This window comes from Amycolatopsis sp. TRM77291 (genome assembly GCF_054166285.1).
On record NZ_JBSZHF010000001.1, the window covers coordinates 6,010,997 to 6,068,305 of the forward strand.

The 57,309-nt window shown below is 69.9% G+C and carries 51 protein-coding genes (2 of these 51 only partly in view); 18 read left to right on the top strand and 33 right to left on the bottom strand.

All coding sequences use genetic code 11. The features are described 5' to 3' along the window. Together ACXIZN_RS27550 and ACXIZN_RS27555 are read left to right on the top strand one after the other, a co-directional pair. A protein-coding gene (locus tag ACXIZN_RS27550) for a stage II sporulation protein M (RefSeq protein WP_457957837.1) crosses the window boundary here: on the top strand, window positions 1–853 show its 3' portion. 155 nt of this gene lie to the left of the window's left edge; 853 of the gene's 1,008 nt are visible here — the last part of the coding sequence; its start codon lies beyond the left edge, outside the window; it ends in the stop codon at window positions 851–853. A gap of 17 nt (window positions 854–870) precedes the next feature. Then, window positions 871–1,944, top strand: coding sequence for a hypothetical protein (locus ACXIZN_RS27555; protein WP_457957839.1), 1,074 nt, complete (start codon window positions 871–873; stop codon window positions 1,942–1,944). 101 nt (window positions 1,945–2,045) lie between these two features. Here ACXIZN_RS27555 and ACXIZN_RS27560 read toward each other — a convergent pair whose 3' ends face one another. From ACXIZN_RS27560 to ACXIZN_RS27590, 7 genes are all read right to left on the bottom strand, one after another. Continuing rightward, a complete protein-coding gene (locus tag ACXIZN_RS27560) occupies window positions 2,046–2,828 on the bottom strand; it encodes an RICIN domain-containing protein (RefSeq protein ID WP_457957841.1) in 783 nt (260 codons plus the stop codon). An 85-nt stretch (window positions 2,829–2,913) separates the two neighbouring features. Beyond that, window positions 2,914–3,660 (bottom strand): maleylpyruvate isomerase family mycothiol-dependent enzyme, encoded by a 747-nt coding sequence (locus ACXIZN_RS27565; protein WP_457957843.1) that lies wholly within the window; start codon window positions 3,658–3,660, stop codon window positions 2,914–2,916. Window positions 3,661–3,718: 58 nt separating this feature from the next. Further along, on the bottom strand, window positions 3,719–5,005 hold the full coding sequence (locus ACXIZN_RS27570) for a DUF58 domain-containing protein (RefSeq protein ID WP_457957845.1): 1,287 nt from the start codon (window positions 5,003–5,005) through the stop codon (window positions 3,719–3,721). Further along, complete coding sequence (locus ACXIZN_RS27575) at window positions 5,005–5,964, bottom strand: AAA family ATPase (RefSeq protein ID WP_457960609.1); 960 nt, start codon at window positions 5,962–5,964, stop codon at window positions 5,005–5,007. Before ACXIZN_RS27575 ends, ACXIZN_RS27570 begins: the two co-directional genes overlap by 1 nt. A 17-nt stretch (window positions 5,965–5,981) precedes the next feature. Next, window positions 5,982–7,106 (bottom strand): DUF4350 domain-containing protein, encoded by a 1,125-nt coding sequence (locus ACXIZN_RS27580; RefSeq protein ID WP_457957847.1) that lies wholly within the window; start codon window positions 7,104–7,106, stop codon window positions 5,982–5,984. Then, entirely contained in the window at window positions 7,103–7,744 is a 642-nt protein-coding gene (locus tag ACXIZN_RS27585) for a DUF4129 domain-containing protein (RefSeq protein WP_457957849.1), read from the bottom strand. Before ACXIZN_RS27585 ends, ACXIZN_RS27580 begins: the two co-directional genes overlap by 4 nt. Beyond that, on the bottom strand, window positions 7,738–8,886 hold the full coding sequence (locus ACXIZN_RS27590) for a hypothetical protein (RefSeq protein WP_457957850.1): 1,149 nt from the start codon (window positions 8,884–8,886) through the stop codon (window positions 7,738–7,740). The genes ACXIZN_RS27585 and ACXIZN_RS27590 overlap by 7 nt, the downstream gene beginning before the upstream one ends. A gap of 216 nt (window positions 8,887–9,102) precedes the next feature. Here ACXIZN_RS27590 and ACXIZN_RS27595 point away from each other — a divergent pair, with 216 nt between their 5' ends. Continuing rightward, a complete protein-coding gene (locus ACXIZN_RS27595; RefSeq protein ID WP_321183858.1) occupies window positions 9,103–10,188 on the top strand; it encodes a neutral zinc metallopeptidase in 1,086 nt (361 codons plus the stop codon). A 292-nt stretch (window positions 10,189–10,480) separates the two neighbouring features. Here ACXIZN_RS27595 and ACXIZN_RS27600 read toward each other — a convergent pair whose 3' ends face one another. Both ACXIZN_RS27600 and ACXIZN_RS27605 read right to left on the bottom strand, forming a co-directional pair. After that, window positions 10,481–10,888 carry a hypothetical protein gene (locus tag ACXIZN_RS27600; protein WP_457960610.1) on the bottom strand — a complete coding sequence of 136 codons (408 nt, stop codon included), beginning with the start codon at window positions 10,886–10,888 and terminating at the stop codon, window positions 10,481–10,483. A gap of 169 nt (window positions 10,889–11,057) precedes the next feature. Beyond that, complete coding sequence (locus ACXIZN_RS27605) at window positions 11,058–12,134, bottom strand: potassium channel family protein (RefSeq protein ID WP_063272018.1); 1,077 nt, start codon at window positions 12,132–12,134, stop codon at window positions 11,058–11,060. Window positions 12,135–12,222: 88 nt separating this feature from the next. On the opposite strand from ACXIZN_RS27605, the gene ACXIZN_RS27610 reads away from it, so the two are divergent. Further along, complete coding sequence (locus ACXIZN_RS27610) at window positions 12,223–12,609, top strand: DoxX family protein (protein WP_457957852.1); 387 nt, start codon at window positions 12,223–12,225, stop codon at window positions 12,607–12,609. Window positions 12,610–12,676: 67 nt separating this feature from the next. On the opposite strand, the gene ACXIZN_RS27615 is transcribed toward ACXIZN_RS27610, so the two are convergent. Next, window positions 12,677–15,940 carry an ATP-dependent helicase gene (locus ACXIZN_RS27615; RefSeq protein WP_457957854.1) on the bottom strand — a complete coding sequence of 1,088 codons (3,264 nt, stop codon included), beginning with the start codon at window positions 15,938–15,940 and terminating at the stop codon, window positions 12,677–12,679. Next, window positions 15,937–19,152 (bottom strand): ATP-dependent helicase, encoded by a 3,216-nt coding sequence (locus ACXIZN_RS27620; protein ID WP_457957856.1) that lies wholly within the window; start codon window positions 19,150–19,152, stop codon window positions 15,937–15,939. Before ACXIZN_RS27620 ends, ACXIZN_RS27615 begins: the two co-directional genes overlap by 4 nt. 54 nt (window positions 19,153–19,206) lie before the next feature. On the opposite strand from ACXIZN_RS27620, the gene ACXIZN_RS27625 reads away from it, so the two are divergent. Beyond that, window positions 19,207–19,530 (top strand): MGMT family protein, encoded by a 324-nt coding sequence (locus ACXIZN_RS27625; RefSeq protein WP_034313227.1) that lies wholly within the window; start codon window positions 19,207–19,209, stop codon window positions 19,528–19,530. Between the two features lie 14 nt (window positions 19,531–19,544). Then, window positions 19,545–20,375 (top strand): siderophore-interacting protein, encoded by an 831-nt coding sequence (locus tag ACXIZN_RS27630; RefSeq protein WP_457957858.1) that lies wholly within the window; start codon window positions 19,545–19,547, stop codon window positions 20,373–20,375. Window positions 20,376–20,559: 184 nt separating this feature from the next. Here ACXIZN_RS27630 and ACXIZN_RS27635 read toward each other — a convergent pair whose 3' ends face one another. Genes ACXIZN_RS27635 through ACXIZN_RS27645 form a run of 3 tightly spaced genes read right to left on the bottom strand, consistent with a single transcriptional unit; the run spans window position 20,560 to window position 23,674 of the window. After that, the gene (locus ACXIZN_RS27635; protein WP_457957860.1) at window positions 20,560–21,849 is read right to left on the bottom strand and encodes a sensor histidine kinase; all 1,290 of its coding nucleotides are present in this window, start codon (window positions 21,847–21,849) and stop codon (window positions 20,560–20,562) included. Between the two features lie 54 nt (window positions 21,850–21,903). After that, complete coding sequence (locus ACXIZN_RS27640; RefSeq protein ID WP_457957862.1) at window positions 21,904–22,713, bottom strand: uroporphyrinogen-III synthase; 810 nt, start codon at window positions 22,711–22,713, stop codon at window positions 21,904–21,906. Further along, window positions 22,706–23,674: a helix-turn-helix transcriptional regulator gene (locus ACXIZN_RS27645; protein WP_457957864.1), complete on the bottom strand. Its 969-nt coding sequence runs from the start codon at window positions 23,672–23,674 to the stop codon at window positions 22,706–22,708. The genes ACXIZN_RS27640 and ACXIZN_RS27645 overlap by 8 nt, the downstream gene beginning before the upstream one ends. Window positions 23,675–23,734: 60 nt before the next feature. Between ACXIZN_RS27645 and ACXIZN_RS27650 the strand changes: the two genes are divergently transcribed. Both ACXIZN_RS27650 and ACXIZN_RS27655 read left to right on the top strand, forming a co-directional pair. Further along, a complete protein-coding gene (locus tag ACXIZN_RS27650; RefSeq protein WP_457957866.1) occupies window positions 23,735–24,130 on the top strand; it encodes a DUF3224 domain-containing protein in 396 nt (131 codons plus the stop codon). Window positions 24,131–24,139: 9 nt separating this feature from the next. Next, on the top strand, window positions 24,140–25,258 hold the full coding sequence (locus ACXIZN_RS27655; RefSeq protein ID WP_457957867.1) for a winged helix DNA-binding domain-containing protein: 1,119 nt from the start codon (window positions 24,140–24,142) through the stop codon (window positions 25,256–25,258). Window positions 25,259–25,335: 77 nt separating this feature from the next. Here the strand turns inward: ACXIZN_RS27655 and ACXIZN_RS27660 are convergent, their stop codons facing one another. Genes ACXIZN_RS27660 through ACXIZN_RS27685 form a run of 6 tightly spaced genes read right to left on the bottom strand, consistent with a single transcriptional unit; the run spans window position 25,336 to window position 34,096 of the window. Next, window positions 25,336–26,439, bottom strand: a complete 1,104-nt coding sequence (locus tag ACXIZN_RS27660) for a uroporphyrinogen-III synthase (protein ID WP_457957869.1) — start codon at window positions 26,437–26,439, stop codon at window positions 25,336–25,338. Further along, complete coding sequence (gene nirD, locus ACXIZN_RS27665) at window positions 26,436–26,783, bottom strand: nitrite reductase small subunit NirD (RefSeq protein ID WP_457957871.1); 348 nt, start codon at window positions 26,781–26,783, stop codon at window positions 26,436–26,438. The genes ACXIZN_RS27660 and nirD overlap by 4 nt, the downstream gene beginning before the upstream one ends. Next, window positions 26,780–29,284, bottom strand: a complete 2,505-nt coding sequence (gene nirB, locus ACXIZN_RS27670) for a nitrite reductase large subunit NirB (protein WP_457957873.1) — start codon at window positions 29,282–29,284, stop codon at window positions 26,780–26,782. The genes nirD and nirB overlap by 4 nt, the downstream gene beginning before the upstream one ends. Continuing rightward, window positions 29,284–30,642, bottom strand: a complete 1,359-nt coding sequence (locus ACXIZN_RS27675) for a nitrate/nitrite transporter (RefSeq protein WP_457957875.1) — start codon at window positions 30,640–30,642, stop codon at window positions 29,284–29,286. Before ACXIZN_RS27675 ends, nirB begins: the two co-directional genes overlap by 1 nt. Before the next feature lie 29 nt (window positions 30,643–30,671). Continuing rightward, a complete protein-coding gene (locus ACXIZN_RS27680; protein WP_457957877.1) occupies window positions 30,672–32,099 on the bottom strand; it encodes an FAD-dependent oxidoreductase in 1,428 nt (475 codons plus the stop codon). Then, a complete protein-coding gene (locus tag ACXIZN_RS27685) occupies window positions 32,096–34,096 on the bottom strand; it encodes a molybdopterin oxidoreductase family protein (protein ID WP_457960611.1) in 2,001 nt (666 codons plus the stop codon). Before ACXIZN_RS27685 ends, ACXIZN_RS27680 begins: the two co-directional genes overlap by 4 nt. Before the next feature lie 306 nt (window positions 34,097–34,402). On the opposite strand from ACXIZN_RS27685, the gene ACXIZN_RS27690 reads away from it, so the two are divergent. The 3 genes from ACXIZN_RS27690 to ACXIZN_RS27700 are packed head-to-tail and all read left to right on the top strand — an operon-like array spanning window position 34,403 to window position 37,863. Further along, window positions 34,403–34,927 carry a PadR family transcriptional regulator gene (locus tag ACXIZN_RS27690; protein ID WP_034313248.1) on the top strand — a complete coding sequence of 175 codons (525 nt, stop codon included), beginning with the start codon at window positions 34,403–34,405 and terminating at the stop codon, window positions 34,925–34,927. 15 nt (window positions 34,928–34,942) lie between these two features. After that, a complete protein-coding gene (locus ACXIZN_RS27695) occupies window positions 34,943–35,623 on the top strand; it encodes an ABC transporter ATP-binding protein (protein WP_457957879.1) in 681 nt (226 codons plus the stop codon). Further along, window positions 35,620–37,863 carry an FtsX-like permease family protein gene (locus tag ACXIZN_RS27700; protein ID WP_457957880.1) on the top strand — a complete coding sequence of 748 codons (2,244 nt, stop codon included), beginning with the start codon at window positions 35,620–35,622 and terminating at the stop codon, window positions 37,861–37,863. Before ACXIZN_RS27695 ends, ACXIZN_RS27700 begins: the two co-directional genes overlap by 4 nt. A 1-nt stretch (window position 37,864) precedes the next feature. Here the strand turns inward: ACXIZN_RS27700 and ACXIZN_RS27705 are convergent, their stop codons facing one another. Continuing rightward, a complete protein-coding gene (locus ACXIZN_RS27705) occupies window positions 37,865–38,662 on the bottom strand; it encodes a TIGR02569 family protein (RefSeq protein WP_457957882.1) in 798 nt (265 codons plus the stop codon). Window positions 38,663–38,768: 106 nt separating this feature from the next. Here ACXIZN_RS27705 and ACXIZN_RS27710 point away from each other — a divergent pair, with 106 nt between their 5' ends. After that, window positions 38,769–39,737 carry a hypothetical protein gene (locus tag ACXIZN_RS27710; RefSeq protein WP_457957883.1) on the top strand — a complete coding sequence of 323 codons (969 nt, stop codon included), beginning with the start codon at window positions 38,769–38,771 and terminating at the stop codon, window positions 39,735–39,737. A 250-nt stretch (window positions 39,738–39,987) separates the two neighbouring features. Here the strand turns inward: ACXIZN_RS27710 and moeZ are convergent, their stop codons facing one another. The 3 genes from moeZ to ACXIZN_RS27725 form a co-directional block, all read right to left on the bottom strand. Beyond that, a complete protein-coding gene (moeZ, locus tag ACXIZN_RS27715) occupies window positions 39,988–41,166 on the bottom strand; it encodes an adenylyltransferase/sulfurtransferase MoeZ (RefSeq protein ID WP_126736324.1) in 1,179 nt (392 codons plus the stop codon). Window positions 41,167–41,284: 118 nt separating this feature from the next. Further along, on the bottom strand, window positions 41,285–42,454 hold the full coding sequence (locus ACXIZN_RS27720) for a DUF3152 domain-containing protein (protein ID WP_457957885.1): 1,170 nt from the start codon (window positions 42,452–42,454) through the stop codon (window positions 41,285–41,287). A gap of 81 nt (window positions 42,455–42,535) precedes the next feature. After that, window positions 42,536–43,393 carry an alpha/beta fold hydrolase gene (locus tag ACXIZN_RS27725; RefSeq protein WP_457957887.1) on the bottom strand — a complete coding sequence of 286 codons (858 nt, stop codon included), beginning with the start codon at window positions 43,391–43,393 and terminating at the stop codon, window positions 42,536–42,538. A gap of 284 nt (window positions 43,394–43,677) precedes the next feature. Between ACXIZN_RS27725 and ACXIZN_RS27730 the strand changes: the two genes are divergently transcribed. Further along, entirely contained in the window at window positions 43,678–44,301 is a 624-nt protein-coding gene (locus ACXIZN_RS27730) for a TetR/AcrR family transcriptional regulator (RefSeq protein ID WP_125680286.1), read from the top strand. 72 nt (window positions 44,302–44,373) lie between these two features. On the opposite strand, the gene ACXIZN_RS27735 is transcribed toward ACXIZN_RS27730, so the two are convergent. Continuing rightward, entirely contained in the window at window positions 44,374–45,795 is a 1,422-nt protein-coding gene (locus tag ACXIZN_RS27735) for an amidohydrolase family protein (RefSeq protein WP_457957889.1), read from the bottom strand. Between the two features lie 482 nt (window positions 45,796–46,277). On the opposite strand from ACXIZN_RS27735, the gene ACXIZN_RS27740 reads away from it, so the two are divergent. Further along, window positions 46,278–46,814, top strand: coding sequence for a carboxymuconolactone decarboxylase family protein (locus tag ACXIZN_RS27740; RefSeq protein ID WP_457957891.1), 537 nt, complete (start codon window positions 46,278–46,280; stop codon window positions 46,812–46,814). 206 nt (window positions 46,815–47,020) lie between these two features. Here ACXIZN_RS27740 and ACXIZN_RS27745 read toward each other — a convergent pair whose 3' ends face one another. Both ACXIZN_RS27745 and ACXIZN_RS27750 read right to left on the bottom strand, forming a co-directional pair. Beyond that, window positions 47,021–47,944 (bottom strand): alpha/beta fold hydrolase, encoded by a 924-nt coding sequence (locus ACXIZN_RS27745; RefSeq protein ID WP_457957893.1) that lies wholly within the window; start codon window positions 47,942–47,944, stop codon window positions 47,021–47,023. Next, entirely contained in the window at window positions 47,941–48,849 is a 909-nt protein-coding gene (locus tag ACXIZN_RS27750) for an AurF N-oxygenase family protein (RefSeq protein WP_457957895.1), read from the bottom strand. The genes ACXIZN_RS27745 and ACXIZN_RS27750 overlap by 4 nt, the downstream gene beginning before the upstream one ends. A 50-nt stretch (window positions 48,850–48,899) precedes the next feature. Between ACXIZN_RS27750 and ACXIZN_RS27755 the strand changes: the two genes are divergently transcribed. Beyond that, complete coding sequence (locus ACXIZN_RS27755; RefSeq protein WP_457957897.1) at window positions 48,900–49,667, top strand: TetR/AcrR family transcriptional regulator; 768 nt, start codon at window positions 48,900–48,902, stop codon at window positions 49,665–49,667. Next, the gene (locus ACXIZN_RS27760; protein ID WP_410652001.1) at window positions 49,664–49,990 is read left to right on the top strand and encodes a DUF4873 domain-containing protein; all 327 of its coding nucleotides are present in this window, start codon (window positions 49,664–49,666) and stop codon (window positions 49,988–49,990) included. The genes ACXIZN_RS27755 and ACXIZN_RS27760 overlap by 4 nt, the downstream gene beginning before the upstream one ends. A 194-nt stretch (window positions 49,991–50,184) precedes the next feature. Here the strand turns inward: ACXIZN_RS27760 and ACXIZN_RS27765 are convergent, their stop codons facing one another. The 3 genes from ACXIZN_RS27765 to ACXIZN_RS27775 form a co-directional block, all read right to left on the bottom strand. After that, entirely contained in the window at window positions 50,185–51,465 is a 1,281-nt protein-coding gene (locus ACXIZN_RS27765) for a heparan-alpha-glucosaminide N-acetyltransferase domain-containing protein (protein WP_257489030.1), read from the bottom strand. A gap of 114 nt (window positions 51,466–51,579) precedes the next feature. Beyond that, entirely contained in the window at window positions 51,580–51,810 is a 231-nt protein-coding gene (locus tag ACXIZN_RS27770; protein WP_005167610.1) for a DUF3107 domain-containing protein, read from the bottom strand. A gap of 61 nt (window positions 51,811–51,871) precedes the next feature. After that, window positions 51,872–52,525, bottom strand: a complete 654-nt coding sequence (locus ACXIZN_RS27775) for a ferritin-like fold-containing protein (RefSeq protein WP_034313407.1) — start codon at window positions 52,523–52,525, stop codon at window positions 51,872–51,874. 507 nt (window positions 52,526–53,032) lie between these two features. Here ACXIZN_RS27775 and ACXIZN_RS27780 point away from each other — a divergent pair. Beyond that, a complete protein-coding gene (locus ACXIZN_RS27780) occupies window positions 53,033–54,631 on the top strand; it encodes a DEAD/DEAH box helicase (protein WP_457960612.1) in 1,599 nt (532 codons plus the stop codon). Window positions 54,632–54,666: 35 nt separating this feature from the next. Next, window positions 54,667–56,061: an Rv3212 family protein gene (locus tag ACXIZN_RS27785; protein WP_457957898.1), complete on the top strand. Its 1,395-nt coding sequence runs from the start codon at window positions 54,667–54,669 to the stop codon at window positions 56,059–56,061. A gap of 40 nt (window positions 56,062–56,101) precedes the next feature. Here the strand turns inward: ACXIZN_RS27785 and ACXIZN_RS27790 are convergent, their stop codons facing one another. The 3 genes from ACXIZN_RS27790 to ACXIZN_RS27800 all read right to left on the bottom strand — a co-directional run. Next, entirely contained in the window at window positions 56,102–56,785 is a 684-nt protein-coding gene (locus tag ACXIZN_RS27790) for a hypothetical protein (RefSeq protein WP_457957899.1), read from the bottom strand. 115 nt (window positions 56,786–56,900) lie between these two features. Next, window positions 56,901–57,236 (bottom strand): hypothetical protein, encoded by a 336-nt coding sequence (locus ACXIZN_RS27795; protein WP_457957901.1) that lies wholly within the window; start codon window positions 57,234–57,236, stop codon window positions 56,901–56,903. A gap of 33 nt (window positions 57,237–57,269) precedes the next feature. Then, window positions 57,270–57,309 carry the 3' portion of a RecB family exonuclease gene (locus tag ACXIZN_RS27800; protein ID WP_126736335.1) on the bottom strand. It continues 821 nt past the right edge of the window, so the window shows 40 of its 861 coding nt (coding positions 822–861); its start codon lies beyond the right edge, outside the window; the stop codon is at window positions 57,270–57,272.

Sequence of the window (57,309 nt, forward strand, 5' to 3'; positions counted from 1 at the left end):
CGCGCCCGATCCCGTGCTCGTCGCGCAGCTGTCCGGTCTGGTCGCGAAGGCGCGCTCGGCCGTCACCGGTTCGCACAGCCCCGCCTGGCGCGAGTTCGGCCTCTTCTTCACCCAGCGGTTCCCGGCGGCGCTGTACCTGAGCCGGCGCTGGTGGCTCGCTTCGGCGGCGGCGTCGATCGCGGTGATGGCGATCGCGGCGGTGTGGATCGCCGGTGACCCGCAGGTGCTCGCGTCGCTGGCCTCGCCAGAGGAATTCAGGGACCTGACCGCGCCGGGCGGGAAGTACGAGACGTACTACTCGTCCGACCCCGCGGGCTCGTTCGCCGCGCGCGTCTGGACCAACAACGCGTGGGTGGCCGCGACCTGCCTGTTCCTCGGCGTGGTGCTGGGTGTCCCGGTGATCTACGCGCTCTGGGCGAACTCGCTGAACCTCGCGATCGGCGCGGCGCTGATGTCCTCGGCCGGGCGGCTCGACGTGTTCTTCGGCCTGATCCTGCCGCACGGCCTGCTGGAGCTGACCGCGGTGTTCGTCGCCGCCGGGACGGGACTGAAGCTCGGCTGGACGGTCATCGACCCGGGACGCCGTTCCCGGACGGCGGCGCTCGGCGAACAGGGTCGATCGGTCGTGGTGATGGCGCTGGGACTGACCGTGGTGCTGCTGATCTCCGGCGTGATCGAGGGGTTCGTGACGCCGTCGGGCCTGCCGACCTGGGCACGCATCGGAATCGGAGTAGTCGCCGAGGTCGCGTTCTTACTGTACGTGTTCGTCGTCGGGCGCCGCGCCGCGAAAGCGGGCGAAGTGGGTGATGTCGACTGGCGATACGCTGGAGATTCTCGACCGGAAGCCGGCTGACCTGGTTAGCTCCTTTCATGGGGAGAAAACGGTTACGCGTCTTCGCGATCGTCGTCCTGTCCGTACTCGCCTCGACGCTCCTCGTCGGCGCGTCACAGGCTCAAACCGTGTCCGCGCCGTCCGGCAAGCTGAACTGGGTGGTGAGCGTCGGCGGATTCCGGACCGACGCCGACCGTAATTACGTCCGCCTCGGCTATCTCGTGTTCAACCCGGCCGACAACACCGTCGCGCACAACTTCTGGACCTGGAGCCAGGCGGGTTTCCCCGTCCCGGTCGACAGCGGCGACGTCTACTACTGCGGAGACTGGGCACCGGGTACCAATCCCCGCAACAACTGCCCGATCAAGACCGCGCCCGGCTTCACCGGGGCGCCGAACGGCCACTTCACCGGCACCTACGCCGAGACCTCCGGGCAGGTGGCCATCACCTGGACCCGCAGCACCGTCGACGGCACCACCACCGCCGTCGACCTCAAAGAGACGTGGGCGGTCTCGGAGACCCGGCCGGGTCTCGGCCGCCTGCAGCTCGTGAGCGACGACTACTCGATCACCAGCGGGATCGCCTACGGCAGCAACGCTTCCCTCGCGCAGACCAGCAAGGCCCCGATGAGCTCGGTCCGCGCGACCCAGCGGTCGTACCTGCTCGAAGGACAGGGCGTGAACCGCCGCGCGATCACGAACTGGACCCGCGGCGGCAGCGGCGCCCTCGGCGTCGGCCCGGGGTGGAACCGATGCGACGACGGCTCCTGTCTCGGATTCGTGCAGTACGACTCCGGATGCGACCCGTCCTCCTGCTGCCCCGCCGGCCCCGGATACGAGGCCTGCGCGAAGAAGATCGCCGACACCGGCGACAGGCGGTTCTACTACCTGAGCGACGCTTTCGGCGGACGGCGCAACAGCTACGAGTTCTGGTGCGAATGCCTGTCCTACAACGGTTGTTACCTCGGGAACAGCCACGTGCGGCCGCTCCTTCAGGTGATCGACGACGCGGGCGCGTTCCAAGGCTGGGTCGGCGCCGAGGTCAGCCCCGACCGGAGCGGCTCACGGGATCCCTCGGGCGAGTACTACTCGAGTTTCGCCCTGGTGGCGTAGTTCCGCATAGGCGGTGGTCACGCGCGCCGTCCATCCAGTCACGTTGGTGGGCACCGGAGCACAGCCCGGCCACGTCTTTGTCTTACAGGGCAAGCACTCGTTCAGCAGCTGCAGCTACCTTCGAAGGTGATGGTGTTCCCGTCCTCCAGGCTCGCGCTGCCCGTGAACCGGATCTCGAACTCGCCCGGTTCGGTCAGGACGATCTTCGGGCTCGCCGCCGAGCCGTCGGCCCCGGTCTTCGCGGTCGCCGTCTCGGCACCGCCTTCGAAGACCAGCACGTTCTTCGGCCGTGCCGCGCGGACGAAGAAGTTCAGCGGCACGTCGGCCGCGGGCTGACCGTTCTCCCCGACCACGCGCACCACGAACGGCTGACCGGGCGTCTTCGTAGACAGCCGCTGCCCGTTCCCCGACAGGATGGCGAGCGTCCGCACACCGGCAGCCCAGGTGTTGGAGAGTCCGGACAGCGAACAGACCTCCTGGTACAGCCGGGCCCCGGCGGCCGGTGACTCCGCGGTCAGGCACCGGGCCGTCGCCACGTTCGCCAGCAGCACCAGCCCGGGCAGCCCCGCGTTGCGCCGCCATTGCTGGTGCCGGTCCTTCCCGTCGCACGCCACGAGTTTGACGCCGACCCCGTCGACGGGACTGATCGCCGCCAGGCACTGTCCACTCGCGACATGCTTGTAGGAAAGCGCGGCCTTGTCGTACACCCACTGCGCGTTGGCGTCCTTCGCGTCGGCGAGGGCGAGCTTTCCGTCGGCCGCGGCCAAGGAGATGGTGCCGCCCCCGTCGGCGAGGTAGACCGGTGCCCCGGCAGGCTGCGCGGAAGCGGGCACTCCGGACAGCAGCACCGAAGCCACCGCGAAGAACAGCACGAACCTGCGCAAACCTGGCCTCCGTCGGGTCGGTCCGGATCTCCTCCGAGCTAACCGCCCGGGACACCCGTCGCCAACCGGCACCACTCCATCGGGTTCAGCCGAACCGCACGTGGGTCTGCCACAGCTTGAACAGCTCAAGATCACCGAAGACGTCCTGGGCGTCCTTGCGCTGGTAGAGCGCCAGTAGCAGCTCCGTCAGCGAGCCGCGCACGGTCACCGCGGCACCGCGCCGTCCCCGCTCCCAGGTCACCACCGAGCCGCCGAGGTCGAGGAACCAAGCGTGCTCCCCCGACTCGAAACCCACCGACCGGCCGGCCCCGAGGATCTCCCGCTTCTCCGGCCTGAACTCGAAGTGCAGCGGCAGCGCTTCGAGTTCCATCCACTCGTCGATCGCGTCGAGCACGACTTCGGGCGTGGCGCGGAACTCCAGCCCCGCTGCCAGGGTCGCGTCGGCGCGATGGACCAGCGTCTCGTGCGTGAAGCGGCGCGCGTAGAACGACGCGGTCCGGTAGTGGAACGGCACCCAGACTTCGGCGTCCGGTCCCGCTTCCCGCAGCGCCGAAGCCAGCGCGGAAGCACCGTCTGCCAGCCAGGACCCGGGCAGCCGTCCGGAATCGTCGCCGTCCACCCGGCGCACCTGGTCGTCGGGCACCGGCGCGGTCGCCCGGCTCCGGACGATCTCGGCAGCCCATCGGTGCCCGGCGCCGAGATGCCGCACCAGCGCGCCCAGTGTCCAGCCGGGGCAGGACGGCACGGGCGTCGTCAGGCCGGCGTCGGCCAGTTCGGTCGCGAACAGTTCGGCCTGGGTGACGATCTCCGCGCAGTGCCGGTCGAAATCCATCGGTTCCTCCTGATGATCGGTTCACCAGCGGGTCGGAGCCGATTCACGGCTCTCGACATCACAGCCGCCCGGCCGCCTTCAACGCGAGATACCGGTCCGCCAGCCGCGGCGGCAGGTCCTCGGGCACCGCGTCGACGACCTCGACCCCGTGCCGCGCCAGCCGCGCGGTGACCTGGCGCCGTTCGGCCAGCACGCGCTCGGCCGCGGCCGCGTCGTAGACGGCTTCCGCGTCGCCACGTCCCGCCGCCATCTCGGCGACCCGCGGGTCCGCCACCGAAGCGATCATCAGCTGGTGCCGCGAGGTCAGCTTCGACAACACCGGGAACAGGCCTTCTTCCAGCGGCGCCGCGTCCAGCCCGGTCAGCAGGACGACCAGCGCGCGCCGCCGGGTCCGCCGCAGCACCTCCGCGACCATCCCCCGCGCGTCGGTCTCGACCAGCGACGATTCGAGCGGCGCCATGGCGTTCACCAAGGCGGGCAACAACTCCGTCGATCCCTGGACCGCGGCGTGGACCTGCCGGTCGTAGGCGAGGAGGTCGACGCGGTCACCCGCCCGGGCGGCGAGCACGGCCAGCAGCAGTGCCGCGTCCATCGCCGCGTCGAGCCGGGGAGCGTCCCCCACCCGGCCCGCCGACACGCGGCCGGTGTCGAGCACCAGCACCACGTGCCGATCGCGTTCGGGGCGCCAGGTCCGCACCATGACGTCGGACGCGCGCGCCGAAGCCCGCCAGTCGATCGACCGGATGTCGTCGCCGATCACGTATTCACGCAGGGAGTCGAATTCCGTGCCCTGGCCCCGGATCAGCACGGCGTTGCGGCCGTCGAGCTGCTGCAGCCGCGCGAGCCGCGAAGGCAGATGCTTGCGGCTGTGGAACGGCGGCAGCACCCGCACGGTCCACGGCACGTCGTGCGAACCCTGGCGCGCGGCGAGCCCCAGCGGCCCGGTCGACCGGACGGTCACCCGCGTCGCGATCCGGTCGCCGCGCCGGGTCGGGAGGAGCCGCGTGGTCACGACGCGGCGTTCGCCCGGGGGCAAAGTCAGCCGGTGCCGGTCGTCCGCGCCGGCGCTGGGCGGCCAGGCGTCCCGCAGCCACGCGCGCACGGGACGGCCGCCGGGATTGGCCACGGTGAGCGTGACCTCGCACGCCTCCCCCAGCCGCACCGACGTCGCGCCGGAACGCGCGAATTCCAGCCGCCGCACGCTCCCGGCGAGCAGGAGATCCAGCACCACCAACAGAAGCAGCACCGCGGCGGCCAGCCCGATCCCGGCCCACGAGGGCAGCAGGAAACCGACCACCGGCGCCGCGAGGAGCGCCAGCAGCCCGAGCCGCCCGGTGACGGCCATCAGCGCGGAACGGGCACGGACGCGAGGACCCGGTCCAGCACGCCGTCGGCGGTCGCGCCTTCGAGTTCGGCCTCGGGCCGCAGGTCGAGCCGGTGCCGCAAAGCCGGACGTGCCAAGGCTTTGACGTCGTCCGGGGTGGCGTAGTCACGGCCCGCGAGCCAAGCCCACGCCCGGGTCGCGGCGAGCAACGCGGTCGCGCCACGCGGCGAGACGCCGAGCCGCACCGACGGCAGCGACCGCGTCGCCCGGCAGACGTCGACGATGTACGCGAGCACCTCGGGGCGCACGGTGACCCCGGCGACCGCACGCCGCGCGGCGTCGAGCTGGGTGGCCCCGGCGACCGGCGTGACTCCGGCGGCGCCAAGGTCACGCGGGTCGAAACCCTGCGCGTGCCGGGAAAGAATGCCGAATTCGTCCTCACGGGACGGCATCGGCATGGTCAGCTTCAGCAGGAACCGGTCCAGCTGCGCCTCGGGCAGCGGGTACGTGCCCTCGTACTCGACCGGGTTCTGCGTCGCGATCACGATGAACGGGTCGGGCAGCGGCCGCGTCTTGCCGTCGCTGGAGACCTGACGCTCCTCCATCGCCTCCAGCAGCGAGGACTGCGTTTTCGGCGGGGTGCGGTTGATCTCGTCCGCCAGCAACAGGTTCGTGAACACCGGGCCCTCGCGGAACGAGAACTCGCCGCTGTGCGCGTCGTACACGATCGAGCCGGTGATGTCGCCCGGCATGAGGTCCGGCGTGAACTGCACCCGGGTCGTCTCCAGGTCCAGCGCGGCCGCCAACGCCCGCACCAGCAGGGTCTTCGCCACCCCGGGAACGCCTTCGAGCAGCACGTGCCCCCGGCACAGCAACGCGATGATGAGCCCGGTGACGGCCGCGTCGTTACCCACCACGGCCTTCCCGACCTCGGTACGCAGCGCGATCAGCGCCGCCCGCGCGTCGGCCGCGGCGTCCATATCGGACTGTTCGGTACTCAAGACCGCTCCACCTCTCGTTCCACGACATCGAGTCCGTCCGCCAGCCGCACCAGCGCGGCGTCATCGGCGGGCGGTTCCCCGTACAACAGCGCGCCGATCTCCGCGGGCGCCCGGCCGGTCCGCGCGGCGACGGACTCCACGAGCGCGGCCGGTTCGGCGTCGCGGGTGAGCCCCAGCAACGGCCGGAGCCGCGCACGGGCCGCCTCCCGCAAGGTTTCCCCGGCGTGCGCGGCGGCTTTCGCCTTGCGATACAACCTCGCCCGTCCTTCGGTGGCTTCCGCCGCGCGGACCACGACCGGGATCGGCTCGGTCACCACCGGCCCCAGCCGCCGCGAACGCCACAGCGCCAGCAGCACCACCGCGACCCCGGCCTGCAACGCCGCGTACGACCAGCCCGCCGGGATCAGCTCGGACAGCGGCTTCTTCTCGGTCTCCAGCGACGGGTCGGCGGCCGTCGGCAGGTACCAGACCAGCCGCTCGTGCTTTCCGAGCAGCCGCATCGCCAGCGCCGCGTTGCCCTCGTCGGCCAGCCAGTCGTTGGTCAGCGGGGTGGGGGTGCCGAGTACGGTCACCGTCCCTTGTGGACCCGGGACTTCGAGATACGAGCCGCCGTAGCATTCCTGCGCCCTCGGCTGAGTTGCCGCGTACTTCAGGCCGCCCATCGTCGCGTTGCCCGCCGCGACGGGATCCTCGGCCTCGCAGTCGGGCGCGCGGGTCTCGGTCTCGGCCTGGCCGTTCACCCGCACACCGGGAAGGATCTCTTCGACCGTGCGAGGGCTCGGCTGCACCAGCACGACATGTTCGGCGTTCTGCCTGATCTCCGTGAAGGCGCTCTTGGGCACGTACTCGGGCTGGGTGATCAAGACCGTCGCGCCCCTCGCGACCCCCTTGGCCGCGGCGGCGGTACGCACGATCGGGATCTTGACGCCTTCCCGTTCCAGCAGCGTCGCCAGCGCGCGGCTGCCGGTGGGCTCGTACGAACCCGGTTCGAGCGCGCCGGTGGTCTGGTCGCCTCGCAGCAGGACGAGCAGCGTCCCGGTCAGCACGATCAGGAGCACGACGGCGAGCGGGAGCCGCACCCCGCGCCAGATCCGGCGGGCGTCGGGCGAGACCGAGGTCATCCGGCCGCCAAGGCGACGGGCCTGGCGCGACGGCAGCTCTCGTCCAATTCGGACAGTGACCGGTAGCCGCCCTCCGTCGCGGGGATCCCTCCATAGTGGACGTCGTCGAATAACCGGGCGCCCGCGCGCAAGGGAACGGCGACGCCGGGCAGCAGCCGCCCGGCTTCGATGGCGGCCTCGTCGGCCGTCCGGCCCGACTTCTCGTCCAGCAGCGCGCGCTCCTCCAAGGACCGCACCACGGCACGGAACCGCTCACGGACGGCGTCGTCGAAGTCCCCTCGCGACGCGGCCTCCTCGGCCGCCTTGCGATGTTCGCCGGACGCCTTGCGCTGCCCGGCGAACACGGCTCGCCCGCTCTTGGCCGACGTCGCCAGCGGACCGGATTTGAGCCGGATCACCACGACCAGCACGATCAGCACGAGGACCAGCAGCAGCACGGCGAAGATCCCGCCGGGTACCGCGCTGTCCACCTTTTCGAGGAAACCCAGCAGCTTCTCGACCACCCAGTTGAACGCTTCGGACAGCCAGCTCGGCCTCGCGGCCTGATAGCCCTCGCCCGAGAGCTCCTCGGTGGCGCGCAGCCGGGCGGTGTCCCGGTCGATGTCGACCGGGACCTCGGTGAGGAAGCGCGTCACCATGCCTGCGGCGGGGGCGGCGTCGCGATCCCGGCCGCGCGGGCCAGCTCGATGTCCATGCCCTCACGGCGCATCCGCTGATCGATGTAGAGGATCACGGTGACGAGCGCGGTGAACGGGCCGACGATCGTCTGCGCGATCACCGTGCCCACCGACTGCAGGATCAGATCGCCGGTCGACGGCACGTACATCTGGTCCAGATCGCCGAAGATGGACAGGAAGGCGCTGAAGCTGAACGGGATCGTGATGATGGACGCCAGGAACGACGAGATCACGGTGGCCAGCAGCAGGATGCCGAAGACCCGCCAGAACATCCCCGACACCAGCTTCACCGACCGGCGGAACGCCTCCATCACCGTGCCGCGTTCGAGGATGAACGCCGGGCTGGCGAGCGCCCAGAAGGTGTAGGGGATGATCGCGGGCAGCAGGCAGAAGATCGCGGCGACCATGATCGCGATCGTGTAGAGCACGGTCAGGCCGAGCAGCGGCAGCAGCCGCGGCGTCGCCTCACGCAGCGCCTCCTTGAAGGTGACCGGCTTGCCCAGCACGGCCTTGCCCATCAGCACGGTCAGGAATCCGGTGAGGACCGTCGTCCCGAGCAGGGTGGCGACCAGGCTGATCGACGACGAAGCCAGCGTCCCGCCGAGGACGCCGAGCATCTGGTTCATCAGTTCCTGATCGGTGGCCGCCGGGCCGAGATCGCGCATCCGCTCGAGGTCGGCGGTGGTGTCGACCAGCAGCAGCCCGACCAGGTTGATGGCCGCGGTGAACACGGCGGTGATCGCGGCGGCACCGAACACCATCCGCCAGTACTTGCGCATGGCGGTGACCGCGCCGTCGAGGATGTCGGTGAGGTTCAGCGGGCGCAGCGGGATGACGCCGGGCCTGCCGAGGCCGACCTTCCAGTTCGGATACTGCTGCTGCGGCTGGTACGACGGCAACGGGGGAGGCGGCGGCGTCGCCCCGGACGGGGACTGCCACTGCTGCTCCGGCGCCGGTGAGGGCGGCACTTCCCCCTGCGGCGGCGTCGGCGTGTCAGCCTTCGGCTGCGCTGGTTCCCCCGCCTTCGACTGCGCTGGTTCCCCCGCCTTCGGCTTCGGCATCTCGGTGCCTTCAGGCCCGGACGGTCCGCCGGTCTCCGTCATGCGACAGCCCCTTACCCGTTCACGTTGCTTGCGCCCACTCTTCCAGAGGGTCCGACACCCAGCCAGAGCTGGGGGGACGACACTGATGGGTGACCGCTCGCCTCACGCTGGATACCCTCTGCAGCCGAGCTGTGGGTGGGGACACCGTTAGCTCGTTATGCTGAACATCGGGCCGGGTACCCCCGGTTCGCCCCTAGAACCACCGGGACCGACTTGATGACGCAACCGCCCCACGGCCAGTGGCCGCCACGCGGCGCCGTCCAGCCACCGCCGGTGCACGGCCAGCACCCTGCCCAGTGGCACGGCGCGCCGCACCACTTCCCGCCTCCGCCGCCGCGCAAGTCCGTGGGCGCGATCATCGGTATCTGCCTCGGCGCGGTCGCCGTGCTGGTCCTCGGCCTGGTGGCGATCGTTTCACTCAATCGTGACGACTCCGATCACGTAGCGAACGCGGGCTACAGCACCCTGCCGAACACTTCGTCGCGGGCGGAACTGCCGCCGAGCGGGTCTTCGTCGCCCTCTTCTTCGACGAACCCGTTCCCGACGTCGCCGTCCAGGGCGCCGTCCTCGTCGAGCGGTCCGCAGAAGATCCTCAAGCTCGCCGACCACCCGATCCTCCAAGACCCCAACGCCGGCCTGCGGAACCGGGTCTGCACGCTGCCGCAGTGGCAGAGCAGCCAGCAGGCCGCCGAGGCGTTCTTCACGGCGGCGGGCAAATGCCTCGACAACGCCTGGGGCCCGTTCCTCGACGCCTACGACCTGCCGTTCACCCCGCCCGCGCTGCACTTCCCGACCGGGGCCAGCTTCGAGACCGAATGCGGCACGATCCAGGTGGGCATCGCGACCGCGGCGTACTACTGCGAGAACAACCTCTACGTGCCGTTCCGTGGTCTCCAGACCGACCAGTACGGCAACAACCCCGGCGTCTACCTGGCCCTTTTCGCGCACGAGTACGGGCACCACGTGCAGGAGGTCGCCGGGCTGATGGACGCGGCCTGGCAGAAGATCTACGACGCCGGCCAGAACAGCCCCGCCGGGCTGGAGATGTCGCGGCGCAAGGAACTCCAGGCGCAGTGCTTCTCCGGGATGTTCCTCGGCGCGCACGTCGACCAGGGCGGCACGGTCAGCCGGGACATGTACAACAAGGCATGGAACGACCAGGAGACCCGGGGCGACAACACCTCACGCAGCCAGGACCACGGGACGAACGCGCACTACGCGTCCTGGTGGCGGGCGGGTGCGAGCAACAACCGGATCGCCGACTGCAACACTTTCTCGGCCCCGGCGAGCGCCGTTTCCTGAGGTTCGCGTTTCGCCGCTCGCCGACGGTTTCGGTGCCGTCGGCGATTCCGGCTTGCCCGACGTCAGGACTGTATGGATTTTGGGGCGTTGGACGACCACGGATCCACACACCCCGTCGTGACCGGTCCGGTCACGACGGGGTGTGTGGGATCAGAGACGTTCAACGTCCTATTTCCACACACCCCTCACCCACGGTGACACTCGCGCGCCCACTGATGACGTCGAGTAGCGACTTAAAGACGAAGGCGTCGTAGCGCGGCGGCCGATCGCGGGCACCACGCCTCAAGAGGGATCAGGCGGTCACCGGCACACGCGGCCCGCGCAACACCAGAAAGACGTACATCCCGCCCGCGAAGCAGCTGAACACCAGCAGCGCCAGCCCGAGCGGCCGCCGCGCGTCGCTCGCTCCCGCCGTCGCTTCGGCCGCGTGCACGGCGACCGCGTCCCCCGAAGCGCCGTCGGGGACGACGACCTCGATGCGCTCGCCCTTGCCGTGTCCGCAGGCGTTGAGCGAACCCTCCATGGGCGCGCCGCCGAATTCGAACTTGACCCGCTCGGTCGCACCGCCGCCCGTGCAGCGCGCGGGCTCGACGACCTCCGCCTGCACGGTCGTCCCCTTGGTCTCGTTCGAGATACCGAACAGCCCCGGCCCGGCGAGCCAGGCCAGGAAGATCACCAGCAGGCCGGCCCCGGCCGCCACGGCCAGGGAGTTCCACCCAGGAGTGAGCCCTCTGGCGGGGTCCGATCGCTTGCGCACGAACGCCATGCTCCCAGAACCTCGCGGCAAAACACAGAAGCCCTGGGAGGCGGTGGCGGCGGCAGAGCAGAGGAGCCCACTTGTCCAGGCAGGTGGTAGCAAATAGCCCTTGCTACCGCTCGATGGTCTCCGCGGAGGTCACCTTCCGGATGTACAGCAGCTTGTCCCCCGGCTCGATCGCGTCGGCCTGCGGGGCGTCCACGCGGTACAGGACGCCGTCGCGGACGACACCCAGCACGATGTCCGGCAGATGCCGCGGCGAACCGCCCTCTTCGGACGGCTCCACCGGGCGCTCGGCGATCGCGAGGCCGGACTCGGGGGTGAGCAGGTCTTCGACCATGTCGACCACCAGCGGCGTCGACGTCGCCATGCCCAGCAGACGTCCGGCGGTCTCGCTCGACACCACGACCTGGTTCGCGCCCGACTGCTTCAGCAGGTGGACGTTCTCCGCCTCCCGCACCGACGCCACGATATGCGACTTCGGCGCCAGCTCACGGGCGGTCAGCGTGACCAGCACCGCGGTGTCGTCCCGGTTCGGGGCGACGACGACGGCCTTGGCCCGCTGCACGCCGGCGACGCGCAGCACGTCGGCGCGGGTGGCCGAGCCGTGCACGGTCACCAGGCCGAGTGACGTGGCCGCTTCGAGGGCCTGCTGGTCGGTGTCCACGACGACGATGTGGTCGGGTTCGACGTTCTCGTCCCCGAGCAGCGCGTTGACCGCCGACCGGCCCTTCGTGCCGAATCCGACGACGACCGTGTGGTCACGCACTTTCGTCCTCCACTTTTGGATCTTGAAAGCCTGGCGGGAGCGCTCGGTGAGCACTTCGAGTGTGGTGCCGACCAGGACGATGAGGAAGAGCACCCGGAGCGGGGTGATCACCAGGACGTTCACCAGCCGCGCGGACGGCGTCGCGGGCGCGATGTCGCCGTACCCCGTGGTCGACAACGACACGGTCGCGTAATAGAGGCTGTCGAGGAAGGTGAGCCCGTCGCCGTTGGCGTCGCGGTAGCCGTCCCGGTCGAGGTAGACGATCAGGACGGTCGCGAGCAGGGCGAGGACCGCGCCGATGATCCGTTTGAGGATCGACCGCAGCGGGCTGACCGTCAGTTCCGGCATCCGGATCACGCCGACGAGCTCGTGGTCCGGGCGGTCGCTCAGCCTGACCGGGAAACGCTTGAGAACCCTCATGCACAGGCTCCGGCCTGGTCCGCGTCACTCACGGTCGGGAGGATAGCCGAAGATCCTCACCTTGAGCGCGGTATGCGAAGCTCAGGGCATGTCTTCGGATGCCAAGCCGTCTCAGCGGCCCGCGTATTTCCTCGCCGGCCTGCTCGGCGCGGCCGGTGTGCTGCACTTCGTCCAGCCGAAACCGTTCGACGCCATCATCCCGAAGCAGCTTCCCGGCTCCCCGCGCGCGTGGACCTACGGCTCCGGCGTCGCCGAGCTGGGCGTCGCCGCGGCGGTCGCCAACCCGAAGACGCGACGGCTCGGCGGGCTCGCGGCCGCGTTGCTGTTCGTCGTGGTGCTGCCGGGGAACGTGAAGATGGCCGTCGACGCCGATCGCCGGAAGGCCCCGAAGCACTGGCGGGTGGCCTTCTGGGCCCGCGTACCCCTTCAGATCCCCTTGGTCACCTGGGCCCTCAAGGTGCGCGACCGCGCCTGATCCCCCGCATTTCGTCCTCTGGATGCGGTAGTTGCACGCGCAAGGACCGCATCAAGAGGACGAAACGCTAGATCGTCGGGACGCTCCGCAGGAGTTGCCGCAGGCCTTCGGCGTCCAGCAGATCCGCCGGCCGGACGGTCTTGTCGTGTTTCACGTAGTGGAACGCCGCCCGGACCTTCTCCACCGGCACCTTCTTCAGCGCCGCCCACGCCAGCCGGTACGCCGCCAGCTGCACGGCCAGCGGTTCGAGCCGGTCCTTGTCCGGCACGGCGCCGGTCTTCCAGTCGACGACGGTCCAGCCGCCGTCCGCGTCGGCGAACACGGCGTCCATCCGCCCGCGCACCGTCACGCCCACGACGTCCGCCGAGAACGGCACCTCGACGGCGTGCGGCACCCGATGCGCCCACTCGCTCTTCTCGAACGCGGTCTGCAACGCCTCCAGCTCGGTATCGGGCGCCTCGTCGACGTCGGCCGCACCCGGCAGATCGTGGATCTCCAGCAACTGCTCGCCGCCGAATCGCTGCTCCAGCCAGCCATGGAACGCCGTTCCCCGGCGCGCGTACGTGTTGGGCCGCACGGGAAGCGGCCGCCGCAGCCGTTTGGCCAGCGCGGCGGGATCGGCCGACAACTCGACCAGCTGACTCACCGAAAGATGCGGCGGAAGGACCACCTGCTGCACGCGATCCCGCGCCCGCGCGCGCTCCTCCAGCAGCACCTTGGTGTCGGAGATCCAGCCGTCCGGATCGTCCTCTTCCTCTTCCTCTTCCTCGGAGTGTTCGGCCTCTTCCATCGCCCCGAGCACCAGGTCGACGCCGTTCGTGACGCCCTCGCGCCGCGGCCACAGCGGATCGACCGGCCACCGCGACCGCCGGGAGTCCGCGACCAGCGGGTTCTCGCCGTCGGTCTCCGGCTCGTCGGCCCAGTGCTCGATGCGGCCGACCGAGTTCGCCCGCATCACCTCGCCGATTTCGAGCAGGAACTCCGACGGCCCCTTCGGCCGCGCGCTGCTCTCGTTCCACCAATGGCCGGAGATCAGCATCGTGTGCTCGGAGCGGGTCAGCGCGACGTAGCAGAGCCGCCGTTCCTCGTCCGCTTCACGCGCGACGAAGCCTTCTTCGTGCAGCTCCAGCGCCTCCTGCACTTCCTTACGGTCGGCGCCCTCGGGAATCCGCAGCACCGGCAAGTCCTCGGAGTCACCGCGCAACGCGGCGGGCAGCGAGGTCGACGTCCGCAGCCACGACGACGAACGCCGACGGCCGGGGAAGACCTCCTTGACCAGATGCGGGATCGCGACGATGCGCCATTCCAGCCCCTTGGCCGAGTGCACCGTCAGCACCTGGACCCGATCCGGGACGACCTCGACCTCACCGGGCGTGAGCCCGTCTTCCGCGTGCGCGGCCGTGTTCAGGTAGGCCACAAAGGACAAAAGGGTGGCCGTCGGCGACGTCTCGGCGAAATCCGTGACGACGTCGGCGAAAGCGTCCAGATGCGCGCGCCCCGCCGGCCCCGGCCGGGCCAGCGATTCGACGTCGAGCAGCATCGTGCGCTCCACGTCGGCGACCAGCTCGGGCAGCGACTGGTCCAGCCGCCGTCGCAACGCCGAAAGCTCGGCGCCGATCTTCCGGATCCGCCGGTAGCCCTCGGGCGAATACCGGTCCGGTGTCCCGGGATCGTCGATGGCGTCGGCGAGCCCGGCCTGCTCGACCCGTTCGGTCACCAGTACCGGTTCGTCCACATCAGGCTTCCCCGACGGCGGGACCGGAGAGGACAGCTCGCCCGCTCGGCGCCACAACGCCGCGAGATCGGCCGCCGCGATCCGCCAGCGCGCCCCGGTGAGCAACCGCGCCGCCGCACTGCCCGCGAGCGGGTCCGCGAGCACGCGCAACGTGCTCACCAGGTCCGCGACCTCCGGTTCGTCGAGGAGACCGCCGAGACCGACGACCTCCACCGGCAGCCCGCGTGCCCGCATTTCCGCCGCGATCGGTGCCATGTCGGCGCGACGGCGCACCAGCACCGCGGCCGTCGGTGGTTTTCCGGTCTCTTCCACGGTTTCGAACCAGCGTTTGGCCACCGCGTCGGCCACCCACTCGCGTTCGGCGCGGACGTCCGGCAGCAGCGCGGCGGCGATATCGGCCGAACCCGCGCCTTCCAGCGCGCGCAGCCGGGCGACACCGAGACCGCGTTCCCGCAACGGTTCGGAGATCGCGTTCGCGAGTTCGAGCACCTCGGGCGGATTGCGGAAACTGGTCAGCAGCCCGAAATCCCAGGCCGGGACGAGCTGTTCGCCGTTGTCGCGGGGGAAGTCCGTGGTGAACCGGGGCAGGTTCGCCGCGCTCGCGCCGCGCCAGCCGTAGATGGCCTGTGCCGGGTCGCCCACCGCCGTCACCGGCATCGGCGGATGCTCGACGCCGCCGAACAGCGACCGCAGCAGGATCCGCTGGGCGTGCCCGGTGTCCTGGTATTCGTCCAGCAGGACGGCGCCGTAACGCTCGCGCTCCCCCGCGACCACCGCCGGATAGCTGCTGGCGAGCTGCGCGGCCAGCGACATCTGGTCGGCGAAGTCGAGCGCGCCCTCAGCCCGCTTCCGCGCGTGATACGCCTCGACCAGCGGCAGGAGCGCGAGCCGGAACCGTTGCGCGGCCATGACTTCGGCGAGTTTCTGCGGCAGCGACGCACGCTGTCCCTTCGCGCGCGGCGCGTTCTCGATGACGTCGCACAGCCATGACGTGTACTCCGCGAGCCGTTCGGTCTCGACCAGATGCTCGCCGAGTTCCCCGGCCAGCGCCAGCAACTGCGCCGTCACCGTGGCGGGCACGCGGTCGGTGTCCAGGTCGTTGTCCCAAGTGGACACGACGCGATGGGAGAACTGCCACGACGACGTCTCCGAAAGCAGCCGGACGCCGGGCTGGACGGGCAACCGCAGGCCGTGTTCGGACAGCAGCCGTCCGGCGTACGCGTGATAGGTGAGCACCGTCGGCTCGCCCGCGGTCACCGTGGTGCGCAGGTCGCCGGTCGGGTCGATCTTGTCGAGCAGTCCCGATCCGACCAGGCGGCGCAGCCGGGTGCGGACGCGTTCGCCGAGCTGGCGAGCGGCCTTGCGGGTGAAGGTCAGGCCGAGCACGCGTTCCGGCGGGACGACGCTGTTGGCCACCAGCCACACCACGCGCGCGGCCATCGTCTCGGTCTTGCCCGCGCCCGCGCCCGCGACGACCAGCGACGGCTCGATCGGCGCGGCGATCACCTCGGCCTGCTCGTCCGTCGGGCTGTGCAGGCCGAGCGCGCGGGCGATCTCGCCCGGCTCGACCTGGCGGCGCTGAAATTCGGAGATCACGGGCCGGTCACCTGCCTGCCCTCGGGCCGCAGCGGACAGCAACCCCTTGCCGGGCAACGATCACAGTCCGGGTTCTCGGTGACGCCGTACTCCGGGCCCGCGGCCGATCCGGCCGCCGAGCGCACCAGTTCGAGCCACTGCTTGCCGCCCTCCTCGTCCAGCGGTGCCTGCTCGCGTTGAGTGGATCCGGTCTTGTTGTTGGACTTCGCGACGTAGACCAGCCGCGCGCCACCGGGTTTCGAACCACCCTCGACCGCGCCGAGCAGCACGGCGAGCTGGTACGCGGCGAGCTGCGGATGCTGTTCGGCGTCGGCGGCGGAGATCGGGACCTTGCCGGTCTTGATGTCGATCACGACCGGACGGCCGTCCTTGTCCATTTCCACGCGGTCGACGCGGCCGCGCAGGAGCACGCGGACATCGTCATCACCGACCGGAAGCTCGACCTCGATGTCCTGCTCGACCCCGGCCTCGATCAGCTCCTTGCGGCTGGATTCCAGCCAGGTGATGAAGTTCCGCAGCATCTGCTCGACCCGCGACCGCTCGCGGCGCGAGAACCAGGGCGCCCCCGCGTCGACCCGCACCCACGCTTCGTCGAGGGCCGCACGGATCTGCTCGTCGCTGCTCCCGCCGGCGACGGCCTGCGCGAGGCCGTGCACCAAGGTGCCCGTGACGGCCGCGAGCTGCGCCGGGTCACTGCCGCCGTGGCGTTCGATCAACCAGCGCAGCGGGCATTTGACCAGGACCTCCACAGTGGACGGTGAGATCCGGATGAGATCGCCCGGCCCGTGCACGGGTTCGCCGGTGGAGGGTTCCAGCAGGCCGTACCAGGTGCCCGGATGCGCTCCCGGCACCCCGGCGGCGGCCAGTTTCGCGAGCTGACGCGCCGCCCGCCGCCGCCTTTCCGGCTCGCTCGATTCGTCGCAGACGACCTCACGCAGTTCGCCGACGAGTTCGGCGAGCACCAGCGAGCGTCCCGCCGGCTTCATCCGCGAGTCGAGGCCGCCGTCGTCCGCGCCGTTCTCCTCCAGGTCGTCGATGAACCGCGAGGGCTGCTCGTCCTCCCCCGCGACCGCGCTGACCAGCAATGTCTTCCGCGCGCGGCTCGCAGCGAGGTAGAACAGCCGCCGCTCTTCGGCGAGGATCGGCGCGGTGGCGGACACCTTTTCGTCGTCGACGCCGGACATGAGGTCGACCAGCCGCTCGACGCCGAGCACGGAACCGCGCAGCCGCAGATCCGGCCAGCTGCCCTCCTGGACACCGGCGATGGCCACGACCGTCCACTCGCGACCGGCGGACGCGTGCGCGGTGAGCAGCGAAACACCGTCGCTCTTCATGGCCGCGGGGGCCAGCGTGTCACCCGCGATGTTCTGCGAGGACAGGTAATCCGCGAACGAGGCGACACTCGCCTTCGGCAATCTGTCGACATAGCGACCGGCCGCGTCGAAGAGCGCGACGATCGCGTCGAGGTCGCGATCCGCCTGGGAGCCGAGCGAACCGCCACGGTCGACCAGCCTCAGAAGGCGCTCCTCCAGACCGCTCGCCTGCCAGAGATCCCACAACACCTGCTCGACGCCGTCGCCGCGTACGACCGCCTGGTGCGCGGCGTGCAGCAGGCCGCCGACCCGGCGCATCGGCAGCGCCTCGGCCTCGGCGAGACCGGTGAGGACATCGTTGGCGCGTAAGGCTTCCACCAGGAGTTCGTCACTCGACCGCTGTCCGCCACCCGCGAGCTCCAACCGGCGCAGGCCGCGACGCAGCCGCCGCAGGGCGAGCGGATCCGCGCCGCCCAGGGGCGAGGACAGCAGCATCTCGGCCAGGTCGACGTCCAGCAGCTCCGGATCGGCGGCGAGCCGCAGCATCGCCAGCAGAGGACGAACTGCGGGCTGCTTCGCGAGCGGCAGTTCCTCGGTGGCCGACCCGATCGGCACCCCGGCTGCGCGCAGAGCGCGTTGCAGGACAAGGAAAGTACGGGCCGGTGACCGGACGAGCACCGCCATCTCCGACCACGGCACACCGTCGACGAGATGCGCGCGGCGGAGCTGATCGGCGATCCAGCTCGCCTCGGCGGCCGGGGTCGGCATCAGGCGGACGCGGACGGCGCCGCCCTCGGCGTCCGGCGCGTCGACGAGTTTGCGCTGCGGCGACGAACCGGGCAGCACCGAACCGAGTTTCGTGACGGCCGTGCGGATCACCGGGGCGAGCCGGTGGGCCGTGGTCAGCAGGACTGTGCGCTCGCCGTCCGCGTCCGCGCCGGCGAACAGGCTGGGATCCGCGCCACGGAAGGAGAACACGGACTGATCGGGGTCGCCCGCGACGACGAACTCGTCGGCCGCGTGCCCGATGAGGCGGATGAGCTGGGTCTGCAACGGGTCGAGATGTTGCGCGTCGTCGACGAAGAGGTGCCGGACACGGCGCTGCTCGCGTTCACGCAGTTCGGGGTCGTCCTCCAGCGCGAGCAGCGCGGAAGTGACCAGCTCGGCGGCATCCAGCGCGGGAGCGCTCGCGACGCCGAGCGCGTTGCCGCCCGCGCCCTGCAACAGCGTGACCTCTTCGTACTGGCTCCAGAAGCGCCCGGCCGCGATCCACTCCTCGCGGCCGCGCCTCTTGCCGAGCTCGACGAGGTCTTCCGGGCCCAGCCCGCGCTCGGCAGCGCGGAGCAGAAGGTCTCGCAGCTCCTCGGCGAACCCGGGAACGCCCAACGCCGGCCGCAGCTGCTCCGGCCAGTCGAGCGCGCCCTCTTCGAGGTCGCCGGCGAGCAGGTCGCGGACGACGACGTCCTGTTCCGCTCCGGCCAGCAGGCGAGGCGGCGGCAGATCGTCGGCCTGCGCCTCCATCCGTAACAGCGCGTACGCGTACGAGTGCACGGTGCGCACGAGCGGCTCACGGATCGTGCGCGGCAGCGGATCCTCTTCCGGGTCGGTGGTGAGCCGGTGGGTGATGTCGGCGCGCAGGACCTCGGCCGCTTTGCGCGAGGCGGTCAGGATGAGCACGCTCTCCGGGTTCGCGCCCTCGGCGATACGCCGCGACGCCGCCGACGCCAGCAACGCCGTCTTGCCCGTGCCCGGCCCGCCGAGGACCCGGCGGAAGCCGTCCGGGGCGGCCAGCAGGCGGCGAGCGCCGGAATCCCACTGGAAGGACGGCGTGCCGGTGACCGGCGTGCGGACCAGCCGCGCGTCGGTTCCTGCCGCTGTTCGCCGCCCGTTCACGCCCACGATGGAACCACGCCCCGCCGACACAACCTCGCAGCGGCACGGCAAAGTGGTCCCATGGATGACGAACTGCACGAGCGGGTGCGCGAGGTCATCGCGAGCGTGCCAGCCGGCTCGGTCGCGACTTATGGGGATATAGCGTCGGTTTCGGGAGCGCCGTCGCCGCGGCTGGTCGGCCGGATCCTCGGCGAGGACGGCCACGATCTGCCTTGGCACCGCATTCTGCGGGCCGATGGGACACCGGCTCCGCATCTTCTCGACGAACAGCTGCAACGGCTGCGCGCGGAGGGCGTCATCCCCGACGGTCAGCGCGTCGACCTGCGGAAATACCGGTGGCAACGTGATCCCGACGACGACGCTGGTCCCGGCGCTCTCTTTTAGGTTAGCCTCCCCTAATGAGCTACATCGAGGCGAAGGTGACCGGTGTCCGGCGGCTCACCCCGCATATGAGCAGGGTGACCTTCTCGGGGGCGTCGCTGGTGGACCAGGCGCCCGACCAGTACCTGAAGGTGTTCTTCCCGCAGCCCGGCCAGGCGGAGCCCGTGCTGCCCGCGCCGCTGGCCGGCGACGAAGTGCTGTCCTGGTACCGGACCTACCTCGCGATGCCCGACGACGTCCGGCCGCCGATGCGCACGTACACCGTGCGCGCGCTGCGACCGTCGGTGCAGGAGATCGACATCGACTTCGTCCTGCACGGCGACGAAGGCCCGGCCTCCGCGTGGGCTTCGCGCGCTTCGGAGGGTGATCGGGTCGCTTTCCTCGGGCCGCACGGGCTCTACGACGTCCCTCCGGAGACGACCTGGCAGCTGCTGGTCGGCGACGAAACCGCGATCCCGGCGATCGGCGCGATCGTCGAAGCGCTGCCCGCCGGAACGCGAGCGGTGGTCTACGTCGAGATCAGTGATCGCGAAGACCGGCAGGTCTTCGAAACACAGGGGGCCGTGGAGCTGCACTGGGTCGTGCGGGGCTCGGGCCCGGTCGGCGGCGCGGTACTCGAAGCCGTGCGGAAGGCGGAGCTGCCGGGCGGGACGCCGTACGCGTGGATCTCCGGCGAAGCGAACATGGTGAAGCTGGTGCGGCGTCACCTCGTACGGGAGCGCGGGGTCGACAAGCGGGCGATCTGCTTCACGGGGTACTGGCGGCAAGGGATGAGCGAAGAGGCCGCCGGGCGCGAAGCGATGCGGCAGGCGGAGGCGGGAGAGACGCCTGGTCCCGACGAGGACTAAGGCTCCTGACCTGCGAAAAGAGAGCAAGGGACCTTTGCTACCACTTAAGTAGGCATGCTAACCAACTGATAGCAAAGGTCCCTTGCTCCCGCTCAAGTCCGTGAAGGCCTCCCTGCCTACCCTCAAGGTAGTGAAGGAGGCCTTCACTACCTTGAGCGGCTAAGGCACGCCCAACCACAGCCCCTCAGTGCGGCACCCAAAGCGTCACCCGCGTCCCCCGCCCCGGCTGCGAATCGATCGTCCCCCGCCCGCCGACCTCCGCCAGCCGCGCCATGATCGACTGGCTGATCCCGAAGCCCGGCGGCCGGTCCAGCATGCTGAAGCCGGTCCCCTGATCTCGCGCGATGACCGCGACACCGCCTTCGCTTTCCTCGACGCGAAGCACGACCTGGTTCGTCCGGGCGTGCTTCACGGTGTTTCGGAGCGCTTCGCGGACGGCGTCGCGGATGGCGGTCCGGCGGGCGTGCGAGAGCCGGTAGTCCTGTTCGGTCTCGGCGGCGACGAGTTGGGTGCGGAGGCCGTCGCGCGCCATTTCGGTGGCGACCTCGGCGAGGTCCGCAGCGAGGCCGCGAGCCGACGGAGCGTCCGGGCCGAGCAGTTCGCGGCGTAGTTCGGCGGCCTGCGCCCGCGCGGTGGCGCGCATTTCGGCGAGCCGTTCCGAGGCCGCCGAATCGTCGTCCGGCGCCTCCAGCCCCATCGCCTCCAGCGTCTGCAAAACGCTGTCGTGCATGACCCGCTGGGTCCGCAGGCGTTCGGCCCGCTGGCCCCGGCGCATCCCGATCCCCAGCGCGAACCGGGTCCCGACGCCGAGCAGGATCAGGATCCCCGCCGTGGTCACCATCGCCACGACGAGCGCGACCATGCACCCCACCGACCGGCTCACCGCGAGCGGATGGTCGAGCGGCAGCCCGCCGATCCAGGTCAGGAACGCCCGGAACGGCGCGGCCGCGATCACCAGCGCGAGCGCCGCGGGCAGTCCGAACGACAGCGTCCACAACGCGACCGTGCCGACCATCCACGTCCACGCGACGTCGACGGCGAACGGCTGGATGCCGGCGGGCGCCGCGGCGGCCACGATCGTCGTGAGCACCACGCCCACGGCGAGATCCGCGTACATCAGCCGCCCGGACGTCTTCGCCCGGATCCCGCGGCCGCGCACCACCCACCAGACCGCGAGGACGTTGAGCAGCATCCCGATGATCGTCGTGCTCAGAACGGGCACGATCCCCGCCGACCCGTTCGAGACCAGGAAACCGATGTACACCTTCGGAAACGCGGCCACGCGGTAGAAGATCGGGCCGAGCGCGGAATAGCGGATCGCGCGCATCAGCAGCGTGTCCGCGGAGTCTTCCCGGTAGCGCCAGTCGGGCACGGAATCGGGGTCCGGTGCTTCGTCGGCCGGGCTCGCGCCCAGTACCGAAGAACCCTTTCGCAACATCGCGCGCACGAACGTGACCGGTTGAGACTCGGACATCCGCCGCCCTCCCCGCGTCCGATGTGTCGAGCCTGGCAAAGCGGGCAACCCGCGTCAAGACGGCCGAATGCGCAGCTCCGCGACGAGAAGTTTGACCAACGCGCCGAGCCGCTGACGTTCGGGCTGGACGGTCGGCACCCCGGCCGCTTCCAGCGGCGCCGCGGTCACCGGTCCGACGCACGCGCACAACACCGGACCTCGCAGTGCGTCAAGGAGTTCCTCGCGACGCGACCCCGCCAGCGTCAGCAGGTTCGCGGCCGCCGGCGCGGAGGTGAAGGCCAAAGCCTGCAGGCGCCCGGAAATGACGCTTTCGACGAGTTCGTGCACAGGGGCGACGTCGGCGGGCGAAAGCCAGCGATACGGCTGCGCCTGGACGACCTCCGCGCCGGCGTCCCGCAGCGAGCCGGTGAGTTCGGGCAGCAGGGTGCCGTGCAGCTGGACGGCGACCCGCTCCCCGCGCACCCCGGCGTCTCGCAATCCTTCGAACAGTTCCGCGTTGCTCTCTTCGGGCGCGGAGAACTCCTCGCGCAGCCCCTCGCCCCGCACCGCGCCTGCCGCTTTCGGCCCCCGCACGAAGATCCGTGACGCCGCCAGCCGCTCCAGCAACCGCTCGCGCGAGCCCCAGCCTTCGGCCGCCGAAAGCCAGCCGCGGAATCCGGCGCCGGTGGTGACCGCGGTGAACCCGACCGGCCGCGCCAGCACGGCCTCCGTCGCCGCCCGCAGCTCGGTGTCGTCGGGCAGCGGGACGATCCGGATCGTGGGCGCGTGCAGGACGGTCGCGCCGTGCCGCGTCAGCGCGCCGATGAAGTCGTCGGCCCGCCGCTCGGCGGTGATCCCGATCGTGATGCCGTCCAGGTCAGCCATAAACCGCGCCCATCTTCCCGATCTCCTCCGCCAGCCGCTCGCGCAGCTCCGGCGGTTCGAGCACTTCGAGGTTCCCGCCGAACCGCAGTAGTTCGCCGACGGCCGGTTCTCCCGGTTCCACGGGCAGTTCCATCGTCAGCCAGCCGTTTTCGTCCGGTTCGGCGTCCGCTTCCCGCAACGCCCGTGCTCCGACGGCCCCGAGATAGAACGGCACCAGTATGCGGGCGAACTCGTTCAGCCGGACCACCGCCATCCGCGAGTACATCCGCTTTTCGAACTGCTCCGACCACTCCTGCCAGTAGCGCGCGAGGTCGAAGTCCGACGGCCGCTCGAAGACCTCGCCGAGGTCTTCGAGCTCTTCGATCCGGGAGACCCGGTAGGTCCGGTCGCTCCCGTCGCACCGCGCCGCGAGATACCAGTTCCCGGCCTTGAGGATCAGGCCCAGCGGGTCGAGGACGCGCTCGACCTTCCGCTGCCCCCAGCGTTCGTACCGGACCCTGATCCGCCGCGCGTGCCAGACCGCGTCGGCCAGTTCGGACAGTCGCGGCAGGCTTTCGATCCCGCGATGCCAGCCGGGAACGTCCAGAAAGAACCGCTCGGAGATCTTGCTCGCCCCGGCACGCAGCTCCGCGGGCATGGCCGCGTGCAGTTTGAGCTGGGCGGCGGCGAGGACCGTGCCGAGCCCGAGCTCGCCGGCCGCGCCCGGCAGACCGGCCAGCGAAAGCGATTGCGCCTCCTCCTCGGTCAGCCCGGTCAGCCGCGTGCGATAGCCGTCGACCAGCTGATATCCCCCCGTGCGCCCGCGATCGGCGTACACCGGCACGCCGGCCGCGGACAGCGCCTCGACGTCGCGGTAGACCGTCCGGACCGACACCTCCAGCTCGGCGGCCAGCTCCTCGGCGGTCATCCGGCCGCGGTTCTGCAGCAGGAGGAGAACGGACAGGAGCCTGCTCGCGCGCATGGATCGAGTATCCCAGAAAACCTGACACATCCTGACAGGTTTGGCTGACAGGGTGAACCCATGAACACGTTCGCCGTGAAGAACTGGGAAGAATCGATCGTCAGCGGCACCGACGGCGGCCCGCGCGTGGCCTACGCGCACGCCACGTTCGGCTACAACGGGCTGATCGAAGGCGAGTCGATCCTCGACTACCTGCTGTACTACGCGGGCGAGGGCTACGACGGCGACGGCACGTCGGCGCCGGGCTTCGAACGGATCGAAGGCAGCGTGGACGGGCGCAAGGGAAGCTTCGTGATCAAGCACGACACCGGGTTCGACACGAAGGGCATCTCGTCGAAGTTCACGATCGTCGAGGGCTCCGGAACGGGTGAACTCGCCGGGATCACCGGCACCGGCACCACGACCGGCGTCCTCGGTGAGCCGACGATGTCGTACACACTCGATTACTCGCTCTGAGGAGGACCAGTGCTCGAGGTCGATCGCGAGCAGGTGCTGGCGTACCGGATCGCGGCCCACGGCCTGCACCGTGAGGAGACGGATCCGGCCGCGGCGGCCGTGTTCGACCTCGGACTGCAGGATTCCGTGCGGGACACCGCCCTGTTGGGCCTCGCCGCCCGGATCGACGGCTACATCACGCCGTCGGTCTGGGACGGCGAACGGTTCGTGCTCGCGTGGACGCATCGCGGCGCGCCCCATTTCCACCGCCGCGCCGAGCTGGACGCGATCCGGGCGGCGCTCGTTCCGCTCGACGAAAAGGACGCGATGGCACGGATCCTGTGGCAGCGCAAGCAGGTCGAGGACGCGGGCATGTCCGCGACGGACGCGCTGTTCACCGCGGCGAAGGCGATCCGCGAGGTCGTCACCGGCGTGCTGACCAAGGGCGCGGTGAGCGGCGCGGTCACGAAACTGATCCCCGAAGGCCTGTCGTACGCCTGCCGCGGCTGCGGTGTAGTGCACATCTACGAGCAGCTGATGCGGGTCGCGTCGATCCACGCCGGGGTCCGGCTGGAAGCGGGCGCGACGCCGGCGACGCTGGCACCGCTGGAAGGGCGCGGCCGCCTCAAGACGTCGCCGGACGTCAAGGCGGCCGAACGCGTCATCGAGAATTACCTGCGGATCAACGGTCCGGCCTCCCCTGGCGACGCCGCCGCGTACGTCGGGACGACCCGCGCCGGCGTCGACGCGATGTGGCCGGGCGGCCTGGTCGAAGTCCGGGTCGACGGCAAGAAGGCGTTCCTGCCGGAAGACCGCGTGCCGCTGCTGGAGAAACCGCCGGAGCCGGACGTGGTGCGCCTGCTGCCGCCGCTGGACCCGTTCGTCCAGGCGCGTGACCGCGCCGTGCTGGTGCCGGACAAGGCCCGGCAGAAGGAGGTCTGGAAGATCCTCGGCAGTCCCGGCGCGCTGCTGGCCGGCGGCGAGATCGCCGGCGTGTGGCGGGCCAAGGCGAGCGGGAAGAAACGGCTCGACTTCACCGTCACCTCGTTCGACGCCCTTCGCCCGGCCGTGCGGAAGGCGGCCGAGGCGGAGGCCGCCCGTGTCGCCGCCGGCCGGGAGTTCCCCGACCACCGCGTCATCTGGTCGTGAGTGACGTCCCGCATTTCGTCCTCTGGATACGGTAGTTGCACGCGCAAGGACCGCATCCAGAGGACGAAATGCGGGCGTCAGGGGTCGACGGCCAGGCGGTAGCCGCGTTTCACCACCGTCTGGACGAGTTTCGGCGACCCCAAAGAGCTCCGCAGGCGCCCGATGGCGGTCTCGACGGCGTGTTCCTCGCCGCCGTCGGGCAACGCGGAGATCAGCTCCCGCCGGGAGAACACCCGCCCCGGTGACTCCGCCAGCGCCCGCAGCATGGCCATCGGCGCGGGCGCGATGTCACACCACTGGCCGTCGACCAACGCCGCCTGACCTCGCAGTTCGATACTCCGCCCGCCCGCGGTCAGCCGCGGCGAACGGGATTCCAGCGCGTCGGACACCGTCCGCGCCAGCGCCCCGATCCGCGACCGCGCGGGCTGGACCGTCGGGACCCCGAGCGCGGCCAACGGCGCCGCGGTGATCGGCCCGACACAGGCCGCCACCACCCGTTTCTCCAGTGCCCGCACGATTCCCGGCAATCGCCCGGTCCGTTTCGCGACCGCCAGCATGGACGCCACCGCCGGAGCGCTGGTGAACGGCAACGCGTCCACCGAACCGTCGAGGACGCCGTCGAGCAGCCGGTCCAGCGGGCCGGGATCGGCGGGCCCGACCCACCGGTACACCGGAACCTCGATCACCTCGGCGCCCGCCGCGCGCAGACTGTCCACAAAGTACGGAAGAGGCTCGCCGTGCAGCTGCACCGCGATCCGCTGACCGTCCACACCGGAATCGAGCAGATGCCGCAGCACTTCGGCGTTGCTCTCCGAGGCGGGCGAGTAGTCCTCCGAAAGCCCGGCCGCGCGGATCGCGCCCTTCGCCTTCGGACCGCGAGCCAGCAGCGACGACTTCCCGAGCCGGTCGAGCAGCTCCTCCCCCAGCCCCCAGCCCTCGGCCGCCTCGACCCAGCCGCGGAAGCCGATCCCGGTCGTCGCGACGACGGCGTCGACCCGGTCCTCCAGCAGGCGCTGGGTGGCCGCCCGTAGTTCGGTGTCGTCGGCGAGCGGCACGATCCGGATCGCCGGACCGTAGCGCACGGTCGCACCCTTACGCACGAACAGCGCGCCGAGCTCGTCAGCTCGCCGCGCCGCCGTGACCCCGATGACGAATCCCGCCAGGGGAAGGACTTCTGTCACGGTGAGAATTCCACCTCCACGACACCCTCGGTCACCCGCACCGGATAGGCCGCGATCGACACTCCTTCGGCATCGAGACAAGCGCCGGTCCGCAGGTCGAAACGTTCCTTGTACACCGGCGAAGCCACCACGGGGACGCCGCCCGCGTCGCCGACGATGCCTCGCGAAAGCACCGCCGCACCGCTGATCGGATCCATATTGGACAGTGCGTACCACCGGTCGCCGGGCAGCCGGAAGATCGCCACCTGCGTCCCGCCTTCGAGCAGGGCGGCGACCCCGGACCATTCGGGAACGGCACCGGCCGCGCAGACGGCGGTCCAGGTGCGCTGGATCGAGGTCGTCACTGTTTCACCTCCGGGATGCCCAGCAGCACGGGCACCTTCTGGTCACGTTCGGTGCGGAACGAGATCGTCGGATCCGGCGTGCCCGGCGCGTTGACGAACGAGGTGAACTTCGCCAGCTTCTCCGGGTCTTCCAGCACGCCCCGCCATTCGTCGGCGTAGTCGCCGACGTGTTTGGCCATCGCCGCGTCGAGGTCCTCGCAGATGCCGAGCTTGTCGTCGACGATCACCGCGCGCAGGTGGTCGAGACCGCCCTCCATCTCCTCGACCCACGGCGCGGTGCGCTGCAGGCGGTCGGCCGTGCGGACGTAGAACATCAGGAACCGGTCGATCGTGCGGATCAGCGTCTCCGTGTCCACTTCGGACACCAGCAGATCCGCGTGCCGCGGGGTCGCGCCGCCGTTGCCGCCGACGTAGAGGTTCCAGCCCTTGTCGGTGGCGATGATGCCGAAGTCCTTGCTCCGCGCCTCGGCACATTCCCGCGCGCAGCCCGAAACGGCGGACTTCAGCTTGTGCGGCGAACGCAGGCCGCGGTAGCGCAGCTCCAGCTCGATCGCGAGCCCGACACTGTCCTGCACGCCGTAGCGGCACCACGTCGAACCGACGCACGACTTCACCGTGCGCAACGACTTCCCGTACGCGTGCCCCGACTCGAACCCGGCGTCGACGAGCCGCCGCCAGATCAGCGGGAGCTGGTCGACGGTGGCGCCGAACAGGTCGATCCGCTGACCGCCGGTGATCTTGGTGTACAGCCCGAAATCCATCGCCACCTGCGCGATCACCATGAGCTTCTCCGGCGTGATCTCGCCGCCGGGGATCCGCGGGACCACCGAGTAGGTCCCGTTGCGCTGGAGGTTCGCGAGGAACTTGTCGTTGGTGTCCTGCAACGTCGCCTGCTCGCCGGCGAGGATGTGCCCGTTGCCCAGCGTGGCCAGGATGGACGCGATCGCCGGTTTGCAGATCGCGCAGCCGGTTCCGGTGCCGTAGCGGTCGATCATCTCGCTGAACGTGGTGATCCGCGTGGCCTGGAGGATCTGGAACAGCTCCGCGCGCGACTGCGTGAAGTGCTCACACAGCGCCTTCGACTGCTCGACACCGCAAGCCGTCAGCAGCTTGCCCAGCAGCGGGACACACGATCCGCACGCCGTGCCCGCTCGCGTGCAGCCCTTGATCTTGGCGACCGAATCGCAGCCCTCTTCGGTGATCGCGTGCGTGATCGCGCCCTTGGAAACCGCGTTACAGGAACAGATCTGCGCGGCGTCGGGCAGCGCGTCGACACCGACCGCGGCGCCGCCACCGGCCGGGGCGAGGATCGCGCCGGGTTCGGCGGGCAGCGGCCTGCCGACCATCGCGCGCAGCGTGTTGAACTCGCTCGCGTCGCCCACCAGCACCCCGCCGAGCAACGTCTTCGAGTCGTCCGAGACGACGAGCTTCTTGTACGTCCCGGCGACGGCGTCGTTGAACGCGACCTCCAGCGCACCCTCGGTCGCCGCGTGCGCGTCGCCGAAGCTGGCGACGTCGACGCCCATGAGCTTGAGCTTCGTCGACATGTCCGGCTCGGGGAACGTGCCCTCGCCGCCGGTCAGCCGCGCCGCGACGATCTCCGCCATCGCGTACCCGGGCGCCACGATGCCGTACACCTTGCCGTCCACGGCAGCGCATTCACCGATCGCGTACACCGCCGGATCGGACGTCCGGCAGGTGTCGTCGACCAGGATCCCGCCCCGCGCGCCGACTTCCAAGCCGGACGAACGCGCCAGATCGTCACGCGGCCGGATACCGGCGGAGAACACCACCAGGTCGACGTCGAGTTCCGTGCCGTTGCCGAGCCGCGCGAGGTAGCGCTCGCCGTCCGGCTCGATGGCGTCGGTCGACGTTCCCGTGTGGACTGTCACGTCGAGGTCGGTGATCAGCCGCCGAAGCAGGCCGCCGCCGCCCTCGTCGACCTGCAGCGGCATCAGGCGCGGCGCCATCTCGACCACATGCGGCGAAAGACCCATGTCCCGCAACGCCTTCGCGGCCTCCAGCCCCAGCAGCCCGCCGCCGATGACGACCGCCGAACGACGTCCGCGCCCGGGCCGCTGAGCGGCTTCCCGGATGGCGTCGAGGTCCTCGATCGTCCGGTAGACGAAGCAGCCAGGGAGATCATGGCCCGGCACCGGCGGAACGAACGGCCGCGAACCGGTCGCCAGCACGAGCGAGTCGTACGGCTGCTCGTATCCGGCCTCGGTGACGACGACCTTGCGGTCCCGGTCCACCGAGGCGACGGCGTCACCGAGCCGCAGCTCGACCAGCGGGTCGCCCGCGTAGTCCGCGCCTTCCAAGGCGAGCGAGGCCGGATCCCAAGTGTCCACATAGGACGTCAGGGCGACGCGGTCGTACGCGGGGCGTGCCTCCTCGGCGAGCACCACGACCTGCCACTCGCCTGCCTTGTCCTCCGCACGCACCGCTTCGACGAGCCGGTGCGCGACCATGCCGTGTCCGACGACGACGAGTTTCCGCATCAGACCTCCGCCCCGGCGAGCGCCAGACCCCGGGTGCTCGCCACTTCCGACTGCTGTTTGCGCAGGTACACCGCCCAGGTGACGGCGAAGCACAGGCCGTAGAAGACGAGGAAGGCGATGAACGCCGGCACCCCGCTCTTCGTGTCCGCGAACGACTGGCGGAAGGCCAGGTTGATGAAGAGCCCGCCGAGCGCGCCGATCGCTCCGGCCAGCCCGATCAAGGCCCCGGAAAGCTTGCGGGCCTTGAGCATCTCCAGCGTCTCGTCGGCGCCTTCGCTGATCGCGACCTTCGCCTTGGCACGGAAGATCGCCGGGATCATCTTGTACGTCGAGCCGTTGCCGATACCGGTGAGCACGAACAGCACGATGAACGCGACGGTGAACAAAGCCAGGGAGTTCGACGTGGACGCCAGGATCAACACCACGGTCGCCGCGGCCATGCCGACGAACGTCACGAAGGTGATCTTGCCGCCGCCGATCCGGTCGGCCAGCCAGCCGCCGGTCGGACGCGAGAACGAGCCGAGCAGCGGGCCGAGGAAAGTCACCGCGGCCGCCTGCAACGGAGTGCGGCCGAACTGGTTCTGCAACACCAGGCCGAAGGCGAAGCTGTACCCGATGAACGAACCGAACGTGCCGACGTAGAGGAACGACATCACCCAGGTGTGCGGGTCCTTGACGACCTCGCGCATCGCCTTGGTGTCGCCCTTCATCGAGGAGAGGTTGTCCATGTAGAAGTACGCGCAGACCGCCGCGACCACGATGAGCGGGATGTAGATCGCGAGCACCACACGGGGCGCGGTCGCACCGACGGTGCCGATGACCAGCAGGCCGATCAGCTGGATCGCCGCCACACCGAGGTTCCCGCCGCCCGCGTTGAGCCCGAGCGCCCAGCCCTTGTGCTTCTCGGGGTAGAACGCGTTGATGTTGGTCATCGACGACGCGAAGTTCCCGCCGCCGACGCCGCCGAGCGCGGCGATCAGCAGGAACGTGCCGAGCGAAGTGCCCGGTTGCATCGCGATCGCCGCCAGGATCGTCGGCGCCAGCAACAGCAGCGCGCTGACGATCGTCCAGTTCCGGCCGCCGAACCGCGCCACCGCGAAGGTGTACAGCGGCCGCATCAACGCACCGATCAACGTCGGCGTCGAGACCAGCAGGAACTTGTCGGCGGCGGAGAAACCGTACTGCGGCCCCATGAACAAGACCATGACCGACCACAGTGTCCAGACGGAGAAGCCGATGTGCTCGGCCAGGATGGAGAACCAGAGGTTCCGCCGGGCGATCTTCTTCCCGGTCTCCTCCCAGAACCGCTCGTTCTCCGGATCCCAGTGCTCGATCCAGCGCTTTCCACGAGCGTGCATGAGGTCCTCCTTGGTGGATGCGTTCGGGTTCACTGGGCGGCCAGCCATTTCGCGACCCCGCCGACGGCGTCCTTGCAGCCGCCGCAGCCGGTCGTCGCGCGGGTCGCCCCGGCGAGGGCGGGGACGTCGGTGGCGCCGCCGCGCCACGCTTCGACGAGCCGCCCCTTGGTCACCGCGTTGCAGCGGCAGATGACCGCCGACGCGGGCAGATCGGCCGGGCTCGCCGCCGACGGCGCCCCGGGCGGCAACGAGCGTCCTAAAAGGACCGCCAGCCGGTCTTCGGGTACCGGAGTTCCCCGGTCGTAGAGTTGCGTGATCGTCGCGGCCGCGTCGGGCAGGCCGAGCAGGATCGCGCCGGCCACCCGGTTTTCCCGGATGACGAGCTTCCCGTAGCGGCAGCCCGCCGGGTCGCTGAAGGTGAGCACTTCGGCGGTCGGGTCGTCCGCGCCGGTCATCGTCTCGCCGAGCGCGGTGAGGTCGATGCCGCGGGCCTTGAGCCGTGTCACCGCCTGGGTGCCGCGATAGCGTGACGCGGATTTCGTGCCGGTGACCAGATCCGCGACGACGGTGGCCTGTTCCCACGCGGGCTGCACGAGGCCGCCGAACGCGCCCGGATGATTCGCGCAGTCGCCGATCGCGTGGATCCGGCCGTCGCTGGTGCGCAGCAGATCGTCGACGACGATGCCGCCTTCGACGGTCAGCCCGGCGTCCACGGCCAGTTTCGTCTCGGGCCGGACACCGGTGGAGACGACGATGAGATCGGCGGGTACGTGCGTGCCGTCGTCGAGTTTGAGCCCGTCGCCGCTGACGTAGCGCGCGGCCCCGACGCCGAGCCGGAAGGCGACGCCGAGTTCTTCGAGCTTCCTGGTCAGCACCCGCGCGGATTCCGCGTCGAGCTGACGTTCCATGATGTGCGGCATCGGATGCACGACGGTGACGAGGTTCCCGCGTCCGGCGAGGCCCCGCGCGGCTTCCAGGCCGAGCAACCCACCGCCGAGGACGGCCACCGGCGCCCCCAGTTTGGCGGCGTCGAGAATGCGCGCGCAGTCGTCGAGCGTGCGGAACGCGACGACATCCGGGCCGGGTTCGAGCCCTTCGACCGGCGGCATCCACGGGTTCGCGCCGGTGGCGAGCACGAGCGCGTCGTAGTCCACAGTGGACCCGTCGTCGAGGTGGACCCGGCGCGCGTCCCGGTCGATCGACGTCGCGGAGACACCCCGGCGCAGATCGGCGCGGGTGCGGGACGACCATTCGTCGTCGTGCAGCCGGACGGCCTCGGGCCGCATGGTGCCGGCGACCACCGACGAGAGCAGCACCCGGTTGTATGCGGCGTGCTCCTCCGCGCCGACGACGGTGAGCCGCACGCGCTCGCCATCGGGATCGCGGCGCTGGATCTCGTCCGCGAGCCGCGCGCCCGCCATCCCGTACCCGGCGATGACCACCGACCGGGGGCTCACGCGACGGCCTCGGCCGGGGCGAGCGCGACCGCGCACACCTTGAACTCGGGCATCCGGCTCGTCGGGTCGAGCACCGGGTTGGTCAGCAGGTTCGCCCGGCCCTCGCCGGGGAAGTGGAACGGCAGGAACACGAGGTCGGGACGCAACGACGCCACACAGCGGACGCGTGCGACGGTCTTCCCGCGGCGGGAGCGCACGGCGGCGAGATCGCCCTCGGCCAGCCCCGCGCGGGCAGCGGTGTCGGGATGAACTTCCACGAAGGCCTCCGCCACGACGTCGTTGAGTTCTTTGACCAGCCGGGTCTGCGCCCCGGACTGGTAGTGCTGCAGGACCCGCCCGGTGGTGGCCTGCAAGGGGAATTCGGCGTCGGGCAGCTCGGCCGGGCCGACGTGGTCGACCGGGACGAACCGCGCGCGGCCGTCCGGGTGGGCGAAGGAGTCGAGGAACATCCGCGGCGTGCCGGGATGCGATTCCGCCGGGACGGGCCAGTAGAGTGCCTCGCCGGCCCGGAGCCGGTCGTAGGTGATGCCCGAGTAGTCTGCGACACCGCCCTTGGAAGCCTGCCGAAGCTCGGTGAAGACGGTCTCGGCGTCCGTCGGGAACCGCCCGTCGGGCTGGCCGAACCGGCGGGCGAGCTCGGAAAGCACGTAGAGATCGGTCTTCGCGCCGGACGGCGGGTCGATCGCCTTGCGGCGCAGGAGGATCCGGCCTTCGAGGTTGGTCATCGTGCCGTCCTCCTCGGCCCATTGGGTGACCGGCAGGACGACGTCGGCCATCGCCGCCGTCTCCGAAAGGACGAGGTCCGAGACCACCAGGAAGTCCAAAGAGGACACTCTGTCCTGGATGTTCCCGGCACCGGGCGCGGAAACGACCAGGTTGCTGCCGAACACCATCAGCGCGCTCGGCCCGCCTTCGGTGCCGAGCGCCTCCAGCAGCTCGACCGCCGATCGGCCAGGCCCCGGCAGGGATTCCGGCGGCACGCCCCACACACCGGCGACGTACTCGCGGGCCGCGGGGTCGTCGATCTTGCGATAGCCGGGCAGCTGGTCTGCCTTTTGCCCGTGCTCGCGACCGCCCTGTCCGTTGCCCTGCCCGGTCAGGCAGCCGAATCCGGAACCCTTGCGCCCCGGCAGGCCGAGGGCGAGCGAGAGGTTGATCCAGGCGTTGACCATCGCGGTGCCGTTGGCGTGCTGCTCGGTGCCGCGCGCGGTGAGGACGTAGGCGTTGCGTGCGGCGGCGAGCTTGGCGGCGACGCGACGCTGGTCCGCGGCGGAGACACCGGTGATCTGCTCGACGCGCTCCGGCCACCAGGCCGCGACCGAACGCCACAATTCGTCGAAGCCGTTCGTCCGTGCGTCCACATAGGACTGATCGAGCAGGCCGTCGGCGACGACGGCGTGCAGGATGCCCTGCGCGAGCGCGAGATCGGTGCCCGGCGCGGGCTGCAGGTGCAGTCCGGCGAGTTCGGCGGTCGGCGTGCGGCGCGGGTCGACGACGATCAGGTCCGCGCCCCGCAGGTGCTGGGTGAACGGCGGCATCGTCTCGGCGGGGTTCGCGCCGATCAGCAGGACCGCGTCCGCGTCGGCGAGATCCGTGACCGGGAAAGGCATCCCGCGATCGGCGCCGAACGCCTTGATCCCGGCGGCCGCCGCCGACGACATGCAGAACCGGCCGTTGTAGTCGATCTGGGAGGTGCCGAGCGCGACGCGGGCGAACTTCCCCAGCAGGTACGACTTCTCGTTGGTCAGCCCGCCGCCACCGAAGACGGCGACCGAGTCTGCCCCCTTGGCCGCGCGGATCTCGGTGAGCCGCTTCGCGACGAGGTCGAGGGCCTGCGGCCAGGTCGCGGGCCGGAGCTCGCCGTCGACCCTGATCAGCGGTGTCGTCAGGCGGGAGGGCGAGGTGAGGAGCTCCCCCGACGTCCAGCCCTTCTGGCACAGGCCGCCGGCGTTGACCGGGAAGTCACGCGGGGCGACCCGGGCGCCGTCGAGGCTCATCCCGCACTGCAGGGCGCAGTACGGGCAGTGCGTGTCCACCGCGGTCACGGTGGGGGCGGTGAGCGGCACGGGCACCTCCTCCAGGCGTCGATAGCGCTTGAAGGTAGGTAGGCCGTGTTACCTGAAAACTCCTGAATGTTTCAGGCGTTTGACATTGCCCGCCGCCGATGGACGTCACACCGTGAGGTCGCGGGCCTGATCGAGTCGACCTCGCGACGTCTCTTGATGCGGCACGGGTCGCATGCGGGGAATGACGTCTTCGGCAGCTATACACTCGATGTATAGATCGTGTGTATAGTCGCTCCCATGTCCATCGGGAACACGCTGCTCGGCCTGCTCGAAGCCGGCCCGAAGCACGGCTACGACCTCAAACAGCTCTACGACAAGCAGTTCCGGCAAGATCGTCCGCTGCACTACGGGCAGGTCTACTCGACGCTGAACCGGCTGCTGAAGAACGGCCTGGTCGAGGAGAACGGCGTCGAGGCGGGCGGCGGCCCGGACCGGAAGCGGTACGCGATCACCGAGGCGGGCGTCACCAACGTCGAGGAATGGCTGAAAAGCCCGGAAAGTCCCTCGGTCTACCTGCAGAACACGCTCTACACCAAGGTCGTGCTCGCACTGCTGTCCGGCCGCGGCGCGCAGGACCTGCTCGACGCCCAGCGGAGCTCCCACCTGCGCGCCATGCGTGAGCTCACCGCCCGCAAGACCGACGGCGACCTCGCCGACCAGCTGATCTGCGACCACGCGCTCTTCCATCTGGAAGCGGATCTGCGGTGGCTGGAACTCACCGCCGCCCGCCTCGACGACCTCGCGCGCCAGCTGACGCGCTGATCTGGGGACCACACAGTGGAAACACCGTTGTTACACGGGCTCGGCCTGCACAAGGCCTTCGGCCCGAATCAGGCGCTCACCGGGGCGGAGCTGACGCTCGAAGCCGGTGAGATCGTCGCGATCATGGGCCCCTCCGGTTCCGGGAAGTCGACGCTGCTGCACTGCCTGTCCGGAATCATGCGGCCCGACGCGGGTCAGGTGCTGTTCCGCGGCGGTGACCTCGCGAGCATGTCCGACACCGAACGCAGCGCCTTGCGGCGCACCGAATTCGGCTTCGTCTTCCAGTTCGGGCAGCTCGTCCCGGAGCTGACCTGCCTGGAGAACGTCGCGCTGCCGCTGCGACTTGGCGGCATGAAACGCCGCCCCGCCGAGCGGCTCGCGCGGACCTGGCTCGACCGGCTGGCGGTCGGCGACGCCGGTGACAGCACACCCGGCCAGGTTTCGGGCGGGCAGAGCCAGCGGGTCGCCATGGCCAGGGCGCTGATCACCGAACCGTCGGTGGTCTTCGCCGACGAACCGACCGGCGCGCTGGACACGCTCAGCGGAGAGCTGGTCATGCGTCTGCTGTCCGAGACGGCGAAGCAGACCGACGCCGCCGTCGTCCTCGTCACCCACGAACCGCGGGTGGCCGCCTACTCCGACCGGGAGGTCATCGTGCGAGACGGCCGGACACGCGAACCGGTGATCACCCGATGACCGGGCGCGAAGACCTGATGCTGGGGTTCCGGCTGGCCGTCGGGGGCGGCCGGGGCTCGATCGTCAGGCTCGTCCTGAGCACCGTCGGTATCGGGCTCGCGGTCGCGGTCCTCCTGATCGGCGCCTCCGCTGGCACCGTCAAGGAGAACCGCGACCAGCGGGCGTATGCCGCCTCCCCGCGGAATGAACCGATACCGGGTGTCGCACCGCTGAACCACCACGCGACGACGACCGATTTCCGCGGGCAGGCGATCTCGCTCGTCCATCTTCACGCCTCCGGGCCGAATTCGCCGATCCCGCCGGGGGTGGACCGGCTGCCCGCGCCGGGCGAGGTCTTCCTTTCACCGAAGCTCGACGAACTCGTCGCGGCCGACACCAGTGGCCTGTTACGGCCCCGTCTGCCCGGCAAGCCGGTCGGGATCATCGACGCGGAAGCCGTGCTCAATCCGAACGACCTCGTCGTCTACGCCGGCACGGACAATCCACGCAACGGCGTCGCGACCTATGCCTTCGGTTCCCCTCCCGGCTACGAAACGCCGTTCGAACGGGGAATCCTCTCGCTGTTGCTGATCGGTCTCTTCGTCCTGCTCACGCCTGTGTTCATCTTCGTGGGGACGGTCTCCCGGCTCGGCGGTGCGGCCCGTGACCGGCGGCTCGCCGCGCTACGGCTGGCGGGCTCGTCCCTCAAGCAGCTGCGCCGGATCACCGCGGCGGAATCCCTCGTGGGCGCCGTGGCCGGGCTGGTCGCCGGTGCCGCGTCGTTCCTGCTGTTCCGCGGCGCGGTGGCGGACTTCCAGGTGCTCCGGTTCGGGGTGTACCCGGAGGATCTGACGCCGCCGTGGCCGCTGGTGGTGCTGATCGTGCTCGTGGTCCCCGCCCTGACCGTGGCGGCGGCTTGGGCCGCGCAGCGGCACACGGTCGCCGAACCGCTCGGAGTCGTCCGCGAAACCGTGCCGCCGAAGCGGCGGTTGTGGTGGAGGCTGCTGCCGATCGTCGCCGGAATCGCTTTGATAGCCCCGGATTTCAGCGTCGCGAGCGAACTCGGCCGGATGGCGCTGATCGCCGGTGCCGTGCTGCTGATGCTCGGGATACCCGCGGTGCTGCCGTGGCTGCTGGAGCGTGCCGTGGCCCGGGTCAAGGGCGGGCCGCCGTCGTTCCAGCTCGCGATCCGCCGTCTGCGGAACGACAGCGGGACACCGTCCCGGGTGGTCGCGGGGCTCTGCGTGGTGCTCGCCGGGGTGATCGCGCTGCAGAGCCTGTTGGCGGGCCAGGTGACGTTGGCGGCCGTCTACCAGAAGAAGACCGACGACCGGATCTCCGTCCATGCCGACAGTTCGGTGGCCGATCAGGCGATCGCCGCGGTCCGCGCGGTGCCCGGCGCGGCCGGCTTCCAGGCCATGCGCTCGATGCTCGTCGACACGAACCGCGCGGACAGCGGGTTTGTCTCGCTCGCCGTCGCCGACTGCGCCACGATCGAAGCGACCACCGCGGTGACCGGATGCCACGACGGTGACGTGTTCGCCGATCCCGCTTCTCTCCACAAAGGACAGTCGGTGAAGCTCGTCGACGACGACAAGCGGGAGCGGCCCTGGACCGTTCCCGCCATGCCCCGCCCGCTCGACGTGAAGCCGTCGGGGCTCGGCGAGCAGCTCCAGCCACACGTGCTCGCGACCCCCGCCGCGATGGCGGGTGTCGACCTGGCCTCCGCGCCGGTCACAGTGAGCCTGCGTGGGACGACCGGGGATCCGGACTTCGTCGAGCTGGTGCGGAACTCGGTGGCGCCGTACAGCGGACAGGTCTCGGTGGCGTCCGCCAACGAAAAGCGGGTCTCCGACGAGGCTCGCATGCTCGACGACGTGCGGAACATCCTGTTCGGCGGCGCGTTGTCCGTCCTGCTGCTGGCCGGGGTGAGCCTGCTGGTGCTCGCCCAGGAACAGGTCCGGGAACGGCGCCGGGCGCTCGGGGCACTGTCCGCCACCGGCGTGCCGGTGCGGGTGATCGTCCGGTCCCTGTTGTGGCAGAACGGAATTCCGCTGCTGGTCGGCATCGTGGTCGCGACGGTGACCGGGATCGCCGTCGCCGCGCTGGGCAGGCGGCTGTTCTGGAAGGGCTTGCACGTCGACTGGCCGTCGGTCGGGCTGCTCGCCGCGGCGGCGATCGCGACGGTGCTGCTGGTGACGGCGTCGACGGTCCCGTCCGTCCGCGCGGCGGCGAAGACGGAGAACCTGCGCACCGAGTGACCTACAGCACCGCGCTCACGTCCCGGGCGGCGGCACGGAGTCCGTCGTGCGCCGCCCGGGTCGACCGCGGGTCGAGGGCGTTGGCGGCGAGCCGGAAGAGGACCGCCCGCAGGAGAAGCTGGGGCCATTGGGGCAGATGCGCCCAGCGTTCGAGGAGATCGATGGTGGCGCCGCCCCAGGCCAGCGCGTCGACCGCGACGATCGCGGCGCCCCATTCACCCGGCCGGTAGTACGGCACGAAATCGACGATGCCGGGGGCCGCGTCGCCGTCGAAGAGCACGCCGGCGAGAAGCTCCCCGTGGACGACCTGGTCCGGCAGTTTGACCGGTCTTCGTGAACCGGCGAGGACCTCGAACCAGCGGCCGCCCTTGTTCTCGTCGAGGGGCATTTCCGCCTCTCCCCAGGCGAGTTTGTCGGCCAGCGCCTCGATGTCGGTGCGCCGTCCCAGGAAATCCGGCCGGGGCAACCCGGCCGTCGCGCGATGCAGTTTGACCGCCGCGTGCACGACCTCGTCGTACCGGTGCTCGGCCGTGCCCGACACGAACCGGTTCGCCGACCAGCCGCCGACCACCCAACGGCCGTCGCTGGACCGGACCGGTTTCGCGACCCGCAGCCCCGGCTCGTCGATGGCCTCCAGCGCCCGCGCGGTCCACAGGGTCCGCGACTTGTCGACGACGGGTTTGAGCACGAGATCGTTGTAGCGCCAGGCGGTGGTGCCGGGCAGCGGTTCCGCGTCACCGGTACGTCCGCCGAACGCCGAACAGACGTGTTCCGGAGGGCTTTCAAGGGTGGCACGCACGGCTCGGCACGTTACCCCGTCTTCCGCGCCACGAACGAGAAGACGCGCTGGGTCTTGAGTAGCGATACTCAAGACAGGATCGCTTCTGACCTGCCATTCTTCGACCGTGATCCCCCGAACGGCTCAGCGCCGCCTCACCGGCGGGCAACGCACCACGCTCGCGCTCGGCTCGCTATGGCTGCTCGGCACCCTGGGGGCGCTCACCGTGGGCCTGTTGCTCCCGCTCGCCGCTTTCCTGCACGTTCCGTGGATCGCGTTGCCGGTGCCACTCGTGTCGATCGGGATGGTCTATCTCGTCGCTTTCGCGGCCCCGGAGGCTTTTCCGTCCGTCGCGAAGCCTTGGCCGCGGTTGACATGGGCGTTCGCGACCGGGATTTGCGGTGTCTTCGGCGCGATCTTCGTGCTGGAAGTGGCCGAGGCGTTCGACCCGTGGTTCGCGGTGCCGTTCCTCGGAGTGCCGGTGCTGCTCGTCGCGGGGCTGTTCACGCGTGATCTCCGGGCGAGGGCAGGCGCGGGTGTCCTGTTGGTCGCCCTGATCGCGGGCGGGATCGCCGTCCCCGCTTCCCTGCCCGAGGACACCGCCGCCCGGCGGCTCGCCTCGACCGGCGTCCCGCACGATCGCACCGTCGCGGTGGACCTCGGCCCCCATCGGCTCCCGACCAAGACGACCGAAGACGCCGGGGCGCTGATCGTCGAGTACGCGCCGCAGCTGTGGATCTCGCCCGTCTGGACCTTCGCGACCGACGCCGTCGAGAGCTGCGAGACGTCGGTGAAGACCGCTTGGCGCCTCGAAAACGCGACGTGCACTCAAGTCGGCGAAGGCGAGTTCATCCGGCGGAACGCGGACCGCATCGAGTTCATCCAGCGGCGCGGCGCGCTGTCGGTGCACCTCGCGGGGAACCACAACTGGAAACCCGAGGAACTGCGCGAGCTGGCCGGGAAGACCCACCCGCTGACCGACGCCGAGATCATCGCCGCCGTGCCGAAGTCGCCCCGAGGGAACCGGACGGACGTCGTCGCCGGGTTCACCGCTTTCGTGCGGGCGATCTTCGTGGGCCGGTCCGTCGGCTACTGAGGTTCGGACGGAAGCAAGGGACCTTTGCCACCACGGGCACTGGGGCCGGGGGTGTGTGGAAATAGGGACGTTGAGTGTCCCCATTTCCACACACCCCGCACACCGCGTAACGACGCCTACCGACTGTGACCCGCAGCCACCACGCCCGCCCGCAAAAGAGAGCAAGGGACCTTTGCTAGCGTTCGTTAGCGCACTAACTAACGACAGCAAAGGTCCCTTGCTCTCTTTCCGCAGGTCAGCGGGCTGCAGCTCAGTACGTCGGCAGGCTCTGGTCGATCTGCCGCGCCCACGCCAGTACGCCGCCCCCGAGGTGGGTCGCGTCCTTGAACCCGGCCTGGTGCAGCGCCGCGAGCGCCTCCGCCGAACGCGCGCCCGACTTGCAGTGCAGCACGATCGGCTTGTCCTGCGGCAGTTCCGCCAGCGCCTCGCCCGAGAGGATCTTGTCCTTCGGGATCAGCGTCGCGCCCTTGATGTTCACGATCTCGTACTCGTGCGGCTCGCGGACGTCGATGAGGGCGAAGTTGTCGCCGTTGTCGAACTTGGCCTTGAGCTCCGCCGGAGTGATCGTGTGCCCCGAAGCGGCCGAAGCGGCTTCGTCGGACACAACACCGCAGAACGCTTCGTAGTCGATGAGCTCGGTGATCTTCGGGGTCTCCGGATCCTTGCGGATCTTGACCTCGCGGTACTTCATCTCCAGCGCGTCATAGCTGACGAGCCTGCCCAGCAGCGGCTCACCGATACCGGTGATCAGCTTGATCGCCTCGTTGACCATGATCGAACCGATCGACGCGCACAGCACACCCAGCACGCCACCCTCGGCGCACGACGGGACCATGCCGGGCGGCGGGGGCTCGGGGTAGAGGTCGCGGTAGTTGAGGCCCTTGCCGTTCGGCGCGTCCTCCCAGAACACGCTCGCCTGACCCTCGAACCGGTAGATCGAGCCCCACACGTAGGGCTTGCCGGTGAGCACGGCGGCGTCGTTGACCAGGTACCGCGTCGCGAAGTTGTCGGTGCCGTCGAGGATGAGGTCGTACTGCTCGAACAGCTCCAGCGCGTTGGACGACTCGAGCCGGTCGGTGTGCAGGTGCACCTTGACGAACGGGTTGATCTCGGCGAGCGACTCCTGCGCGGACGCGGCCTTCAGCTTGCCGATGTCGGACTGGCCGTGGATGACCTGGCGGTGCAGGTTGGATTCGTCGACCTCGTCGAAATCGACGATGCCGAGCGTGCCGACCCCGGCCGCGGCGAGGTACAGCAGCGCCGGGCTGCCGAGGCCGCCGGCACCGATGACCAGCACCTTGGCGTTCTTCAGCCGCTTCTGCCCGGTCATCCCGACGTCCGGGATGATCAGGTGACGGCTGTACCGGGCCACCTCTTCCTTGGTGAGCTCGGCGGCCGGCTCTACGAGCGGCGGCAGCGTGCCTGACATCGGGTCCTCCATCTCGCGTGGATCGCGGGTCGCATCCCAGTATCTACAACACGGGAAGGCCCGGACGCCTTCCCCCGTTCCAGATCCCGGGAACGTCCAGCAGGTGAGACGGCGAGGACTAAGGTGTCTGGTTCGGCCAGGAGCCCGGCTTGCAGACCTTGCCGTCCGCGGGCACCTTGCCGCGGTCGCCGCCGGGGAGATTGTTCAGCTGCGCCACGAAGTCGTTGGAGACGCCGAAGGTCTGCTGCATCATGACGGGCGCGACCGCGCCGTTCTCCGGGCAGCCCACGTGCTTTCCGCCGAGGGCGTGCCCGACCTCGTGGTTGATGGCGTACTGGCGGTACCCGGTCATGTCGCTCTCGAAGGCCAGCGCCCCCCGCACCCAGCGGGCGAGGTTGATCACCACGCGCTTGTCGAAACTCGAGCGGTAGCAAGACGTCTCGTAGGTGATCTGGAACATGCAGACGTCCGCGCGATGCGTGGTGTTCGGTGTGGTGAGACTCACCCGGAAGCTGGGGTTCGGGTAACTCGCGTCGACGCGCTGCAGCGCCTTCTTGCCGTCCCACGTCCAGCTCTTGGGATTGGACAGCGTGCCCTGCACCATCGTGGCGAAGCTGTCGTCACCGCCGTAGCTGGACGGGTCGATGCCGTCCTCGACCTCAACGGTGTACGTGAACAGCTGACCCGTGCCCACTTTTTCGCCCTTGCCCGGCACCACGTGATAGGTGCCCTTGCCGGACTCGGTGAAGTTGCCGCCCGTGGGCAGGTCCGCGGTCGGGATCTTGAGGTCGACCGGTTTGGCCGGGTTCTCCGGGAGGACGTCGCCGCCCCCGTCCACACCGGCGCCCGGCTCGCCGCCGTTGCCGGCGGAGCCGTCGGCGGAAGCGAGGCTGGCCCCGTCGGTGGCGATCGGCTCGGGCGGGCCGGTGGCGGTGTTGAACACGACCAGCGCGGTGATCACCACGAGGATCGGCAGCGCGTACACGCGCCAGCCGTAGGTCTTGGCGAACTGGCCGATGCCGCCTTTGCTCTTGCGCTTGGCGGCGGCTTTGGCGGCGCCGGTCTCGTGCGGCTTCCAGGACGCGCTGAGCGGCTGGGCGCTGGTCCGGCGGCCACCGGGGCGGTAGCGGTCTTCGTCGAGCCGCTGCGACGGCGGCGGCGCCGGCCGGTACTGGCCGGTGCGCGGCACGTCGGTGGTCCGGGGCTGGGAGCGCGGCGGACGACGGGCGGAGGCGGAGTACTGAGACCGCCGACCTTCGCCCTGCGCGCCTTGCTTTACCCGATCCACGCGCACCAGGGTGCCATAACCGAACTGTGATGTTGTGAGCGACCGGCGCTTCGTGCGGCGTGTCCTCCTCACCCGGATGGGCTACCAGGTGCCCGATTCGACCGATTCCCACATCCCCAAAACGGCCTTCGCTACGACATTCGGGCGTTCCATCTGCGCCACGTGGCCGGTTCGGGGAAGGACCAGCAACCGCGCGTGCGGGAGTAGCCGGGCGGTGCGCTCGGCGCGCCGGACGGAGATCACCCGGTCGTGCTGCCCCCACACGACGAGCGTCGGCGCGTCGACGCTCGGCGCGACCGCCCACAGCGACGCGGGCCCGCGGGCGGACCACGTCCGGAAGATGCCGAAGGTACTGCGAGCCAGCGCGGGGGCGGCCCACGCGAAGGCGGCGCGAGCGCTGTGCTCCTCTTCGAGCTCGTCCAGCCTGCTGTCGGCGAAGCGGCTCGGATCGGCGAAGCACAGCTTGATGACCTGCATCGCGCGTTCACGCGGGCCGAGCGCGGCCAGCTGCCGTCGCACCCTCGGGCCGATCAGCGGCAGGTACGCGAACGCCATTCGCGGGTCGGACAGCCGTTTCATACTTGGCCGGAGATCCGGCATCGCGGGCGAGATCAGCGTCAGCGTCTTCACCAGCTCCGGACGGCGGGCCGCGACGAGCAGCGCGACCGCGCCGCCCATCGAGTTGCCGAACAAGTGCACCGGCCCTGCTTCGAGGCTCTCGATGTGACTCGCGACGATCTCGGCGTGCGAGTCGAGGCTGAAGTCGAACCCGGCGGACGGCTCCGAATAGCCGAAACCCGGCAAATCGATCGACGTGCCGCTCGCTTGGGGCGCCAGCAGCGCGGCGAGGTCGGTCCAGTTCGTGGACGAACCACCGAGACCATGGACGTAGACGGCCGTCTCCGGGCCGCCCGGCGTCCGGCGGATGTGCAATTTCACCCCGGCGACACCTATTGTTTCCCCGGGCCAAGGGGGCGGCGCGGGATCCAGTGACGGCAACGACCTGCGCGAAAGCGGCACATGGGTCAGCGGCGGACGACCCCCGGCGGCACGGGAAACTGGAGAAGACACAGCATCAAGGATGCCTGACCCTTGGCGGTCCGGCTGTACCGGCGAGTAATCTCGACCTCACTTCACGCGGTGGTGACCCCGCCCCGTGGAGCCCCGCTCGACTGCGCTGACGGCGTTCTCGGCGGAGACGGGTGCCTCGAACTGGAGGAACGATGACAGACATGGCGCGACTGCAGGCCCGAGGTGTTCGCCTGCCCAGAACGGAACGCCGCGCCCAGCTGCTGGCCGCCGCGCAGCGGGTGTTCGCCGCGAACGGATACCACGCCGCCGCGATGGACGAGATCGCCGAAGAGGCCGGAGTCAGTAAGCCGGTCCTCTATCAGCATTTCCCCGGCAAGCTCGACCTCTACATCGCGCTGCTGGAGAGCCACGTCGACGAACTGGTGCGGCGGGTCAAGGACGCGCTCGACTCCACGACGGACAACAAGCAGCGCGTGCCGGCGACCGTCGGCGCGTTCTTCGACTTCGTCAACAACGACGCCGGCGCGTTCCGCATGGTGTTCGAGTCCGACCTGCGCGGCGAGCCCGCCGTGCAGGAGGCGGTGGACCGGGCGACGTCGGCCAGTGTCGACGCGATCACCGAGACCATCACCGCCGACGCGGGCCTCGACGAGGACAAGGCCCGGCTGCTCGCCGTCGGCCTCGTGGGCCTCTCGCAGGTCAGCGCGCGGTTCTGGCTGGCGCACCACAAGTCGATGAGCCGCGAAGAGGCCGTCGCCCTCACCGCCAACCTCGCCTGGCGGGGTATCGGCGGCGGCTTCCCGCTCCAGCACTGACCCGCGTTTCGTCCTCTGAATGCGGTCCTTGCGTGTGCAACTACCGCATTCAGAGGACGAAATGCGTGGGGTTTACTGGGGCAGGAGCTTCTTCAGACGGTCGGCGGCGAGCTGGGCATCGGCGACGACCTTCGCGGTGTCGATGCCGACGACGCGTCCTTCGCGCTTGAGGGCGCGGCCGTCGACGAACACCCACGAGACGTTCGCGGGCTGAGTGTTGAAGACCAGCTGATTCACCCAGTCCACCTTCGGCGCGAAGTTGACCGCCTGGGCGTCGACCACCTGGAGATCCGCCCGTTTGCCCGGCGTCAGCGACCCGATCTCCTTGTCCATGCCGAGCGCCTCCGCACCGCCGAGGGTCGCCATGCGCAGGACGTCCGCGGTGGTCGGGTAGACCGCCGGATCCGTCGTGGTCGCCCGCTGGAGACCGACGGCCGCGCGCATCACGTTGAACATGTCGCTCGTGTCGTTGGTGCCGCCGTCGAGACCGAGCCCGACCTTCATGTTCCGCTTCTTCATCTCCGGCAGCCGGATCACCCCCGACGCGAGCCGCATGTTCGACAGCGGGTTGTGCGCCACGCTGACCCCGGCGGCCGCGAGTTCGTCGAGGTCGGCGTCGGTGGTCTGGATGACGTGGTTCGCCACCAGCCCGGGATGCAGCGCGTTCGCCCGCCGGAGCGCGTCCATCTGCCCCGCGGTCAGATCGGCCTTCGATTCGAGCAAGTGCACGTTCAGCGATACGCCGAGTTCGCGCGCGAGCTTTTCCGAGGCCTCGACGCTCGGGAAGTTCCCCGTGGACGGATGGGTGCCGATCTGCAGGCGCGCCAACGGGTTCGGGTCGATGACCTCGCGCTTCACGCGGCGGATCTCGTTCTGCAGCGCGGGATCGGTGGTGCCGTTGTAGGAGTAGAGGAACCGCAGTTTCGACTCGCCGAGCGCGCGGAGGCCGCCCTTGGCGAAGTCGGTGTTGAACGCGTGCGACCAGTCGGTGACCGTGGTGATGCCGGTCGAGACGACGTCGGCCGCGGCGAGTTTCGTGCCCGCGTACGCGTCCGCGTCGGTCACGGGCGCGCGGTACAACGGGATGACGCATTTGCCGAGCCAGCCGATGAGTTCCTTGTCGGCCGCGCAGCCGCGGATGAGCGACTGCCAGAGGTGGTTGTGCAGGTCGACGAAGCCGGGCAGCACGATCTTGCCGCGGCCGTCGACGACTTTCGCCGAGCCCGCGTCGAGGTCCTTGCCGACCTGCTTGATCTTGGCGCCCTCCAGCACGACGTCGGCGTCGGCGAGGGCGCCGAGTGGTCCTTCGCCGAGGCTGGGATCCATGCTGAGCACCATCGCGGCGTCACGGATGACGACACGGCCTGCCCCGGCGAAGTCGGCATCGCTGCCGGCTTCGGTGGTCTCACCGCCGAGATTCGTGAGCAGGGCCGCGCCGAGGACCACGGCGAGGGTGAGGGTGAAGACGGACAGTATCGATCCACGCTGTTTCATCGTTTCAACTCCCCAGTCGATGAGATCACGTTAGCTCACCTGAGGCGGACGCCTCGCAGAATTACCGCGACGGGGTGCTCCAGCTGTCCGAGGTCTTCGCGCGGATCCTCCGCGCAATCGAAGAACTCGCCGTGCTGGGCGATCCACGGACCCGCGTGCATCGCGCGGGGCGGGCCGGGTCCGGCACCGGACCACTCGGCGGCTCGCCGGGCAGCCCTGGCGAAGGGATCACCGTGACCCCGGCGTCGACGAGCCTCGGCAGAAGCCGGCCCTCGGCCACCAGCTCCGCGCCCGGGACCGGACGTCCAGCGGTCCCCGCCGGCGTACAAATCGACATACTCGCCATCGGGAAGCGCACACCCCCGGCCCCTGATGATCACCATGCCCTCGCTCATCTTGTCGAGCAATCCAGCGGCAGCGCGCCGAGCCGGGTTTCGGCTATGAATCGAACGACCGCGTTTGCCGATCCGCGAGGAGTCACCATGCCCCATATCGCGCTCGACGAGAACCTTCCCGGCATCACCGCCTTGTTCGCCTACCGGCCGGAGACGGCCGCGCCGCTCGGGCAGCTCGCCGAGGTCCTGCTTCGCGGCCCGAGCAGCCTCAGCGTGGGCGAGCGCGAACTGATCGGCGCGGTCGTCTCGCGCGGCAACGACTGCACGTTCTGCTCACGCAGCCACGCCGCTGTCGCCGCCGAAGCGCTCGAAGGCGGCATGCCCGTCGTCGAAGCGGCTTGGAAGGACGTCGACGGCGCGCCCGTGCCGGCGAAGGTGAAGACGCTCCTGCACATCGCGCTCGCCGTCCGCGAAAGCGGGAAATCCGTGGGTGAAGACCTGATCCAGAACGCCCGCGCGGAGGGCGCGACGGACGTCGAAATCCACGACACGGTCCTGATCGCGGCCGCGTTCTGCATGTTCAACCGGTACGTCGACGGGCTGGCCACCCTCGCCGTAGACGACCAGGACGCCTACCGGGGAACCGGCATCCGGCTCTTGGAGCACGGCTACACGAACCTCTGAGGGGAGCAAGGGACCTTTGCTACCGCCTCGCCGCGTCCCACGTCGCGAAAGCCACTTTCGCGACGTCTGAGGTCCCGAAAGTGGCTTTCGCGACGTCCCACGCACGCCATCCGGGGCCCTGACCTGCGAAAAGAGAGCAAGGGACCTTTGCTACCACTTGTCTCAATGTCGAGAGAAGCGGTAGCAAAGGTCCCTTGCTCCCCTGTTCAGACCCTCGCGGCGCGGCGGACGAGGGCGGCGATGCGGTCCGAAACCTCTTGCGCCCGTTCCTGCGGGAGCATGTGCCCGGCGCCCGGATAACGCACGAACTCCGCCTCCGGCAGCTCGTCGGCGATGACCTTCGCGTGCGGCGGCGGGCAGAGCCGGTCCCGCTCCCCCGCGAGCACGACCACCGGTTTGCCCTGCAGCGCGGCCAGCGTGACCCGGCAGTCGTGCCGCGAGATCGCGTCCTGGAACCCCGCGACGCTCGCCGGATGCGCGCACAGCAACTGTTCGGCGACCGAGTCCACGTCGGCCCGCGCGGGCCGGCGCCCGAAGACGAGCAGCCGGGCACCCGGCCGCACCACCGACAGCGGCAACGGCAAGGCGTCACGGCGGTTCTTCGCGAGCAGCTTCGCGAGCCTCCGTTCGAACCTCGCCGCGCCGCTGCCCGCGATCCCCGGCAGGCCGAGGGTGATCCGGTCCATCTCACCGGACGACGTGGCGACGAACGCGACCCCGGCGACCCGCCGGGCCACGAGGTCGGGATGCCTGCGGGAAAGTTCCATGATCGTCATGCCGCCCATGGAGTGCCCGGCGAGCACGATCGGCCCGTTCGGGACGCGGTCCTTGATCAGCTCGGCGAGGTCGTCGGCGAGGGTGGCGATCGTGGCCGTCCCCGGTTTCGCCGGCGAGGAACCGCCGTGGCCGCGCAGGTCGTAGCGCAGGGTCCGGACGGAGTCGCCGAGCCGCGACACCACGCCGTCCCAGGTCCGGTGGTCCTGGGTCCAGCCGTGCACGAGCACCAGCGTGCGTTCGGAGTCGGCGGGGCCGCTCGTCTCGACGTGCAGGGCGGTGCCGTCGCCGGTCACGAACCGGTGTTCCCGCGACGGGTCCCACGACACGGCGTCGCGCTGCTTGACGCTCCTCATCGCTTCCCCGGCAGCAGGAAGGACTTGCGCCAGAAGTACATGCCCGGCTTGCCGACCAGGCCGGATTCCTGCAGGAACGGCATGATCTTCTCGCCCGCCCATTGGATGCTCTCACGCCAGTGGGGGTTGTTCAGCGCGGCTTCGACGCCGTCTCGCGGACGGATGCCGACGGCCTTGTAGACGTTCGGGTTGATGAAGGCCCGCGTCACGAAATACGAAATGAGCGCGATGATGAACTGCTGGTAGAGGATTTCCTTCTTCGACAGTTTCGCCATCCCGCGAGTCACCTCTTCGCGGGCGAAGGTGACGTGCCGGGCCTCTTCGAGCACGTGGATCCGGTTGACCATGCGCACCAGCGGCTGGATGTCCGGGTCGTTCATCTGCTCGCGCTGAAGCCGGTCGAGGACCTCTTCGGCGACGAGGATCGCGCCGTAGCGCGCGGGGCCGTAGCTGATCGACGGCATCAGTTTCGCCAGCCGCCGCAACCACGGCACCGGCCCGTAGGACGGGCAGCCGATCCGCGAGGCCATCCGCGCGAACATCGTCGAGTGACGGCATTCGTCCGCGATCTCGGTCAACGCGTACTGGGCGTGCGAGCTGGTCGGGTCCTCTTCGTAGACCTCCTTGAGCAGCATCTGCATCAGGAGGATCTCGAACCACAGCCCCGTCGTGGCGACGCTCGCGACCTCGTGCTTGCCGAGTTCGATGCGCTGCTCTTCGGACAGCGAGTCCCACAATTTCGTGCCGTAAAGCGACGAACGGTGAGCCGGGATGAAGCGCTTCCCGTCGACGAGCGGGGCGTTCCAGTCGATGTCGACGTCGGGATCGTAGAACTTGTTCGCGGAGGACTTGAGCAGCCGCTCGGCCGTCTTCTCCCGGTCTGTTTCTTTCAGCGCCCGCGTCATTGCCGACACACCCCTATCTGTAACTCGTGGTAACAGTTACCTCTGGTAGCATGACTGGGGTGATCGAACGTGTCAAGCGCAACAGCAAGCAGTCGAGCAAGCACCCCACGGCGGGTGAGGCCGACACGGGTGACGCCCGTCGCGACCGCTGGCGCAAGCACCGGATCGCGCGCCGCGCGGAGTTCGTCGAGGCCGCCCTGCGCGCGCTCGACACCCACGGGCCGGACCTCGGCATGGAAGACGTCGCCGCCGAAGCGGGCGTCACGAAACCCGTGCTGTACCGGCACTTCGACGACAAGGCGGATCTGTACGTCGCGCTCGGGCAGCGCGGCACGGAGATCCTGTTCCAGCGGCTGATCCCGGCCATCAACTCCGAGCTCGCCCCGGTCCCCCGGATCCGGATGGCGCTCGACGCGTTCTTCAGCGTCATCGAGGAGCACCCGAACCTGTACCGCCTGCTCGCGCGCGGCGGCCTTCAGGAGAAGGTGGTCGTCAAGGCCGACGTCGTCGCCGAGGACAAGGAACTGATCGCCACCGCGCTGACCGCGCTGCTCGGCGACTACATGCGGATGTTCAACATGGACTCCGGCGCCGCCGAACCGTGGGCGCACGGCATCGTCGGCATGGTGCAGAGCACCGGCGAATGGTGGCTGGACCGGCGCTCGATGGGACGCGACAGCGTCGTCGAATACCTGACGCAGATCATCTGGGCCGCGATCGACGGCCTCTCCCGGCAGCAGGGCATCGTCATCGACCCGAACCTGCCGCTCGAAGAGAACAAGGTCGTCCAGATGCGGAAGGAATCGGAGGCGCAATGAGCGAGCACGACGAAGACGGTTACTCCGGCGAAGCGGTCCTCGTGATCGATGGGACCGAGATCGCGACCACGGTGGAGCTGAGGGGCTACTTCCAGCCCATCGACGGGTACTACCGCTGGTACGGCCGGGTCGCCACCAACGAGCAGGTGTCCGCGGCCGCCGGCGGCAAGAAGACCGCCGTCGAGATCCGCGCGGGCGAGTACAGCGCGAAGGGCGAACTCTCCGACCCGGATCCGTGGGACCGCTACCGCATCATGGGCACCAGCACGCCGCCCTTCCACGTGCCGACCAGCCTCGAAGAGCTGAACGAACTCAACGCCTGACCACTGAGGCGACAGCAAGGGACCTTTGCTCTCATTCGTTAGCGTGCTAACAAAAGAGAGCAAAGGTCCCTTGCTCTCTTTTCGCAGGTCAGCGCGGGCCGCCTTCGGGAGCTCAGGGTTCCCAATGTCGCATTCGAGGCGCTCAGCGTCTCAAATGCGACATTGGAAACCCGGCGCCGCCGGCCCTGCAGAAATCAGCCCTGCCGCTGAGCGGGCACCCGGCTCCGCGGCACCACGTACTTCGGCCAGCTCGACAGCTTGTTCATCGCCCATTCCAGCGGCCCACGCCCGATGAACTTCCGCCACAGCACCGCGGCGGTCAGCGCCACGACCGAAAACTCGACGAAGTGCAGCACGCTGAAGATCGAGTCGCCGTCGCTCTCGTCCCACAGCAGCGCGATCGCCACGAAGTGCAGCACGTACGCGCTCAGCACCCGCCCGCCCAGATCCGAAAGCGGCCGCAGCACGCGTTCGAACTTCGGCATCAGCAGCTGACAGCCACCGATCACCGCCGCCGCGATCCCGATCGAGATCAGCAGGTCGAACGGCGTGTACGAGGTCCCCGTCGGCAGCAGTTCCCAGGCCCAGCTGGTGGTCGGCGGGGTGCCGTGGATCCACGTCTGGTGCAGCCGCAGGAATTCCGGCGGCGTCATGCCCATCTGCGCGGCGGCCGGTTCCAGCGAGCGGTACACGGCCTGCATGCCGCCGAGCGGCCCGGTCGCGATCCAGGACACGACGTACCCGCCCACCGCGAGCGCCGATCCGCCGAAGAACAGCCGACGGCACACGCTGCGCGAGGTCAGGTCCATCCGCCCGATCGCCATCCCGGCGAACACGTACGCCATCAGCGTCAACGCGGGGAAGGTCCCGGTCAGGACGAGAACGGTCGCGGCCTTCAGCAGCCCGGTCGACGTGATGTCGTCCGCGGTCAGGTCCGGCGCGAAGAAGAGCAGGTCGCGGGGCAGCAGTTGCGCCCTGATCAGATGCGAGAGCAGCGGGCCTGCCACGGCGACGACGACCGCCGCGATCGCCAGCGCCTTCGCGCCCGCGCGCAGCCAAGGGATCGCGAAGAGGAAACAGGCCCCGTAGTAGGCCAGGATCACCATGTAGCCGGTCTCGAGGCTGGTCAGCCACAGTCCCAGCGCCACCAGGAGCGGGGCGCGGGTCGCCAGTTTGAGTGCGACGCGGGTCCGGTCGCGGCCCTGTTTGGGACGGCGGCCGCCGGACATAAGCGCGATCGAGACCCCGGCCAGCACCGCGAACAACGCGGCGGAATGACCTTCGAACGGTTTGAACAGCACCCCGACGCCGCCTTTGGCGGGATCGGGGCCGACATGCACCGCGTACATGCCGAGTACGGCCAGGCCGCGGGCGACGTCGATACCGGTCAGCCGCCCAGCGACCCGTTTGCCTTGTTCGGGAACTGTGCGCACGCCGTCGAGCAGCGCGCGGTCCATCACAGTGACGCCGTCCACCTCATTTCTCGGCTAGCCCCCTGCCGTCCCCGCCATAGCGTGACGATCAAATCTGAGAGCTGGCTGAGACGCAGCGGTGACGCCACTGTGACATCCGACTACAACCCGATCGGGTTAGCCACCAACAGCGAAGCCGACCTTGCGAACATCCGACGGCGCGATCTCGACGTAGGCGATCCGGTCGGTGGGCACGATGTACTTGCGGCCCTTTTCGTCGTCGAGGCGGAAGATCCCGTCGCCGGCCCTCAAGGCGTTCGCGACCAGTTCCTCGACCTCGTCGGGCGACTGGCTGCTGGACACCACGAGCTCCCGCGGCGTGTCCTTGATGCCGATCTTGACCTCCACGTGGGACCTCCGCTTGAAAGTTCGAAAAATCACTGGTGCGCCAAGGCTAGCCGAAGTGACCTCAGCCGAGCCCCAGCACCTGCATGCGCTTGGTGTGCCCCTGCTGCAACCGGCGGAACAGCGCGGCGATTCCCGAAAGGTCGCCGGAGCCCTCGACGATCAGCTCGGCGAGCCCGTCCCGCTCGGCGACGACGTACTGGGCCTGCGTCAACGCCTCGCCCAGCAGACGGCGGCCCCACAGCGCGAGCTTGTCCCGCGCCTTCGGGTCGGCCTCGATACCGGCCGCGACTTCGCGCTCGGCGAACGCGGAATGTCCCGTGTCGGCGAGCACGGTGAGCACCAGATCCTTGGTCTCGGGATCGAGCCAGCTGGCCATCTCGCGGTAGAGATCCGCTGCGAGCCCGTCTCCGACGTAGGCCTTCACCAGGGACTCGAGCCAGGAACGCGGCGCCGTGGAGGCGTGCCAGGCGTCGATGTGCCCGACGAACGGCCGCATCGCGTCCTCGATCGCGACGCCGTGCCCCGCGAGGTGCTTGGTGAGCAGGTCGTAGTGCCCGATCTCGGCGGCCGCCATGGACGCCAGCGCGGCCCGGCCGGACAGCGTCGGCGCGGTGCGCGCGTCCTCGGCCATGCGATCGAATGCGGACAATTCCCCATAGGCGAGTACGCCGAGCAAATCGACTACGCCCTCACTGATCTGCTTTGCCTCCGTCACGGCGGAAAGGGTATCGCCGAACACACCTTCGGGGTGGTGAAGAGACCGATCCCACCCTCCCCGGCGCGCCGGGGGGTTTGGCCGGAAAGAGAGCCTTCCCACCTCCGGCGCGGCGGGGACTATCCGAAAACCGCAGATCAGGTAGACTGGCGGCCGGATACGACGGATCATCCGTCCCGGATCGGGACGCTGCTGCGGCTGAAGGACAGCCGGTGCGGCCCTGATCAGCGCAAGAATGATGTGCGTGCACGCCATCCTGCGGCATTCCCACGAAGGGCCGCTTCAGCGCCAGTAGCGCGGAGCCCGAGCGAATTTTCGTGGTCGAGTGTCGATCGGTGACCAGGGCAGTGCGCGCTGGTCACGAGAGAGGCGAGCACCCTGACCACGAACGAACCCACAACTGTTGAGAACACCACCAACGGAGTGCCGGAGGCCGTCGCGCTGGAGCACAGCGAATCGGGCCCGGCGGCGCTCGACGTGTCGCACCCGCTGCAGGCGGGCGCACCGGTGGAACCCGAGGCCCCCACCTTCGCTTCCTTCGGCGTCAAGCCCGAGATCGTGAAGGCGCTGAGCGAGGCCGGGATCGAGCGCACCTTCGCCATCCAGGCCCTGACGCTGCCCCTGGCCATGGCGGGCGACGACCTGATCGGCCAGGCCCGCACGGGTATGGGCAAGACGCTGGGCTTCGGCGTCCCGCTGCTGCACCGCGTCGAGGTCCCCGGCGACGGCACCCCGCAGGTGCTGGTCGTCGTGCCGACCCGCGAGCTGTGCATCCAGGTCGCGAACGACCTCAAGGGCGCGGGCAAGCACCTCGGCATCCGCACGCTGGCCATCTACGGCGGCCGCCCCTACGAGCCGCAGATCGCGGCGCTCCGCAACGGCGTCGACGTCGTCATCGGCACCCCCGGCCGCCTGCTGGACCTGGCCGAGCAGAAGCACCTGGTGCTGGGCAAGGTCCGCGGGCTGGTGCTGGACGAGGCCGACGAGATGCTCGACCTCGGCTTCCTGCCCGACATCGAGCGCATCCTGCGGATGGTCCCGGACAAGCGCCAGACCATGCTGTTCTCGGCGACCATGCCGGGCCCGATCATCACGCTGGCTCGCACGTTCCTCACCCAGCCGACGCATATCCGCGCCGAGGAGAACGACGCCGGCGCCATCCACGAGCGCACCACCCAGTTCGTCTACCGGGCGCACTCGATGGACAAGCCCGAGCTGATCGCCCGCGCGCTGCAGGCCGAAGGCCGTGGCCTGACGATGATCTTCACCCGCACCAAGCGCACCGCGCAGAAGGTCGCCGACGAACTCGTCGAGCGCGGCTTCGCGGCCGCCGCCGTGCACGGTGACCTCGGCCAGGGCGCCCGTGAGCAGGCGCTGCGCGCGTTCCGCTCCGGCAAGGTCGACGTGCTGGTCGCCACCGACGTCGCCGCTCGCGGTATCGACATCGACGACGTCACGCACGTGATCAACTACCAGACGCCGGAGGACGAGAAGACCTACGTCCACCGGATCGGCCGCACCGGCCGCGCCGGGCGCACCGGCGTCGCGATCACCCTCGTCGACTGGGACGAGGAGCCGCGCTGGAAGATGATCTCGGACATCCTCGGGCTCGACATGCCCGAGCCCGCCGAGACGTACTCGTCGTCGAAGCACCTGTTCAGCGACCTGGGCATCCCCGAGGGCACCACCGGCCGCCTCCCGCTGTCGAAGCGGACCCGCGCCGGTCTTTCGGCCGAGGTCGAAGAAGATCTGGGCGGCAAACGCCGCGGCCGTGGCCAGGGGCCGGCGAAGGAAGAAGAAGCCCCCCGCAAGCGCAACCGCGCGCCGCGCAAGCGGACCCGTGGTGGCGCCGACGCGGCCGCCAAGATCGAGGCCGCCGACGCCGCCGCGAACGCTTCCGCTGACAACGCCGAAAGCCAGAGCGAGGCCGCTTCGGAGGGCCGCACGCGGACCCGTCGCCGTAGCCGTGGCGCCGCGAAGCCGAGCCCGGAGGTCAGCGGCCCGGCCGTCGAGAAGGAGGCCGGCGACAGCGCCGAGCGTCCGGCTCGCCGACGCCGCCGTCGCCGTCCGTCGGCGACTTCTGATACACCTGCGTCGGCAGACTGAGCTTTCATACTGCGGACATGGGGAGCTAGGGGCACGTGAGCGAACGCTGGGACGCCGCGCCGGACGACGAACCGGCGCGGCCCGTGCCCGCCGATCCCGGGCAACCGGACGGCAGCGAGCCGGAGACGGCCGAAATCGCGATCGGCACGGAAGACGTGCTGGACGCCGATCCCGCCCAGCCGGTGGCCGACGAGCCGCCGCTGGGCGGGAAACGCGCCCGGCGCTCGCCGTGGAACCGCCCGCGTGATCGCGTGATCGCCGCGGCGATCGTGGTGGTCGTCGCGGTCACCGGCGTCGTCATCGGCGTGACCAGCGACAACGCGGCGACGGTCGCGCAGGTCGCCGCCACCCTGCCGCCAGGGCTTCCGCCCGCGCCGGCGGAGGTTCCCGGCTCCCTGAGCGAACTGTGGCAGGCGCCGAGTTCGGCGACCCCGGTCCCGATCGGCGAAGCCAACAGCGTCGTCACCGCGGACAAGGGCGAGGTCCTCGGCCGGGACCCGTACACCGGCGAGGTCCGGTGGCGCTACTCGCGCGATCTCGAACTGTGCACCGTCGCGCTCGCCGGGATCAAGGTGGACGCGGTGTACCGCAAGGACACCGGCTGCAGCGAGGTCACCCAGCTCGACGCGGGCACCGGGCGCCGCACGGCGCAGCGCAACGGCGACGCCGAACTCGGCACCAGGCTGGTCGTCGACGGATCGCACGTCACCACGACCGGCAAGAAACTGCTGAACACCTGGCGCGACGACCTGGTCAAGAGCATGGAATACGGCCAGGTCCCCGCCATCGTGAACCCGAACAAGCAGCCGAGGACCGGCTGCACCTACGGCTCGGTGGCCGCCGCGGCGGGCAAGATCGGCGTGATCGAGCGCTGCCCCGGCGACCCGGCCGACCGCTTCACCGTCTACCGAGCGACCAACGACGAAGCCGACGACCCGAAGGTCGACTACAGCACCGTCCTCGCCGGCAAGAACGCGAAGGTCGTCGCGATGTCCGGCGATCTCGCGCTGATCGTGCTGCCCGAGCAGAAACTGCTCGTCATCTACGGCGGCGACGGCCTGCAGAAGTCGGCGTACCCGCTCGACGTGCCCGAAGCGGACATCACGCCGGATCCGGTGGGCGGCGTCATGACGACCTCGTGGACCGCGCAGGGCGTCTACTGGTTCACCGGCTCGAAGACCATGGCGTTCTCACGGGACGACCTCACGCCGCGCTGGACGCTGAACAACTCCACCGGCCCCGGGGTGACCTTCGGGGAACAGCTGGTCGTGCCGATCCAGGGCGGGCTCGCCGTGCTCGACGAGACGACCGGCGCCACTATCCGCACCGTCGGCGTCGACCGGCGCGGCTACACCGGCCCGGTTTCGCTTTCCTCGGTCGGGCCGGTGCTGCTGGAACAGCGCGGCCCCACCCTCGTCGCCCTCAAGTGACCGGCGGGCGGTAGCAAAGGTCCCTTGCTCCCGCCGGCCGTCAGCGCGTCGTCGAAGTCCTGGAAGTACGCAGCCGGCTGACTTCCTTCCAGCACCATTTGCCGCCTTCGCTGGCGAGCGTGCCGGTGGCGGTGCCCGGCCGCCCCGCGACGGTCAGCGTGACGGCGACCGTGTACTTGGTCTCGGAGACCTTCGTGACCGGGCCGAGCGAAGCGTCCGACGCTTCGTTGACCCGCTCGATGATCTGGTCGATGTCCTTCTCGGCGCTCCCGCACTTGAGCGCCGTCAACGCGGCCCTGTCATGGGCGTTGATGCCGTCGATGATCGCCTGCGCGGTCCCTTCCGGGCCGGATGCCTTCTCGGCCTTGTCGTCGCTGAGGAAGAACCCGGGCGCGACGAATCCGGTGATACCCAGCGTGAGCACCACGACGGCAGCGGCGGCGATGCCCACGATCAGGCCGGTCTTGTTGTTCTTCGGGGGCGCGGGCGGCCCGCCGAAGCCCTGGCCGTACTGCTGCTGCTGTCCGTAGCCGGGGTACTGCTGCTGGGGGTACGCGCCGCTCTGGTCGTAGCCGCCCTGCTGGTACTGCGGCTGGCCCGGGTACTGCTGCTGTTGCCCTGGGTACTGCTGCTGCTCGGGATACGGCTGCCCCGGCTGCTGCCCTGGGTACTGCTGCCCGCCCTGACCGTGGTCGGGCTGTCCGGGCTGGGGTGGGTAGGTCATCGACAGTGCCCTTCGTCTTCGCTGCGGGGCAGCGTGTTCATCCACGACATGCCCAGTGAGCCACATTTTCGCAAGGACGGGACGCTTCTTCCGTCGATGGCACCTTCCTGCCGGGTCAGTTCCACCAGAACAGGCTCAGCGCGGCCGTCACGCTCACCACGACCACGAGACCGGCGCCGCCCGCGGCACGGCCGTTACGCGAGTCGGCGACCCGTTGTGCCAGCAAAGCGACGACCGCCGCGACCGGGTGGCCGATCAGCATCAGGAGCCCCGGCCCCGGCGCGCCGGTGAACAGGCAGAGCGAAGCGATCGCGATGACACACACCGCCAGCACGGCCATCCCGGCCGCGAGCGCTCCGGTCAGCCCGCGCCAGAACCGGCCGCCTTCGGGCGTCACGGGCTCGTCCGCGGGCGGAATGGTCGCGAGCTCTTCGGTGTCCGGTGACGACACGCCTCGTCTGTCCAATCGTCTGGTTTCGAGAATCTAGGGCGCCAGCAACTCCCACGGCTGAGCCGCGGGCCCG

Bases quoted from the DNA above. Each gene is read 5' to 3' on its own strand.
- ACXIZN_RS27790 (WP_457957899.1), bottom strand. From the start codon at position 56,785: ATGACCTACCCACCCCAGCCCGGACAGCCCGACCACGGTCAGGGCGGG.
- ACXIZN_RS27755 (WP_457957897.1), top strand. From the start codon at position 48,900: ATGACTGGGGTGATCGAACGTGTCAAGCGCAACAGCAAGCAGTCGAGC.
- ACXIZN_RS27575 (WP_457960609.1), bottom strand. From the start codon at position 5,964: ATGGACGCCGCGGCCGACGCGCGGGCGGCGCTGATCGCGCTGCGTACC.
- ACXIZN_RS27675 (WP_457957875.1), bottom strand. From the start codon at position 30,642: ATGCACGCTCGTGGAAAGCGCTGGATCGAGCACTGGGATCCGGAGAAC.
- ACXIZN_RS27700 (WP_457957880.1), top strand. From the start codon at position 35,620: ATGACCGGGCGCGAAGACCTGATGCTGGGGTTCCGGCTGGCCGTCGGG.
- ACXIZN_RS27555 (WP_457957839.1), top strand. From the start codon at position 871: ATGGGGAGAAAACGGTTACGCGTCTTCGCGATCGTCGTCCTGTCCGTA.
- ACXIZN_RS27625 (WP_034313227.1), top strand. From the start codon at position 19,207: ATGGATGACGAACTGCACGAGCGGGTGCGCGAGGTCATCGCGAGCGTG.
- ACXIZN_RS27635 (WP_457957860.1), bottom strand. From the start codon at position 21,849: ATGTCCGAGTCTCAACCGGTCACGTTCGTGCGCGCGATGTTGCGAAAG.
- ACXIZN_RS27740 (WP_457957891.1), top strand. From the start codon at position 46,278: ATGCCCCATATCGCGCTCGACGAGAACCTTCCCGGCATCACCGCCTTG.
- nirB (WP_457957873.1), bottom strand. From the start codon at position 29,284: ATGCGGAAACTCGTCGTCGTCGGACACGGCATGGTCGCGCACCGGCTC.
- moeZ (WP_126736324.1), bottom strand. From the start codon at position 41,166: ATGTCAGGCACGCTGCCGCCGCTCGTAGAGCCGGCCGCCGAGCTCACC.
- ACXIZN_RS27730 (WP_125680286.1), top strand. From the start codon at position 43,678: ATGACAGACATGGCGCGACTGCAGGCCCGAGGTGTTCGCCTGCCCAGA.
- ACXIZN_RS27585 (WP_457957849.1), bottom strand. From the start codon at position 7,744: ATGGTGACGCGCTTCCTCACCGAGGTCCCGGTCGACATCGACCGGGAC.
- ACXIZN_RS27760 (WP_410652001.1), top strand. From the start codon at position 49,664: ATGAGCGAGCACGACGAAGACGGTTACTCCGGCGAAGCGGTCCTCGTG.
- ACXIZN_RS27645 (WP_457957864.1), bottom strand. From the start codon at position 23,674: ATGCGCGCGAGCAGGCTCCTGTCCGTTCTCCTCCTGCTGCAGAACCGC.
- ACXIZN_RS27590 (WP_457957850.1), bottom strand. From the start codon at position 8,886: ATGACGGAGACCGGCGGACCGTCCGGGCCTGAAGGCACCGAGATGCCG.
- ACXIZN_RS27570 (WP_457957845.1), bottom strand. From the start codon at position 5,005: ATGGCCGTCACCGGGCGGCTCGGGCTGCTGGCGCTCCTCGCGGCGCCG.
- ACXIZN_RS27565 (WP_457957843.1), bottom strand. From the start codon at position 3,660: ATGGATTTCGACCGGCACTGCGCGGAGATCGTCACCCAGGCCGAACTG.
- ACXIZN_RS27605 (WP_063272018.1), bottom strand. From the start codon at position 12,134: ATGAGGGTTCTCAAGCGTTTCCCGGTCAGGCTGAGCGACCGCCCGGAC.
- ACXIZN_RS27745 (WP_457957893.1), bottom strand. From the start codon at position 47,944: ATGAGGAGCGTCAAGCAGCGCGACGCCGTGTCGTGGGACCCGTCGCGG.
- ACXIZN_RS27690 (WP_034313248.1), top strand. From the start codon at position 34,403: ATGTCCATCGGGAACACGCTGCTCGGCCTGCTCGAAGCCGGCCCGAAG.
- ACXIZN_RS27750 (WP_457957895.1), bottom strand. From the start codon at position 48,849: ATGACGCGGGCGCTGAAAGAAACAGACCGGGAGAAGACGGCCGAGCGG.
- ACXIZN_RS27650 (WP_457957866.1), top strand. From the start codon at position 23,735: ATGAACACGTTCGCCGTGAAGAACTGGGAAGAATCGATCGTCAGCGGC.
- ACXIZN_RS27595 (WP_321183858.1), top strand. From the start codon at position 9,103: ATGACGCAACCGCCCCACGGCCAGTGGCCGCCACGCGGCGCCGTCCAG.
- ACXIZN_RS27640 (WP_457957862.1), bottom strand. From the start codon at position 22,713: ATGGCTGACCTGGACGGCATCACGATCGGGATCACCGCCGAGCGGCGG.
- ACXIZN_RS27685 (WP_457960611.1), bottom strand. From the start codon at position 34,096: ATGAGCCTCGACGGCGCCCGGGTCGCCCCGCGTGACTTCCCGGTCAAC.
- ACXIZN_RS27610 (WP_457957852.1), top strand. From the start codon at position 12,223: ATGTCTTCGGATGCCAAGCCGTCTCAGCGGCCCGCGTATTTCCTCGCC.
- ACXIZN_RS27630 (WP_457957858.1), top strand. From the start codon at position 19,545: ATGAGCTACATCGAGGCGAAGGTGACCGGTGTCCGGCGGCTCACCCCG.
- ACXIZN_RS27735 (WP_457957889.1), bottom strand. From the start codon at position 45,795: ATGAAACAGCGTGGATCGATACTGTCCGTCTTCACCCTCACCCTCGCC.
- ACXIZN_RS27580 (WP_457957847.1), bottom strand. From the start codon at position 7,106: ATGACCTCGGTCTCGCCCGACGCCCGCCGGATCTGGCGCGGGGTGCGG.